We start from the raw sequence: 54,510 nt of genomic DNA on the forward strand, positions 1-54,510 counted from the left end.
GGTCTCGGCGATCGGATTCGACGGCATGGGCACGCTCCTCGTAGGTGCGACGTTGTCCCTGGGGGACGGGTGACGCGGTTCGTGGTGGTCTCGGGTGCGCGCCGCGCGCGTGGCCTGTGGGCACGGTGCGTGCGGTGTGCACGTTGCTGATCCTCCCACAGGAGGATCGCGCGGGCGTGCGCCGTAGGATGCCCTCCGAGAAGCAAGGACAGCGCGGCCAAGACGGGGATCAGGAGCGGAAGACCAACGTGAGCAGCGAGAAGTCAGCGGACGACCCGCGGCAGGTGTGGGACGTCGTCGTGGTCGGCGCGGGCCCCGCGGGAGCCTCCGCGGCCTATGCGGCGGCCGTCGCCGGACGCAGCGTCCTGGTCCTGGAGAAGGCCGAACTGCCGCGGTACAAGACGTGCGGCGGAGGCATCATCGGTCCCTCGCGGGACGCGCTGCCCCCGGGCTTCGACCTGCCCCTGCGGGACCGGGTGCACGCGGTCACGTTCACCCTGGACGGCAAGTTCTCCCGCACCCGCCGCTCGCGGAAGATGCTCTTCGGGCTCATCAACCGGCCGGAGTTCGACCAGCGGCTCGTGGAGCACGCGCAGAAGGCGGGTGCCGAGGTGCGCACCGGCGCCACCGTGGCGCGCGTCGAGCAGCACGGCCCGGCCGTGCCGGACCGGCGCACGGTCGCGGTCGTCCTCCAGGGCGGCGAGACGGTCCTGGCGCGCGCGGTCGTGGGCGCCGACGGCAGCGCGAGCCGCATAGGAGCGCACGTCGGGGTGAAGCTGGACCAGGTGGACCTCGGCCTGGAGGCGGAGATCCCCGTGCCCGCGACGGTCGCCGAGGACTGGGCGGGCCGGGTGCTCATCGACTGGGGCCCGATGCCGGGCAGCTACGGCTGGGTGTTCCCCAAGGGCGACACGCTGACCGTCGGCGTGATCTCCGCGCGCGGCGAAGGCGCCGCGACGAAGCGCTATTTGGAGGACTTCGTCGCCCGGCTCGGCCTTTCGGGCTTCGAGCCGAGCATCTCCTCCGGCCACCTCACGCGCTGCCGCAGCGACGACTCGCCGCTGTCCCGCGGCCGGGTCCTGGTGTGCGGCGACGCGGCGGGCCTGCTTGAGCCGTGGACCCGCGAGGGCATCTCGTTCGCGCTGCGCTCGGGCCGTCTCGCGGGGGAGTGGGCGGTGCGCATCGCGGAGGCGCACGACGCGGTGGACGCCCGCCGCCAGGCGCTGAACTACGCGTTCGCCGTCAAGGCGGGCCTCGGCGTGGAGATGAGCGTCGGGCGGCGCATGCTGGGCGTCTTCGAGCGGCGCCCCGGCCTGCTGCACACGGCGATCACCGGCTTCCGCCCGGCGTGGCACGCGTTCGCGAAGATCACCAGTGGCCGGACGACCCTCGCCGAGATCGTGCGCACGCACCCGATGGCGGGCCGCGTGCTCAGCAAGCTCGACCGGTAGCGCCGCGAGGGGGGCGGGCGGCGGGCGCAAGGACGCCCCGCGCGCCCGTCCCGACGGCCCCGCCCCCACCCGTGCGCCCGCGCCGCACGCCCCCTGGCGGGAAACGCGTGGAGCGGCTGAGTTCGGTGATCGGCTTGTGAAGAATGAGAAGTCGTCTAGCGTTTCGCATGAAGGTTTCTCCAACTCGCCATGGGCATAGGCTGGTTAGCTCGGATGAGGGGGCTCCACACATGCCGTCGCACTCGAAGGTCCTCGTCGTGGACGACCACGAGGACTACCTCTTCGCGCTCGAAAGCGCGCTGGCTCCGCTCGGCTATGAGACGACGTGCGCGACCAACGGGGACGACGCCCTCAAGGAGATACTCCGCGGCCACATCGCCGTGGCCCTGCTGGATGTGCGCATGCCCGGCGTCGACGGCCTGGACGTGGTGCGTTACGTACGGGGCGTGGAGCAGACGCAGCTCCTGCCGATCATCCTCCTGACCGGCTTCGACGTGAGCCAGGAGCTGTCGGCGACGGCCCTGCGCCTCGGCGTGGCCGACATCGTCGTCAAGCCCGTCGACCCGTGGGCGCTGCGCACCAAGGTGCGCTACCTCTACGACACCTACCAGCGGCTGCGCGCGCTCCAGGCCGAGGTCGACGGCTATCGCTCCCAACATCCCGACGGGGTGCGCCCCGCCGCGGGCGGCCAGGCCCGGCGGGGCGTGCCCAAGACGCCGTCCGACGCCTCCGCCCCGCCGGACGCCGTACAGGTCCGCGTGCCCTCCCAGCCCCAGGGGGCGGCGCGCCGAAGACCGCTGCCGAAGGACTGACCGCCGGGCGTGCGCGTGGCGTACTCCCCAGGGAGTACGCCTGATCGCCACGCCTGGCGGACGCCCGGCGCCCCGGCCGCCGTCTAGCGTGGCCGCCATGGACGAACAGCGCGGACACGGGTGCCCCGGCCCGCCCCGGAGCGGACCACCGGCGTGGTGGCAGGGGCCGCCGTGGTGGCGGTTGCGGGGCGCCGACGAGCCTGCCGCGGCCGGGCGCCGCCTGCCCTGGCTGACGACCGTGCTCCTGACGGCGTTCATCCAGATCGGCACGGGCTTCGCGGCGCACGGCCAGCCCGAGCGGGAAGGGGTGGGCGGCTTCGCGCGGGCGCTGCTCCTGGTCGCGTCGGGCTCCCTGCTGCTGCGCCACCGCCACCCCGTGGCCGTGGCCTACGTCACCGCCGGGGTCACCGTGGTCTACCTCGGCGCCGGATATCCGTACGGGCCCGTGCTCCTCACGGTCGCGGTCGGCTGCTTCGCGGCGGTCGTCGCGGGGCACCGGCGGGCGGCGTGGGGCGCCGTCGGCCTGTGGTGGGCCGGGCAGATCCTGGTCACCCAGGTGCTGTACCGCTGGCTGCCGCCGGACGGGGACGGCGCGCTCGGCTGGGGCGAGGAACTGGTCATCGCCGTCTGGGTGGTGGCGACCGTCGCGGTCTCGGAGCTGGCCCGCACCCGCCGCGAGCAGTGGGCCAAGGAGCGCGCCGAGCGCGCGCTCGCGGCCCGGCGGCGCGCCGACGAGGAGCGCCTGCGGATGGCCCGCGAGCTGCACGACGTCCTCGCCCACAGCATCTCCGTCATCAACGTGCAGGCCGGTGTGGGCCTCGCCCTGCTCGACTCCGACCCCGAGCAGGCCAGAACCGCCCTCACCACGATCAAGGCCGCCAGCAAGGAGGCCCTCGGCGAGGTCCGCCAGGTCCTCGACACCCTGCGGGCCCCGGGAGCCGCCCCGCGCGCCCCGGCCCCGGGCCTAGACCGGCTGCCGGAGCTGGTCGAGCAGGCGGGGAGCACCGGCCTGACGGTGAGTGTCAGCACCGAGGGCCGCGGCGGCCCGCTGCCGCCCGGCGTGGACCTGGCCGCCTTCCGCATCGTCCAGGAGGCGCTCACCAACGTCGTACGCCACTCCGGTTCGCGGCGGGCCCGCGTCCTGGTGCGCCACGCCCCCGGCTCGGTGACCCTGCGCGTCGACGACGACGGCCCCGCCACCGGCGCGGACGCGGGCGGCAGCGGCAACGGCCTGATCGGCATGCGGGAGCGGGCCGCCGCGCTCAAGGGCACCATGGAGGCGGGCCCGCGCCCCGACGGCGGCTTCCGCGTGACGGCGGTGCTGCCCACCACCGGTGCCGCACGGCGGGACCGGCACGACGACCAGTGAGCACCCCACCCCAGGAGGCCCCGTGATCCGCGTACTGCTCGCCGACGACCAGTCGTTGGTCCGCGCGGGGTTCAAGGCGCTGCTCGACGCCCAGGCGGACATCGAGGTGGCGGGCGAGGCCGCGGACGGCGAGGAGGCGGTGCGCAAGGTGCTGGAGCTGCGGCCCGACGTCGTCCTGATGGACATCCGCATGCCGCTGCTCGACGGCCTGGAGGCCACCCGCCGGATCACCGGCGAGCCGGGCCTCGACGGCGTCCGGGTGGTCATGCTCACCACCTTCGAGCTCGACGAGTACGTCTTCGAGGCGATCCGCTCCGGCGCCTCGGGCTTCCTGGTGAAGGACACCGAGCCCGACGAACTGCTGCGCGCGGTGCGGGCGGTGGTCGCGGGCGACGCGCTGCTCTCGCCCGGTGTGACGCGCCGCCTCATCGGGGAGTTCGCGGCGCGCTCCAAGGAACCGGCGGCCGCCGGTGCGCTCGCCGACCTCACCGAGCGCGAGCGGGAGGTGATGGCCCTGGTCGGCATCGGCCTGTCCAACGAGGAGATCGCGCGCCGCCTCGTCGTCAGCCCGCTCACCGCCAAGACGCACGTGAGCCGCACGATGGTGAAACTGGGCGCCCGCGACCGCGCCCAACTGGTCGTCCTGGCCTATGAGTCGGGCCTGGTCCGCCCCGGCTGGCTGGGCTGAGCGGGCAGACCGGGAAGGGCCGCGCGGCGCGCCCGCCACCGCTCGGTGAAGCGCCACAGGACGGTGGCGACGCGGACGACGAACACGAGGGCGGCGAGCGTCACGCCCACGACCGTGAGCGTCCGGGCGGCGCCGCCCGACAGGCCGAAGACGAGGATAGGCCCGCCCGCGAGGGCCATGAAGACGAGCGCGGCGGCCGCCCCCGCGCTCGCGAGCGCGTACCCGATCTCGATCGTGACCGCGTCCCGCTCGGCCTGGCTCCGTCGGCCTTGTCCGACCGTGTCCCCCATGTCACTCATACGGGGAGTGTCACAGGACGAGGGCCCGACGGGCAAGGAAGCGCCCGCAGGGCCCAGGGGCCGACCGTGGTCAGTCGCCGATGGTGACCTGCTCGCGCGGGGCGTCCGTGCGCGGCTGCGACGAGGCGACGGCAATCGTCCGCTGCTTGCGCCGCGCGCGCAGGCCGGTGAGGTTGATGAGCAGACCGGCGACGGCGAAGGCCGTCACCAGGACCAGGCCCGGGCGGTAGCTGTCGAGGACGTCCGCGGGCGAGGCGCCGGTCTCGGGTGAGCCCTCGCCGGAGGCCGTGATGACGGCGGTGGTGATCGCGAGGATGACCGCGCCGCCCACCTGGATCGAGGTGTTGAGCAGGCCCGAGACCATGCCCTGCTCGTGGTCGGCCACGCCGTTGGTGGCCTGGATGTTGAGCGAGGGGAAGACCAGGGCGCACGCGACGCCGAGCAGCACCATCGAGGGCAGGATGACCGCGACGTACGTCGGCGTCAGGTCGATGCGCAGGAACAGCGCGTACGACGCCACGAGCAGCGCGAAGCCGGTCACGATGACCCGGGTGGTGCCGAACCGGTCGATGACCCCGGCGATCTTCGTGGCGGACAGGGCCACGATCACGCCCGCGGGCAGGAAGGCGAGCGCCGTCTCCAGGGCCGACCAGCCGAGCAGCGACTGGAGGTACTGGGTGGCGATGAACTGGAAGGACACATAGCCGCCGAAGAACGTCACCGCGCCGAGCTGGGCGCGGACCTGCGCTCCCGAGCGCAGGACGCCGAGGCGGATCAGCGGGCTCGCGGTGCGCAGCTCGATGGCGACGAAGGCGGCGAGGAGCACCGCCACGGCCAGGAAGGACAGCAGCGTGCGGGCGGAGGCCCAGCCGACCTCGGGGGCCTGGACGACGGTGAAGACGAGCAGCAGCATCGACGCCGTGCCGGTGACGGCGCCCGGCACGTCGTAGCCGCCGCGGTTCGCCTCGCGGGCGGAGCGCGGGATGAGCTTGAGACCGGCGACGAGCGCGATGACGGCGATCGGCGCGGGCAGCAGCATAGTCAGGCGCCAGCTGACCTCGGTGAGGACGCCGGACAGGACGAGGCCGAGCGAGAAGCCGGTGGCGGCGCAGGTGGTGTAGATGGACAGGGCGCGGTTGCGGACCGGGCCCTCGGCGAAGGTCGTGGTGATGATCGACAGGCCCGCGGGCGCGGTGAACGCGGCGCTCAGGCCCTTCACGAAGCGGCTGGCGATGAGCAGCGGCCCGGAGTCGACGAGCCCTCCGAACAGGGAGGTGACGGCGAAGACGCCGAGGGCGATGAGGAAGACCTCGCGGCGCCCGAGGAGGTCGGCGGCGCGGCCGCCGAGCAGCAGCAGGCCGCCGTAGCCGAGGATGTAGCCGCTGACGACCCACTGCAGGGACGAGGTGGACAGGTCCAGGTCCGAGCCGATGGAGGGCAGGGCGACGCCCACCATCGAGACGTCGAGGGCGTCCAGGAACATCGCGGCGCACAGGACGAGCAGCGTGCCCCACAGGCGTGGGGTCCAGCGCTCCGCCGACGCGGAGGCAGGGGGGACAGGGGAGACCGGTGAAGTCATGCGGAGCAGAGTACATGCATATGCATTGACTGCAAGTGCATTTAATTCCGATGCAATAATCCCCTGGATTCTGCTACGGTGCCGCCATGGCGGCGACGAAGGCCGAGCCCCCGGCGGAGGCCGAGCAAGGGCTCGTGAACGAGTGGCGGGAGATCCTCGCGGTGCACGCGCGCACCCTCTGTGAGCTGGACCGGGAGCTGCATCCGCACGGTCTGGGCGCGAGCGACTTCGAGGTGCTCGACGTGCTCGCCGCGGGGGGTGGCGGCGGCTTCCGGGTTCAGGACATCGCCTGCCAGGTCCACTTGAGCCAGAGCGCCCTGTCCCGCCTCGTCGGCCGCCTGGAGAAGGACGGCCTGGTCGAGCGCGGCATGTGCAGCGAGGACCGCCGCGGCGTGCTGGTCTGTCTGACCGCCAAGGGGCGTGCGCTGCACGCCGAGGTGAAGCCGGTGCAGCGCGCCGTGCTCACCCGCATGCTGGCGGCGCCGGACGCCTGACGGCGGCGCGGGGGCGGACCCGGCCGGAGCCGGGACCACCGCCTGCCCGTCGAGGGGATCGCCGAAGACGCGGCTCTCCGGCCCCCCGTCGGCCCGGCCGTCAGCCGACCCCCGCCGTCTCGCGCCACAGCGTGGCGAGCGCGGTGTCGCCCGTGATCTGCGGGAACGGCAGCCGGTTCCACAGGGCCAGATACAGATACGCCGCCTGACCCGCGACCTCGCAGTCGGCGGGCACGGTGTCGCCGTGCTCGGTGACGGGTACCTCCGGGGACAGATGGACCGTCCACGACTCCTTCGCGTCGGTGGCGCGGATCCGTAGCACGCGCGGCTCCGGCGTGCGCAACCGGCTCTTGGTTCGGGCGTGGAAGCCGCGCAGCAGCTCGTCGATGCCGTCCACCGCGAAGTCCGTGCCGACGGCCGTGGGCGTACCGCCCCGGGCGGACTCGGCGTCCACGCGGTGCACAGCTGTCTCGTTCGCCTGCCGCCGGGCCCAGAAGGCCAGCGGTGACGGGGCGGGCAGGAACGTCCAGCACCGCAGGTCGGACGGGGCGGCGGTGAGCGCGGCGACCAGCTGTGCGTGCCCCTCGCGGAACCACGCCACGAGGTCGGCGCCGTCCAGGGCCGGCTCCTCCTGCATGGAGCGGAACGAGGGGTGGGCGTCGGCGACGAAGGCGGCGGCCCAGCGGTGCACGACGCCCGTGTGCCGCACCAGGTCACGCACCCGCCACTCGGGGCAGGTGGGCACGGCGGCATCGGTTCCCGCCTCCTCGGCGGCGCGGGCCAGCAGCCGCCCTTCCCGGTCGAGGATCTCTATGTGCTCGGCAATCTCCATGCGGGGATTGTGCAGGACGATCCGGCCCTCGCGTGGGGGAAGCGAGGTCCGCGTTCGCGCCGGGACGAAAGGCGCTCGTGGCCGGGCGCGGGGGCTCGCGCGGGGGCGGGCGTGCGGGCGGGGGCGCTGCCCCCTCCGGGGAGGGCTCAGGCCTGGCCGCGAGCCGCGGACGTGCGGCCCGTCGCCCCCGCGATGCCCGCGGCGAGCGCCGCGAGGAGGGCCACGCTGGTCAGCGCCACCGGCAGGGAGAACCAGTCCGCCATGAAGCCGATCGCGGGCGGGCCGAGCAGCATGCCGCCGTAGCCGAGCGTGGACGCGGCCGCCACCCCGCTCGGTCCGGAGAGGGCGCCCGCGCGCTCGATCGCCACGGGGAAGATGTTGGCCAGGCCGAGGCCCGTGATCGCGAACCCGGCGAGTGCCGCGCCCGTGGCCGGGGCGAGCGCGCCGAGGAGCATCCCGGCCGCGGCGAGCAGGCCGCCGCCGACGACGGTGCGGGTGCCGCCGAGGCGTTCGAGGAGCGCCGTGCCGGACAGGCGGCCGATCGTCATCGCGAGGGCGAAGCACGAGTAGCCCGCCGCGGCGACGCCGGGGTGCGCGTCGAGGTCCTGCTCCAGGTGGAGCGCGCCCCAGTCGGCCAGCGCCCCTTCGCCGTACGCGGTGCACAGCGCGACGAGCCCGAAGACCAGGACGAGGACCCGCGCGCCGCCGCGGCCGGACCCGGGCCGCGCGGACGCCCGCGACCCGGCGGCGGCCGGGGTCCGCGGCACCTCGTACCGCAGCAGCGTCGGTGCGGTCACCGCCGTGACGAGGAGGCCGATCAGGGCGAGCCCGAGCAGGTGCCGGGTGGGGGAGAGGTGCCCGGCGACCAGGCCGCCGAGGCCCGCCCCGATCATGCCGCCCAGGCTGAACGCCGCGTGGAAACTGGGCATGACCGGCCGCCGCAGCGCCCGGACGAGATCGACGGCCGCGCTGTTCATGGCCACGTTGATGCCGCCGTACGCGGCGCCGAAGAGCAGCAGGACCAGGCCGAGCGCGAGGGCCGAGTGCGTCAGGGGCGGCAGCGCGACGCTCAGCGGCATCAGGACGCCGCACGCCACCGTCACCGGATGGCTGCCGAAGCGCGTACACAGCCGCCCCGTCAGCGTCATCGTCACCACGGCCCCCGCCGAGACCCCGAGCAGCGCGAGCCCCAGCGTGCTCGCCGACGCCCCGGTCTGCTCCTTGATGGCGGGGATGCGGACGACCCATCCGGCGAAGACGAAGCCGTCGAGGGCGAAGAACACGGTGAGGGCGGCACGCAGTCGGCTGAAGTCGTGGGAGGAGGCCTCGGACGCCTCTGACGTGGTTTTGTTTAGTAGCGGCACAAAGTCAGCGTAGGGCCGCACCCCGGTCGGGGACAAGGCGGTTGTCCGGGGCGGGGCTGCCGCGCGGCGAGGGCGACGCGACAGAGCCGCGGGGCGGAGTCGAGGCGGCGCACTTCGGAAAGAGGTGTACGAAACCGTGGATCACGGGCAGGCGAAGGGCGCGGGAAGGCCGGACGGCGGTGACGGAACGGCGAGGTGGCGTACGGATCATGGGAGACTCGCCCTCATGAACGGGAAGGCTGCCACCGGGGGTGAGGCGCGTACGCGCCTGGAGCGAGGGCGTACCGCGCTCGGCCCCGCACTCGAACTCGTCCACACCGGGCGCGCACCCACCCGAGCCGTCCTCACCGCCGAGTTGGGCGTCACGCGCGCCACGGCGGGCGCCGTCGCGGCCGAGTTGGAGGCGCTCGGCCTGATCAGCGTCGACGCGAAGCCGAGCGCGGCCTCGGGGTCGCAGGGCCGCCCCTCGCACCGCCTCTCCGTCGCGGGGACCGGCCCGGTCGCCCTCGCCGCCCAGGTGCACGCCGACGGCTTCCGCGCGGCGCTCGTCGGCCTCGGCGGCGAGATCGTCGCCACGACGCCCGGCTGCGAGACGATCGACGCGGACCCGGCGCAGGTGCTCGGCACGGTCGTCGACGAGGGCGCGCGCCTGCTGCGCGAGAGCGGGAGGCGGTGCGTCGGCGCCGGACTCGCGGTGCCCTCGGCCGTCGCGGAGCCGGAGGGCACCGCCCTCAACCCGCTGCACCTGGCCTGGCCCGCGGGCGCGCCGGTGCGGGAGATCTTTGCGGACCGCGTCCGCCGGGCCGGGGTCACGGGCCCCGCCTTCACCGGCAACGACGTGAACCTCGCGGCGCTCGCCGAGCACCGGCACGGCGCCGGGCGCGGCGCCCGCGACCTGCTGTGCGTGGCGACCGGACACCGGGGAGTCGGCGGCGCCCTGGTCCTCGACGGCCGCCTGCACACCGGGAGTTCGGGCCTCGCGCTCGAAGTCGGGCACCTCACGGTGCACCCGGAGGGGCGCCCCTGCCACTGCGGCAGCCGCGGCTGCCTCGACGTGGAGACCGACCCGCTCGCCTTCCTGACGGAGGTCGGGGTCAGGCCCGGACCCGAAGGCCTGCTCAACCAGGCGCGCACGCTGCTGGCCGAGCACTACGCCGACCCCGCGGTGCGGGTGGCCGCCGAGGCCCTGATCGACCGTCTGGGCCTCGGCCTCGCGGGCCTGGTGAACATCCTCAACCCCGACCGCATCGTCCTCGGCGGGCTGCACCGCGCGCTGCTGGACGCGGACCCGGAGCGGCTGCGCGCGGTCGTCGCCGACCGGAGCCTGTGGGGCCGCAGCGGCGGGGTGCCGATCCTGGCCTGCACCCTCGACCACAACAGCCTGGTGGGGGCCGCCGAGCTGGCCTGGCAGCCGGTGCTCGACGACCCCCTGGGGGCGCTGGGTTAGGGGCGCATGGCGCTTCAGCCGACCCGCGCGGGCTCCCGTACGGGGGTCACGACGTCGGCGGCTCCCGGGGCGGTGGCCCTGCGCTGCCGCAGGTCCGGGATCAGCGAGAGCAGCCCGAGCACGGCGAGTCCGGCGCCGATCCACAGCGGGGCGCGCAGCCCGTAGGCGTCGATGGCGGGGCCGCCGACGGACGTCGCGATGATGATGCCGCCCGTGATGAACGACGAGTGGACGCTGTTGACCAGGGGGCCGGTGTTGCTGGCGCGCTGGACGCGGGTGATCATCGCCGGGTTCATGGTGACGCCCACCAGGCCGATGCCCAGCATCATCGCCACGGCGGCGACCGGCACGTCGGCGACGAGCGCGAAGCCGACGAGGAAGCCGAGGTTCAGCAGCAGGCCCGTGGCCAGGACGGGCAGGGTGTACCGGTCGGCGAGGCGGCCGACGACGGTGTTGCCGATGAGGGTGGCGGCGCCGTAGGCGATGAGCAGCAGCGGCACGGTGCCGGTGGCGAAGCCGGTGATCTCGGTGAGGATCGGGTTGAGGTAGCTGAAGGCGGAGAAGGTGGCGCCGATGACGAACGTACTGGTGAGCAGGGAGAGCCAGAGCCGCGGGCTCTTGAAGGCGCCCAGCTCGTCGCGGAGCGCGCCACCGCCCTCGGTGCGCTCGACGTGCGGCACTCCGACGAACGTCGTGACCGCGGCGAGGGTGGTGAGCACGGTGATGGCCCAGAACGCGGCGCGCCAGCCCAGGTGTTCCCCGACGACGGTGGCCATCGGCAGGCCGAGGAGCGTGCCCAGCATCAGCCCGTTGAGCGCGACGGCGACGGCGCGGCCCCGCATCTCGGGCCGGGCCAGCTGCGTGGCCATGGAGATGCCGACCCCGAAGAAGGCCTGCGAGGCGATGCCGGTGACCACCCGCGCCACCAGCATGGTCACGTAGTCGGGGGCGAGGGCGGCCAGGACGTTGCCCGCGAGGAAGACGGCGAAGACGACCAGCAGGGCCCGCTTCGGCGCCAGTTTGAGCAGGGCGGCCGTCAGGAACGGCCCGCCGAAGGCCATGGCCATCGCGAAGGCCGTGATCAGATAGCCGATCTCGGGGATCGTGGCGCCGAGCCCGTCGGCCATCTGCGGCATGAGTCCGGCGACGACGAACTCGCTGGTCACCATGGCGAAGATGCCTAGGGCCAAGACGTATACGGCGCGGGGCATGGGTGCTCCTTGGGGTGAGCGGGGCAGGTTTTAGATAGGTCAGTACAAAATGAGGGCAAGCGTGGCCGCGGCAAGGACTTCGTGGTGGGTTCGGCGCGCCCGTGCGGCGGGGAGGCTCAGGGGCGCAGCGCGTCCAGGGCCGTCTCGGCGATGGATTCGAGGGTGGTGCGGTCGGCGCCCGCCTGGGCGGACACGCGCATGCCGCCGATGGTGGCGTTGACGAACCGCGCCAGGGTGTCCGTGTCCCGTCGCGCGGTGATGGTGCCGTCGCGCTTGCCCGCGTCGATCGCGATCCGCAGCAGCCGGAGCCTGAGGTCGAGGTCGCGCTGGATCAGCGCGTCCGCGTCGGCGTCGCGCCGGGCGAGCTCCACCACCGTGTTGACGGTGAGGCAGCCGATGCTGCGGTCGTCCTCGCGGTACTCGAACTCGGAGTCGACGACCCGGGAGTACAGCGCGCGGATCCGGTCGAATCCCGGGCGCTCGGTGTCCTCCAGGATCTCCGCCTGCGGGGCGCTCATCGTGTCGATGTAGCGGTTCAGCGACCTGCGGAACAGGTCGTGCTTGCTGGTGAAGGTGTTGTAGATGCTGCTGCGGCCCAGTCCGGTGGCGTCGCACAGGTCCTGGGTCGAAGTGGCTTCGTAGCCCTTCGCCCAGAAGGCGCGCATCGCCGCGTCCAGGGCCCGCTCCTCGTCGAACGTCCTCGGTCGGGCCATGGGGGAACCGTACCTGTTTTGGAACGTGCGATGCAATACGAGGGTGCGAGTGAGCGCCCCCCCGCGGGGGGCGCTCACCTGGGGTGTCAGACGGGCCACTCCACGGCGAAGGCGGCGGCCGCGTTCACCGTGAGCATCCGGTCCACCAGTTCCTTGCCGACGGCCCGCTCCAGGCGTGGCCGGACCCCGCGCAGCAGATGCGGCAGGCCGGGCCCGCCGTGCACGGAGCGCGCGGCGGCCGTCGTGGTGTCGCCGCCCAGGAGCAGCCGGGCGCCGTGGCCCGCGTCGGCGAGGGCCCGCACCGCGTCCGGCATGCGCCAGTCCGTGGCGTGGTGGGCGCGCGAGGGTCCGTCGAAGGCCAGATAGGCGCCCGCCGCCGCGGCCCGCAGGTGGACGTCGAGGTCGGGGAAGCGGTTGAGGTGGCCGAGGATCACCTTGGCGGGCGGCACCTCCAGATCGGCGCAGAGCAGGTCGAGCACGTCCTCGGCGCCGGTGCCCAGCTCCAGGTGGACGGCGATGGGCGCGCCCGTCGCGCGGTGGGCCTCGGCCGCCGCCGTCATCGTCCAGCGGGCGTGGGCGTCCAGCGTGTGGAAGCCGCCCGCGACCTTGATCAGACCGGCCCGTACGCCGCTGTCGGCGATGCCGTCGGTCAGCTCCCGCACGAACAGCGCGGCCAGGCCCTGGGTGCGCAGCGCGGCGAGGGTGTCCTCGTCGTAGTGCACGGCCTGGTGCAGACCCGTCGCGGCCACGATCCGGGTGTCCGTCGCCCGGGCCAGGGCGGGCAGTTCGGCCGCGCGGCGGCCCATGCCGTGCGGGGTCCACTGGATGAGGCCGCGCCCGCCCGCCGCGCGGAAGGCCGCGAGCTCCTCGGCCGCGGCCCGCGCCGAGTCCAGCTCCTGGCCCGGGAGTTGGGGGCTGCGCAGGAAGAGGTGGTCGTGCGCGTCGCAGACGCCGAGTGCGGACGGCGCGATGTCCCCCGTGACGGTACGGACCGCGGGGCCCGCCCCGCTCACCACGCCCTGCCCCGGACGAGCCGGTCCCGCTCGGGCGTCGAGCAGTGCAGGACCTGGAAGACCTCGCCGTGCTCCGCGGGCGCCTCGTGGGCCCAGAGCGAGAACGTCACCGCCTCCCAGTGCCGGGGGTCGACGGCCACGGTCACGCCGACCGCCCCGTCGGCGCGGGAGAGGGCCGCCGCGTCGTCGAGGAGCCCGCTGGCGAGGTCCGCGATCCGCGCGCCCTCCGGCAGCGGCGTCCGGCGGCGCGCCGCGGCCTTCGGTGGGGCGTCGACGGCGGGCCCGGACTCGTAGCCGAGCGCCATCCAGTGCTGCACCACCGGCCGCCCGAAGTCATCGGTGAGCCCCTGGAACCCGGGCCCCCAGAGGAAGGAGTTCATGCCCTCGGCGGTGTTCCAGAGGTAGAACGGCGCGTACTGGTTCACGGGCGAGCCGTCGACGCCGCGCTCGCGCATGAGGTAGGCCTTGAAGCCGAGGCCGGGGAAGGCGTCGAGGAGATGCCCCTTGGTCGCCACGCGGTCACGGATGACGCCCATGTCGTAGTCGGCGGGCAGGGTGATCTCGTACTGCAGAGCGTGCATGGTGTGCGTACCTGCTGTTCTGTCGGATGCGGGGGCTCAGGCCGGGTACTCGTCGGCGGCGACGCGTTCCTCCCAGTGGGCGGCGGTGCCGTCGTCGGCGGCCTCCACCACGGCCAGGTGCGTCATGAACGTGCGCGGCCCGGCTCCGTGCCAGTGCCGCTCGCCGGGCGCGATCCACACGGTGTCGCCCGCCCGGATCGGCTCCACGGGCTCGCCCTCGCGCTGCACCAGGCCCTCGCCCTCGGTGACGTGCAGGACCTGGCCGTGCGGATGGCGGTGCCAGGCGGTGTGCGCGCCCGGAGCGAAGTGGACGCTGAACATCCGTAGCCGGGAGGGGGCTTCGGGGCTCGCGATCTCGTCGAGCCAGACGCTGCCGGTGAAGTGCTCGGCGGGGCCGCGAAGGCTTGCGGGGCGGGTGCGGGTGATGTGCACGGCGTTCCTCTGTGCTGAGTTGCGGGGACATGCGGGAAGGCGGCGCCTCGGCGGTGGCTGCGGGCGCCGGAGTGCGTACGGCGGGCTCAGCGCGGGGCGAGCAGGGCCAGCAGGCCGCGTACGCCCGCGTCGAAGGCGTCGGGGGAGCCCGTGGAGCGGGCCAGGACATAGCCGCCCTGGACCGTCGCGACGATGGTCGACGCGATCTCGTGGGCATCGAGCGACGGGCTGAACTCGCCCTGGTCCAGGCCCTCCTGGACGATCGCGGCGAGCCGCTCGCGCAGCCACTCCAGGGTCTCGGTGACCGGCGCGCGCAGCGTGTCGCTCGCGATCACGTCCGGGTCCATCGTCAGGCGCCCGACGGGGCAGCCGCGCAACACGTCGCGCTCGCGCAGCAGATACCCGGCGACGCGCTCGTACGCCGACCCGGCGCCGCTCAGCGAGGCCTCGGCGGTGGCGCGCATCTCCTGGGCCGTGCGCCGGATCGCGGCGAGCGCGAGGTCGGGCTTGCCCGAGAAGTGGTGGTACATGCTGCCCTGCCCGGCGCCCGCGTGCTGCTGGATGGCCTTGGGGCTCGTGCCCACATAGCCCCGCTCCCACAGCAGCTCGCGGGTGGACTCGATCAGACGCTCCGGAGTGCTCATGCCCCTACTGTACATACTAATAGGTACAGAGTGCCAGGTGGGAAGGGTTCCGCTGCACCACCGCACGCGGGGGAGCAGGCGCGAGGCCCCCTCGTACTCCCCGGGAGGTACGCGCACTGCCGCTGGCCGTACGACGACTTCGGCGCGCCCCCGGACCAGGCTCGGAGACGACGGAAAGCACCGCTCCGCACCCCCTTCGAGGAGATGGACATCATGCACACCCTGGCGTTCGACGGCGGGCCCGGCCCGTGGATCCTGTTCTTCCCGCTGATCTGGGCGGCCGTGGTGTTCGGCGTCGTCACGGTCCTGCGCCGCACGGTGTGGCGCGGCCGGGGCGGGCCCTGGCAGCGGGGCGCCGCGGGCACCGACCCGACGTCGCCCATCGCCGTGCTCGGCCACCGCTTCGCCTCCGGCGAGATCGACGAGGACGAGTACTGGCGCCGCCTCACCGTCCTGAACGAGGAGTTCGGCCGCGTGACCAAGGGAGGCCGGTCATGAGCACCGCCACCACCCCGCGGCCGACCGGGATCCGCTACGCCGCACGGGTCGAGCGGGCCGTCAAGGTCTACGGCTCGACCGCGGCCGCCGAGACCGCGGTGACCGCCCTGGACGACGTCAGCGTCGGCTTCCCCGCCGGGCGCTTCACCGCGATCATGGGCCCGTCCGGCTCGGGCAAGTCCACCCTGATGCACTGCGCCGCGGGCCTGGACACCCTCACCTCGGGCTCCGCCCTCATCGGCGACACGGACCTCGGCTCCCTCGACGACCGGCGTCTGACCCTGCTGCGCCGCGACCGGATCGGCTTCGTCTTCCAGGCCTTCAACCTGGTGCCGACGCTGACCGTCGCGGAGAACATCACCCTGCCGATGGACCTCGCCGGGCGCCGCCGCGACCGCGCGCAGCAGGAGTGGACGGACGCGCTCATCGACGTCGTCGGCCTGCGCGACCGCCTGCACCACCGGCCCGCCGAACTCTCCGGCGGACAGCAGCAACGCGTCGCCGTGGCCCGGGCGTTCGCGGGCCGCCCCGACGTCGTCTTCGCCGACGAGCCCACCGGCAACCTCGACTCGCGCTCCGGCGGGGAGGTCCTCGGGCTGCTCGGCCGCACGGTGCGCCAGATGGACCGCACCGTCGTCATGGTCACCCACGACCCGGTGGCCGCCGCCCACGCCGACGAGGTCGTCTTCCTCGCCGACGGCCGTCTGGTGGACCGCATGCGGGCCCCCACGGCGGACAAGGTCCTCGACCGCATGAAGGCCTTCGAGACCACGGGCGCGGCCCGCTCCGGCCTGGCCTCCTACGACGCCTACGGCGAAGCGGCGTACGACGCCTCCGGTGCGTACGACCCCACGAAGGGGGCGGCGTCATGAGCTCCCTCGCCCCCGCCGCGCGCCTCGGCCTCACCTCCCTGCGCGGCCACAAGCGCCGCTTCGCCGGTACGTTCGTCGCGGTGCTGCTCGGCGTCGCGTTCCTCGCGGGCACCCTCGTCATGGGCGACACGCTGCGCGCCGGCTTCGACACGCTGTTCGGCGACGCGACCCGCGGCACCGACGCGGTCGTCCGCGCCGAGAACACCATCACCGCGCCCGGCGAGAGCCAGGGCGTCCGCCAGGCCGTCGACTCAGGCCTCGCCGAGCGGATCGCGCGCGTGCCGGGCGTCGCGGCCGCCGAGCCCAGCATCCAGGGCGCGGGCCAGCTCGTCGGCAAGGACGGCGACCCCGTCGGCGGCCAGGGCCCGCCCACCCTCGCGGGCAACTGGATCGAGGACACCGCGCTCAACCCCTACCGGCTCGCCGAGGGCCGCGCCCCGGCGAAGTCCGGCGAGGTCGTCGTCAACCGCGGCGCCGCCGAGCGCGGCGACCTGAAGATCGGCGACACCACGACCCTGCGCACGCCCGACCCGGTCCGGGTGACCGTCGTGGGCCTGGCCACGTTCGGCGGCGAGGACGGGATGGCGCAGACGACCTTCACCGGCATGACCCGCGCCGACGCGGAGAAGTACCTGACGCCCAAGCCCGGCCGGGCCTCGTCCATCCAGGTGCGGGCCGGGCCCGGCACCGGCCAGGCGGAGCTCGTCGACGCGCTGGCCCCCGTCCTGCCCGACGGCGTCGAGGCCATCACCGGCCAGGAGGCCGCGGAGGAGAACTCCGAGATGGTCTCCGGGCAGTTCCTGACCCTGTTCACGACGTTCCTGCTCGTCTTCTCCGGCATCGCGCTCCTGGTGGCGACCTTCTCGATCCACAACACGTTCGCGATCGTCGTCGCCCAGCGCACGCGCGAGAACGCCCTGCTGCGCGCCCTCGGCGCCTCCCGCCGCCAGGTCACCGGCGCGACCCTGCTCGAAGCGGGCGCCGTCGCCGTGGTCGCGTCCCTGGCGGGCCTCGCGGGCGGCATCGCCGTCGCGGCCGGGCTCCAGGCGCTGTTCCCCGCCATCGGATTCCCCTTCCCCGAGGGCGACTTGGTGATCAGCGCCACCTCCCTGCTGCTGCCCCTCGCGGTCGGCGTCGTCGTCTGCGTGGCCTCCGCGCTGCTGCCCGCCGCCCGGGCCGGGCGCACCGCGCCGCTGGCCGCGCTGCGCGAGACGGCCGTCGACCACTCCGGCGCCTCGCGGACACGGGCCGTGGCGGGCACCGCGCTCGGGCTCACCGCCCTGGTCCTCGCGCTGGTCGGGGTCCTCGCCGACCCGTCGGTGTGGCTGGCAGGGACCGGCGCCGTGCTCGCGCTCGCCGCGTTCGTGGTGCTCGGCCCCGTCGCCGCCTCGCGCGCGGTCCGGCTCATCGGCGGCCCGCTCGACCGGCTGCGCGGCGTCACCGGCGCCCTCGCCCGGCGCAACGCCCTGCGCAGCCCCAAGCGCACCGCCGCCACCGCGAGCGCCCTGATGATCGGCGTCGCCGTCGTCTGCCTGTTCACGGTCTTCGGCGCGTCCCTGAAGGCGACCATGGACCAGACCGTGTCCCGGTCCTTCGCGGGCGACATCGCGGTCAGCACCCCGGCCTTCGGCGCCGGAGGCAGCGGACTGAGCCCGCGCCTGGCTCCCGCGCTCGCCGAGCGCCCGGAGGTCGCCACGGCCGTCGGCCTCGGCAAGGGAGTCGCCGAAGTGGACGGCAAGGGCCGGACCCTGACCGTCACCGACCCCCGGGCCCTCGCCAAGGCCTTCGACCTCGGCGACGTCCAGGGCTCCCTGGCCCGCCTCGGCGACGACGGCATCGCCGTCACCCGGGACGAGGCCGACAAGCGCGGTCTGAAGGTCGGCGACCGCGCCGAACTCGCCTTCACCGACGGCAAGAAGGACACCTTCACCGTGCGCGCCGTGTACGGCCGGTCGGAACTCGTGGGCGACTACGTCGTCACCCGCGAGGCCTGGGCCCCGCACCGCGCCCAGGACTCCGACACCCTGGTCTCCGTCACCTTCAAGGACGGCGTGAGCGCCGCCGACGGCCGGGCCGCGGTGTCCGCCGTGGCGAAGGAGTACGGCAACCCCGAGGTCCAGACCCGCGAGGAGTACGCGCAGTCCTCGGCCGGAGGCATCGACATGATGCTCACCCTCGTCTACGCGCTGCTCGCCCTCGCCGTCCTCATCGCGCTGCTCGGCATCGCCAACACCCTGACCCTCGCCCTGCACGAACGCACCCGGGAGCTGGGCCTGTTGCGGGCCGTCGGGCAGACCCGCGCCCAGCTGCGCGCCATGGTCCGCTGGGAGTCCGTCCTGGTCGCCGCGTTCGGCACCGCGGGCGGCCTGGCGCTCGGCGGCTTCCTCGGCTGGGTCCTGGTCAAGGCGTCCGACGGGGCGTCCGACACCGCCTTCGCGTTCGCCCTGCCGCCGCTGCCGCTCACGGTGGTCGCCCTGGTGGGCGTGGTCGCGGGGGCCCTCGCGGGCCTGCGCCCGGCGCGGCGCGCGGCACGTCTCGACGTACTGCGCGCGATCGCGACGGAGTGAGCGGAACGCGGCGGAAAGCGAGAACGGAAACAGCATAAAGAGCGGAATCAGCGGAAAGGAGGAGCGCGGGAAGGGACGGGGAACAGAGCGACAACAGTCACCGCCCGGTCAGCCAGGAACGGCCGACCGGGCGGGAGTATGCGCGCCGACGGGTGACGCAGCGACGAAGGAGCGGGTGCTCGCGGCGTCGTACGCGGGATACGTCGGCAGGTCCACGGTGGGCGACGGCGCGGCGAGCGTGAACCAGACGACCTTGCCGTGCTCGCCCTCCGGCCTCACCCCCCAGCTGTCGCTGACCGCGGCGACCATGGCGAGCCCGCGGCCGCAGGTCGCGAGCTGCTCCGCCGCGCGCACCTCCGGCAGCCGTGGATCGTGGTCGTGGACGGACACCACGAGACGCCCGAGCATCAGCTCGATGTCCACGGTGCACACCTTGTCCGGCTCCGCGTGCCGGTGGACGTTGGTGAGCAACTCGGTCACGCCGAGCGCGGCCCGGTCTATCAAGGGATCGAGATGCCAGTAGCGCAACTGCGCCGATACGATTCTGCGGACTTGACCGATCCGCGACGGCAGGGCTTGGAGCTCTACCGTGCACTGCCTGCTTGGCTGGCTGATCACGGTGCGACTCCCCGAAGTGAGGTCCGGAAGAAGACGGCGTTCCGATCCAGCAGGGGCCGCGCGCTGTCCGCCGCCTGCTGTGGGACCGGCGGCTGGTTCGCAGCGTTATCGCCGGTAAACCCAGAGTGATGTGACACCAGAGTGACGCAGGGGGTACGGGCGTGCAACTCGCGCCCGTCTCGGCCCCGTCAGACGTGCCGTCGGCCACCCGCGCTGCGCAGCGCCTCCAGGAAGGCGCGGACGGAGGGTGGGCCCGGCTCCCCGGGCACCGGATCGTGGTCGCCGAGCGTGAGCCGGTAGCGCGTGCCGTTGACCTCGGCGAGGGCGCGGTCGTGCGGGGCGAACCACGGTTTGCCCGCGCGCACCGCCTGCACCGGTGCGCTGTCGATCTCCGTTCCGTAACTGGTGAGCAGTTCCAGCCTGCCGTCGTTGATCCGGACCTGCCCCGCACGGGTCAGGGAGCGCAGCCGCTTCCCGATCCGCACGCCGGTGGCCCTGAACTCCGGCTCTGCCATGAGGCTCCGCCCCCTCGCGCGCGGTGACGTCCCGCGCATGGTGTGCCGCGGCGTGCCGCGGGCCTTCGTCTGCCGCTGTCCGGGCGCCGCCCGATGGCGCCCGTCCGGGACATTACCCCTGCCCCGTGCGGTGCAGTGTGCACGTGCCCGGCGCCGAGCACTAGGGCGCACGGCGACCACGCACATGCCACTTCCGTGCGTGACCACGTCAGGAACACACGAGGGCCAGATGGCCGCGACAGCTGCGCCTTTGAGGTGCCAAAAGGAGTGTTTATGCAGGTGAGGGCGGTGTTATAGGTGTTTATCATCAAAGGGTCCGGCCGGATCGAACCGCGTCCGGCATGAGCGCGAGGAGCCACGCGGTGAGCACCACCCAGCACGATCCGACCGGCGAGCCCGCCGTCACTCTCGATGTCGACCGCAGCGACCCGGAGTACCGTTCCTGGCTGAAAGAAGCGGTGCGCAAGGTCCAGGCCGACGCCAACCGCTCGGCCGACACGCATCTGCTGCGCTTCCCGCTGCCCGAGCACTGGGGCATCGACCTGTACCTCAAGGACGAGTCGACGCATCCGACCGGCAGCCTCAAGCACCGGCTCGCCCGCTCGCTGTTCCTGTACGGCCTGTGCAATGGCTGGATCCGCCCGGGACGCCCCGTGATCGAGGCCTCCAGCGGGTCGACGGCCGTGTCCGAGGCCTACTTCGCGAAGTTGATCGGCGTGCCCTTCATCGCGGTGATGCCGCGCACGACCAGCGCCGAGAAGTGCCGCCTCATCGAATTCCACGGCGGCCAGTGCCACTTCGTGGACGACTCCCGCACGATGTACGCGGAGTCAGCCGCCCTCGCCGTCGAGACCGGCGGCCACTACATGGACCAGTTCACCTACGCGGAACGGGCCACGGACTGGCGCGGCAACAACAACATCGCCGAGTCGATGTACCAGCAGCTGCGCCTCGAACGCTATCCGGAACCCACCTGGATCGTGGCCACGGCCGGAACCGGCGGCACCTCGGCGACCATCGCCCGCTACGTGCACTACATGCAGCACGACACCCGCATCTGCGTCGCCGACCCGGACAACTCCTGCTTCTTCGACGGCTGGACGCGGCACGACCCCGACGCCACCAGCGACTGCGGCTCCCGCATCGAGGGCATCGGCAGGCCCCGCATGGAGCCGAGCTTCGTACCCGGCGCCATCGACCGCATGATGAAGGTCCCGGACGCGGCGAGCGTGGCCGCCGTCCGCGCCCTGGAGCAGGTCATCGGCCGCAAGGCGGGCGGCTCCACCGGCACCGGCCTGTGGAGCGCCCTGAAGATCGTCGCCGAGATGGTGGCGGCGGGCCGCACCGGCAGCGTCGTGACCCTCATCTGCGACCCCGGCGACCGCTACCTGGACAAGTACTACTCCGACGCCTGGCTCGCCGAGCAGGGCCTGGACATCCGGCCGTACGCGGCGGCCATAGAGACGCTCCTCACCACCGGCCGGTGGCCGGACGCCTGAGCCCGGACAGGCCCTAGGCCTTCGTGCCCGCCAGGCGGCGGTCCAGGTTCCTGAGGGAGGCGTCGAAGGTCTTGCCGAGGCCCCTGCGGCCGTGCCGGAAGAGGAACCGCATCAGGCCCCTGGGCTCGACCGCGAAGGTCCACCGCACCCGCGTACCGGTGGCGGTGGGCGTCAGGTGCCACTCCTCGACCAGGGCGCGCACCCCGGGCGCGTTCGAGACGTCGACGCGGTAGACGTACCGCGTCGGCGCGTCCGCGGCGAGGATCGTCTCCAGGAGCCGGAAGCCGCCCTGGAGGTGGACCGCCCGGCCCGCGCCGTCCCGCGTGGGCCGGGCGCGGGTGACCGACGTGAACCACGCGGGCCACTGCGCCACGTCCACCGCCAGGGCCTGGAACACCGTCTCCGGCGGCGCGGACACCTCACCGGTGAAGACGTGCCGCACGGGAGCGGTCACAAGGAAGTCGAGCCCCACGGGCCTCAGACGGCGTGGCATCGCACTCAGCCCCCAACAGACGGTGGTGGAACGCGTACGGTCACCTTAGACGAGCACGGTCGACCAGGGCAGGGACCGGCGGCCGCCGGGCGGCCCTCAGGCCTCCTCGGCCTTCTCCTGCTCGCCCGCCACGACGAGCCGCAGCTGCTCGGAGACCTCCGCGCGGGCCTCGGCGGGCAGCCCCGCGTCGGTCACCAGCGTGTCCACCTGCCCCAGCGTGGCGAACGAACTCAGGCCCACCGTGCCCCACTTGGTGTGGTCGGCGACCACCACGACGCGGCGCGCGGACTGCACGAGCCGCCGGTTGGTCTCCGCCTCCGCGAGGTTCGGCGTGGACAGACCCGCGTCGGCCGCTATGCCGTGCACCCCGAGGAACAGCACGTCGAAGTGGAGCGCCGCGATCGCCTGGTCGGCGACCGGGCCGACCAGGGAGTCCGACGGCGTGCGCACCCCGCCGGTGAGGACCACCGTGGCGGCCCCCTGCCGCTGGCCCGAGCCGCGCTGCGCGGAGTGGAAGACGTCCGCGACCCGCACCGAGTTCGTCACCACCGTCAGGTCCGGCACGTCCAGGAGCTGATGCGCGAGCGCGTAGGTCGTCGTGCCGCCGGAGAGCGCGATCGCCGTGCCCGGGGCCACCAGGGCCGCCGCGGCCCGCGCGATGTCCTCCTTGGCGCTGAGCTCGAGCCCCGACTTGGCCTCGAACCCCGGCTCGTGCGTGCTCGCCTCCGCCACCGGCACCGCGCCGCCGTGGACCTTCTCCAGGACGCCCTGGCGCGCGAGCGCGTCCAGATCGCGGCGGACCGTCATGTCCGACACGCCCAGCTTCCTGGTGAGTTCGTTGACCCGGACGCCGCCGCGGCGGCGGACCTCGTCCAGGATCAGGGCACGGCGCTGCTCCGCGAGGAGGTGCTGGTTCTCACTCACCTCAGGTCCGGCCCTTTCGCCTCGTCAAGCCCGTCATCAGGTCGCCTCATCCTCGCATGCGCCACCGGTGGATAACGAAGGGGGAGATTACGTGACGGCGGGTGCGCGCGGCGCCCCGAGGCGGGATCCTTGGGTTCCGCAGTCAGCAGCGCACACCTCGGGGGAGCGGAACAGTGGAGCGCGCCACAGCGGGGCAGCCCGCCCCTGCAAAGGGCCCGGCGTCCGGCCCGCCCGCACCGGCGGAGCACATCGCCCTGGAACTCCTCGTCCACGGCGTCGGCGGCGCCACGCCGCAGGCGATGCTCGACGACCCGAGGACCGTCCGCGTCTCCGGCGACGACACCGCGGCCGTCCACCGCCGCGCCGACGACGTGACGGCCGAGTCCCACCCGGAGGACTACCGCGGCCGCCCCGTCCCGGAGGCCTACGTCTGGTCCAACCTCACCTCCGGCAACGGCTCCCGCGCCCTGTGGCTGCTGCTCCTGCCGTTCATGGTGGTCAACCTCGCCCACTGGATGCGCCCCACCGCGCGCCGCATGCGGCGCGCGGTCCGCGCGTACGGCCTCCTGGTGCGCCTCGTCGCGCTCAGCCTCACCGTGCTGCTCGTGGCCGCGGCCTGCGAGATAGCGGTCGACCTGCTGGCCTGGCAGTGCGCGGGCACCCGCGCGTGCGCGGCCGACCACTCCTGGCTCGGCTTCCTCGCCCCCGGCCCGGCCGGAGGCGGCGGCTGGTGGTCGCAGCCCGGGCGCCGCCTCGCCCTCGCCGCGGCCCTGCCCGCCGCCCTCACCGGCCTGCTCTGGTACCTGTCCCACCGCACCTGGAGCGCGTACGAGTCCCAGCAGCCGCTGCCGCACCAGCCGGACCCCGAGGAGGCCGCCCGCAACGCCCTCGGCAGGCCCGGCTTCTGGTACGGCCGCCGGATCGTCGCCCGGCTGCGCGCCGCCCACACGGCCGCGGGCCTGCTCACGGTCGCCGCCGCCGTGGGCGCGGCCGCCGCCCGCCACGACCGCCGCCCCGGCGGATCCGCGCTCCTGGACGCCCTCGGCTGGGCCCTGATGGCGGCCCTCGCCGGGTGCGGGGCCGTCGTGGTGGGCGTGGTGTGCCGCAGGGGCCGCAGCGAACACCGCGTCGACCGGCGGCTCGACCGCACCCTGGTGCGCCTGCTCCCGCTCACCGCCCTCGCCCTGCTCGTCCTCGCTGTCCTGTACGCCGGGTGGTCGCGCCCCGACTGGACCTCCACGGGCCGCCTGCCGGGCAACGCGACCTTCGGCGGCATCGCCCTAGTCCAGGGCGCCCTGGTGCTCGCCCTCGCGGCCGTCGCCACCAGGCTCTACCGCGGGGCGCCCGACACGCGCACCGCACTGCGCGGCCTCGGCGGCCCCGCCGTGGCCATGCTGGCCTGCGCGCTCGGCGGCGTCATGTCCGGCGGCGGCGCGCAGCGCGTGGCCGACTGGCTGGACGGCAGGGGCGGCACGATCGACGGGCCGCCCGCCCTGCTGACCTGGCAGGCCTCGGTCATCCCGCCGCTGCTCGTGGTCGTCGCCGTGCTCTGCGCCGGGCTCGCCGTCGCCACCGCGCGGCGCCTGCGCGCCGAGCTCGCCCGGGTGCCGCGCGAGTACCCCGGCGAGCGCCCCGACACCGCCCGCACCCGCCGCATCGCCGCCAAGCGCGCCAGCGCCACCCTCACCGACCGCGTGCCCCTCATCGTCGGCGTCACCTCGGCCACGACGCTGCTGCTCGGGGCCGCCGCGCTCGTCGGGGCCTGGGTGAGCGACGAGGTTCCCGGCGAGGCCGCCGCGGGCGCGCCCGCCTTCGTCGAGGGCACCGCGCAGACCGCGCAGGCGCTCGGCTCCTGGCTGATCGGCTTCGGCTTCATACTGTTCGTCACCTGGGGCCGCCGCGCCTACCGCGACGCGTCCGCCCGCCGCACCATCGGCATCCTCTGGGACGTCGGCACGTTCTGGCCGCGCGCCGCCCATCCGTTCGCGCCGCCCTGCTACGCCGAGCGCGCCGTGCCCGACCTGACCTGGCGCATGGACACCTGGACCCGCGCCACGGGCGGCCGCCTCGTCCTGTCCGGCCACTCCCAGGGCAGCGTCCTCGCCGCCGCGGCGGCCTGGCAGCTGCTGCCGTCCGTCCGCAAACGGGTCGCGCTGCTCACCTACGGCTCACCCCTTGAGCGCCTGTACGGCCGCTGGTTCCCCGCGCACTTCGGTCCTGCCGCGCTCAGCTCCCTGCACCGCGAGGTCGACTGCTGGCGCAACCTGCACCGCGCCACCGACCCCATCGGCGGCCCGGTGCGGCTGCACGGCGACTGCGGCCCGCAGGTCGACCGCGCCGCGCTCAAGGACCCGCTCGCCTACGGCCGCACCGCCGAACACCCGCTGCCCGCGCCCCTGCTCGGCCACGGCGACTACCAGGCCGACCCCGCGTTCGCCGAGGAGCGCGCCCGGCTGCTGGCCCGGCTCAGGCCCGCCGTGCCGCGCCCCGCGGCCGCCCCGTCGCCGCGCCCCGCACCGGCTCCTACACCAGCTCCGGAAGGTCATCCGGATACAGCAGGGTGAGCTCGTCGGTGCTCGGCTCCGCCACCTGCGCGACGCGGCCCGCGTGCCGCTCCACCATCGCCTCGAACGTCTGCCGCGCGGTACGGCCGTTGCCGAACGTGGGGCCCTTCGGGAGGGCCGTGAAGTACTTCAGGAGCGCCTCGGCAGTGCCCGTGCCGAGCGTGTACTCGTGCTCCTCCGCCTGCTGCTCGACGATGCGCAGGAGTTCCTCGGCGTCGTAGTCGCCGAACCTGATGGTGCGCGAGAAGCGGGACGCCACGCCGGGGTTGACGGACAGGAAGCGGTTCATCTCGTCGGTGTAGCCCGCGACGATCACCACGACCGCCTCGCGGTGGTCCTCCATCAGCTTCACCAGCGTGTCGATGGCCTCCCGGCCGAAGTCGCGCCCGGAGTCCTCCGGCGAGAGCGCGTACGCCTCGTCGATGAACAGGACGCCGCCGCGGGCCTTCTCGAACGCCTCCTGGGTGCGGATCGCCGTCGAGCCGATGTGCTCGCCCACCAGGTCCACGCGCGACACCTCGACGAGATGGCCGCGCTCCAGGACGCCGAGCGCGGCCAGGATCTCGCCGTAGAGCCGGGCCACGGTCGTCTTGCCCGTGCCGGGGGAGCCGGTGAACACCAGGTGGCGGCGGACCGAGGCGGCCTTCAGGCCCGCCTCCTGGCGGCGCCGCCCCACCTCGATCATGTCGGTGAGCGCCCGCACCTCGCGCTTGACGCTCTCCAGGCCCACCAGCGTGTCGAGTTCGCCGAGCACCGCCTTGGGGGTGCGGGAGGGCTGCGGGGCGGGCCGCGCGGGCGGCTGCTCGGTGACGCGCGGCTCGGGCACCGCGCCGAGCAGCCCCGTGGACTGCGTGGCCGTCTGCACGATCGGCTCGGACGCGGCGGGCCGCACGCTGGCGCTCTCGTCGCTGGTGCAGTCCTCGACGAGCGGGCCGTCCTCGGCGAATTCGTAGCCGCCGCGCGCGCACCGCTCGGTGCGGCAGCGCTTCAGCGTCGTACGGCAGCCGTCGAGGACGTGGAAGCCGTAGCCGCCGCTGTCGACGACCTTGCAGCGGTGGAAGCTGCCGCGCCCGCCCGCGGAGACGTAGAAGCCCGCCTCGGCCGGGGCGGTGACCGTGCACCGCTCGATGGTCGGATCGGCGCCCTTGGTGACGATCACACCCGTCTGCGTGCCGTCCACGGTGCAGTCCGCGAGGACGCCGCCGCTGCCGTGGTCGCGGAACCACGCGCCGGTGGCCGCCTCCCGGATGCGCACGTCGTCGAGCTGGGCCAGCGCACCGTCGCTCACCGACACCGCCGTGTTGCGCACCTGCGTCAGGTCGCTGTCTATGACGTCGACGCGCGAGCCCCGGTCGAGGACGAACAGCGCGTCCGGCACGTCGTGCACCCGGCACGACTCCAGGACGGCCGTCGCCCCGTCGCTGACCCACACCGCCGGGTAGTCGCCCGTGCTGTCGTGGATCTCGCACTGGTTGGCGTCCACGCGGGTGCCCGGGTCCCACACCGACAGGCCGTTGCGCCCGAACTCGCGCACCGTAGTGCGCGTCAGCGTGAGGACCGAGCGCGAGCGCAGGTCGACCGCGTTCTCCGGGATGTCGTGGATGCGGCAGTCGGCGAGGGTGAGGACCGCGTCCGTGTCGAGCGTGACGCCGTCGGACGTCGTGCGGTGCACCGCGCAGTCCGTCAGGTGCGCCGTGGCGCGCGCGGTGATCTGCACGCCCGCGCCCTTGACCTCGTACACCTCGCAGCCGACGGCCTCCAGGCCGCTGTACTCACCGGTCACCGACAGGCCTGCGCCCGAGGTGTGGTGCACCCGGCAGCGCTCCAGGCGCGGGTGTCCGCCGCCGCGCACCGCGACCCCGGACTGGCCAGCCGCGACGACCTCGCACTCCTCGAAGACCCCGCCGCCGCCGTCGAGTACGGTGATGCCGATGCCGCCCGCGTTGTCGACCGTGCAGCGGCGCAGGGTGGGCCGGGCGCCGCCGCGGACCTCGATCCCGGCCGCCGAGCGCGTCATCACCCGGAGGTCCGCGAGCTCCGGCGCCCCGTCCTCGACGAGCAGCGCGGGCGCGGCCGAGTCCTGGCCCTCGATGTGCAGGTCCTGTACGACGGCGGAGGCCCGCACCGTCAGGGGCACGCCGTCGGCCGGCGCGATGCGCACCGAGCCGGGGGAGCCCTCGGGGCCGCGCAGCGTTACCGCCCGCTGGACGACGAGGTTCTCGCGGTACGTCCCCGGGGCCACTGTCAGGACGTCCCCGTCGCCCGCGGCCTCCAAGGCGGCGGTCAGCGATGCGTACTCTCCCGTGCGGCGCCGCCACCGCGACGTACCGGTGTGCGTCACCTGGACCGTGCCCTGTGCCATGGAGTTGCTCTGCCCCCACCTCGACGTACGCGGGACCCCGCGCCCGCGCGCGAGGAGGCCGAAGAGTCGGCCCGCTCCACCGTAGCGCGCGCGGCGCGGGGGAGTTGACCTGATGGGCAGGCTCTCACCAGCTCAGGCGCCGGTACCGGTCTTGCCCCAGTCCGGGCCCGCCTGCTGCCAGGCCTGGTCCCAGCGGGCGTAGCGCCGCCGGACGACGCGCCACAGGAGCAGCCGCCGGGCCCCCTCGACGAGGCCGGCGCTCGTGAGGGCGGCGCCGAATCCGGCGAGGGCCGCGTGGGTCGTCGCGGTGGCCGGGTCGAGCGGGCGGCCGACGACCCGGCCGGTGCGGTCGGTCCAGACCGTGAACCGGTCGCCGGGGTGCGGTGACGTGAGGCCGGACGCGACCGCGCCCGCGTGGCCCGAGCCGTCCGGTCCCTTCCAGTGGGCGAGCACGCGGCGGTGCGCGTCCCGCGCGGAGGAGGTCTCCGGGTCGGGGTCGAGGGGCGGCTGGTCGAGCTTCTTCAGGACGGTGGCCGTCACGACGTGCCGGGCCGCGCGCTGGGCCTCCACGGAGCGCAGCAGCGCGTCGTTGGCCAGACTGCCCGTCACGGCGCCGACCACCGGGGCCCCGACGACGATGAGGACGAGCGCGACGAGCGCCGCCCAGGCCTCGGCGAGGTCCGTCGCGCGGCGCAGTGGATTGCGGCGCCAGCGCCAGAGTCCGGCGATCGCTCGCACGGCCTTGCACCCCCTTCCGCGTCCGTCACCACGGCCCTAACCGCGGCGGGCCCGGCTCACGCATGGGTCATGAGAACCGAGGATGACATCGGCCTGTTCCCCGTCGCTTTCCGGACGCCTCCCGACGGGGCCCGACCGTGCCCGCGCCGGTGCCTTCCCACCGGCCACGACGGTCCCCATCGAACCTCAACGGCCGTGCCCCGCCTTCGAGTTCCCCACGCCCGTCCTGTTCATTCGGGGATCTTCGGAGGGTCACCGATACGGATGGCGCCGGTCGCCCGCGGGACGAAGCCTGCCCGGGCGGAGAGATGCGGGCCCCGCACATTAGGCCGGAAACGGTTCCCGGGCGCTCCGGCCGGGCGCGCGCATACGAAAGTCGCCGTCGACCCATGGGTCGACGGCGACTGCCAGGCGTGCCCCCCTGGACGCCTGCGGCGGATGAGCGTGGAGCGGTCGAACGGCGGACCCGGCGCGCGGCCGTGCTGTCAGTGGTCGCTGACGGCGTCGGCCGCGACCGGTCAGTAGCCCCGGTACTGCTGCCGGTTGTACGGGTCCTCGTGGGGCGCGGGCGCCGGGCGGGGCGCCGCGGGGCGCATCGCCTCATAGCCCGTCGTGGTCCCCATGGGCCGCTGCTGCTGCGGGCCCGGATAGCCGCGGGGCGGACCCGCCTGCTGCGGGATGTACGGCGCCGGGGCCTGCTGCAGCGGTGCGGGCTGCGGGGCGGGCGCGTAGCCGTACGCGGCGTTCGGAGGAGCGGCCATCGAGGGCCCGGAGGGCGCCGACGGCAGGGCGGGCAGCGCGGGCGGAAGGGCCGGGAGGTGGCTGCCCGTGTCATAGGGCGACGGGTTCACCCGGATCGGGGCGATCTGCGGGGTGCCCCGCTCGGCGACCAGAGAGTCGTAGATCGGAGTGTCCGGGAAGGACGGCGCGGAGTAGTAACCGCCGCCATAGGTGGAGCGGGGGGAGGTCATGCTCCATAAGTTAAGCCCTTGATGTGCTGGTTGGGGAGACCGATAAGAGGGTTGTTTGCCGTGTTGCCCGTGCCTTCGGACCCCCAATGCGAGCGAACCTGGGAAAATCGGTCGCGCGCCAGCGTAGGGATCCTGTAAAAGGCGGGGATCTGGGGGGTTACCGGTGGTCGACCGGCGGTTGACGCGGAGCGATGGCCGGGTGGGCCTGTGCGCGTCCGCGAATGCCAGGTAATAGGTTGGGCGGGAACGGATCGGCGGTCCTGCCGGGCCCGGCACTGGTGATGGGGGCAGACATGTCTATGGCCAAAGGTTCGAATGTTCCCGTGGGGGCAACTGCCGTACGGGTCGAATTGGGCTGGGGTTCCGGACCCGGAGTTCCGGACGCCGACGCGTCCGCTCTGTTGCTCGCGGACTCCGGAAAGGTGCGCTCGGACGCGGACTTCGTCTTCTACAACCAGGCGACGCACGCCTCGGGCGCCGTGCGCCACGAGGGCAAGCGGACCGCGGGCGGCACCGTGACCGACGCGCTCGTCGTCGACCTCGCGCGCGTGGAGCCCGCCGTCGAGACGGTGGTCCTCGCCGCGTCCTCGGACGGCGGCACGTTCGGCAAGGTGCCCGGCCTGCACATCCGGGTCCTCGACGCCGCGAGCGGCGCGGAGATCGCGCGCTACGACAGCGCCGACGCGAGCGTGGAGACGGCGTTCGTCCTCGGCGAGCTCTACCGGCGCCAGGGCGCCTGGAAGTTCCGCGCCGTCGGCCAGGGCTACAGCAGCGGCCTCGAGGGCCTGGCGACGGACTACGGCATCACGGTGGACGAGCCCCAGCAGACGGCCGCGCCGACCCCGCCCCCGGCCCCCGCCGCGCCGGTGGCGCCTCCCGCGCCCGCCCCGGCCCCGCCCGTGACCGCGCCCGCCCCCGTCACGCCGCCCCCGCCCGCCGCCGCCCCCGCCCAGCCCGTGCGCCTGACCAAGGTCACGCTCACCAAGGAGGCCCCCTCGGTCTCCCTGACCAAGCAGGGCGGCACCTCGGGCGCGCTGCGCGTGAACCTCAACTGGGAGGTGCGCAAGCAGTTCAAGGGCTGGGCCAGCAAGCTCGGGCGGGCCGTGGCGATGCACGCCGACCTGGACCTCGACCTGTGCGCGCTGTTCGAACTGGCCGACGGGCGCAAGGGAGTCGTCCAGGCCCTCGGCAACGCCTTCGGATCCCTCCACCAGCCCCCGTACATCCTCCTGGACGGCGACGACCGCACCGGCGCCGTGTCGACCGGTGAGAACCTCACCGTCAACCTCGACCGTACGCAGGAGTTCAAGCGCATGGTCATCTTCGTGACCATCTACGAGGGCGCGCGCAGCTTCGCCGACCTCAACGCGACGGTCACGCTGACGCCGCAGCACGGCGCGCCGATCGAGTTCTCCCTGGACGAGTGCACGGTGCCGTCGACGGTGTGCGCCCTGGCGCTCATCACGAACCAGGGCGGCGAGCTCGTCGTCCAGCGCGAGGCCCGCTATCTGGTGCCCGAGCGCGGCGTGAGCCCGCAGCGCACCATCGACTACGCCTACGGCTGGGGCATGAACTGGACGCCCGGCAGGAAGTGACGGCCGACGTCGGCGCCTCCCGGTACGCCGGAGGCGCCGGTCAGGGCCGGGAGTCGGGGGCCGCCTCCGGGGCGGCCCCGTAGGTCCGGCCCTTCCACGCGGCGCCGCGCCCCTGATAGTGCCGCACCGCCGAGTCCACCGTCATCAGCAGATACAGGAAGGCCGTGCCGGGCAGCGTGAGCGCGAGCCACAGCGGTTGGCGGTAGTAGCGCAGCATCGGCAGATACGTCGCCGTCATCACGAGCCAGGCGAGGCCGCCGAGGACCGCGGCCGCGGTGTCGCCCCCGGCCAGGCCCACGACCAGGGCGAGGGGCGGCACCAGGTAGATCACGGTGAGCCCCGCGACCGTCCCGAGGAGCACCGCCGGGTTGTGGCGCAGCTGGGCGTAGGCGCTGCGCGCCACCATCCGCCACAGGTCCGCGAGGGCCGGATAGGGGCGCACGCTGTCGACGCGGTCGGCGAGTCCCAGCCAGATGTGCCCGCCGCCGCGCTTGACCGCCCGTGCGAGGGCCACGTCGTCGATCACCGCGTGCCGGATGGCGTCCGGCACCCCCGCGCGCGCGGCGGCGTCCGCGCGCAGCAGCACACAGCCCCCGGCCGCGGCGGCGGTCCGCCCGTGTCTGCGCGCGATCCAGCGGAACGGGTACAGCTGCGCGAAGAAGTACACGAACGCGGGGACGATCAGGCGCTCCCACACGCTGGCCACGCGGAGCCGGGCCATCTGCGACACCAGGTCGAAGCCGCCGGACTCGGCGGCGGCCACCAACTCCCGCAGGCTGTCGGGCTCATGGGCGATGTCCGCGTCGGTGAGCAGCAGGTACTCCGGCGCGTGCGCGCGGGCCAGGCCGATGCCGTGCCGCACCGCCCACAGCTTGCCCGTCCAGCCCGCGGGCGGTTCGCCCGGCGAGCCGACGGTCAGCGCGAGCCCGCCGTGCCGCTCGGACAGCTCCCGCGCGAGAGCCCCGGTGCCGTCGGTGCTGCCGTCGTCGACGAGGAACACCTCGGCCCGCCCCGGATAGTCCTGTGCGAGCAGCGACGGCAGGCTGGCGGGCAGCACCTCGGCCTCGTCCCGCGCGGGGACGACGACACCCACCGCGGGCCATCGCTCCGGCTCGCGCCGGGGCGGCAGGCGCAGGTCCGTGCGCCAGAAGAAGCCCTGTCCGACCAGCAGCCACAGCCACGCGGCGAGCGAGGCGACACAGATCCACGCAACGGCATTCATCCGCCGCAGTCTGCCCCACGGTGACCGGGTCGTACGGCCGATCGACTAAGGTGACCGGGTGAAGATCGCGCTCATGGACTCCGGCATCGGACTGCTCGCCGCGGCGGCCGCGGTGCGGCGCCTGGCACCCGGCGCCGATCTCGTCCTTTCCTCGGACCCCGACGGCATGCCCTGGGGCCCCCGCGACACGGCGGACCTCACGGAGCGGTCCCTCGCCGTCGCCGCGGCCGCCGCCGCGCACCGCCCGGACGCGCTGATCGTGGCCTGCAACACCGCGACCGTGCACACGCTGCCCGCCCTGCGCGCCCGCTTCGAGCCGGAGCTGCCGGTCATCGGCACCGTCCCGGCCATCAAGCCCGCCGCGGCCGGGGGCGGGCCGATCGCCATCTGGGCCACCCCCGCGACCACCGGCAGCCCCTACCAGCGCGGCCTCATCGAGGAGTTCGCCGACGGCGTCGACGTCACCGAGGTGCCCTGCCCCGGTCTGGCCGACGCCGTGCAGTGGGCCGACGAGGACGCCATCGACCGGACGATCGCCGCGGCCGCCGCCCTCACACCGCCCGGGGTAAGGGCCGTCGTCCTGGGCTGCACCCATTACGAACTGGTCGCGGAGCGCATCCGCGCCGCCGTGCAGGGGGCGGACCGGGCGCCGCTGGTGCTGCACGGCTCGGCCGGCGCGGTCGCCGCCCAGACGCTGCGCCGCATCGGCGAGGTGCCCGGCACGCGCCCGGCGGCCGGGGACGGCCAGGGCGGCGTCCGCGTGCTCCTCAGCGGGCGCGAGGCGGCGCTGCCGCCCGCCGCCCTGACGTACGCCGAGGGACGCCTCCTGGCGTCGGCGAGCCCGGCCCTGAAGGGCTGAGCCCGGCCGTCCGGCCCGGGGCGGTGGCCGGAAAGGGCGCCGGTCCTGGCCGACGGCTGCCCCCTCTCGTGCGGCCCAGCGGTCGGAACGCGCCGTGCCGGGCGCCCCTCACCACGGGAAACCTGGTGTTCGGGGTGTCCTGCCGGAGAGGCAACTCTCCGCGACGCGGTGCCTTCGCCGCGGATCGTGAGTAACCTCGACTGCATGACGGACCATGCCCACGGCGAGCGGGCTGCCGCCGAGGATCAGCCCGAGATCTGGACCGGACGCGCGTCGAACCGCGTCCAGTGGCTGCTGGCCTGCGCCGGCGCCGCCTGCCTCGCGCTGGGCATCGACCTGGCCGTGGAGACGCTGTGGCCCTCGGGCATCCTGCCGCTGGTCATGGCCATCGTCGGCTGCATCGCGGTCGGCCTGCTGATGCTCTTCGGCACGCTGGCGTTCGTCCACGTCGCGGTGAAGGTCGACAAGGAGTGCATGGAAGTGCGCTGCGGCCACATCGGCGTACCGCGCCGCCGCATCCCGCTCTCGCACGTCGTCGGCGCCGACTTCGCGCCCGCCGTCACCCCGCGGCACTGGGGCGGCTGGGGCTACCGCTGGCGGCCGGAGCAGGGCACCGCCGTCATCGTGCGGCGCGGCGAGGGCGTCGTCCTGCAACTCGGCGACGGCCACAAGTTCACGGTCACCGTGGACAACGCCGAGAGCGCGGTCCGCGTCATCCGCGACCACCTGCGGCCGAGTCGCCCCACGCCGACGGCCTGACCGACCGGGCGCGCCGCTGCCGGGCTACCCGCCCTCGGGCAGCGGCCGTGCCGTCGCGATGCCCGCGAGCAGGCCCGCGCCCGCCGTCACGGACGTCACGCTCAGCGCGTTGCCCAGCGTGGCCACCGCCGCGACGGCGGTCAGGGCCGCGCCCGCCGTCAGGACGACCGCGGCGGAGCGCGGCGAGCGCCACAGCGCGAACAGGACCCAGCCGAAGGCCGCCGTGAGCAGCACGACTCCGGTGAAGCCCTGCTCGGCGGCCTGCTGGAGCAGTGCCGAGTGCGGCTTGCCGTCCGGGAGCAGGCCCTCCATCACGGCGGGTGACGCGTCCCCGAACCGCCCCGGGCCCACCCCGAACGCCGGATGCGCGCCCGCCAGATCCCCGGCGTCCCGCCACAGGCCCACCCGGTGCGGGCCGAGCTGACCCTCCAGTGAGGCGGTCAGGCCGCGGGGCAGCACGTCCTCGGCGACGGCCCAGGACGCCCCGGCCACCAGCACGGCGGCGAGGGCGCATCCCGCGAGGCCAAGGGCCCTGCGGGTCAGGGCCCCCGCGAGCGAGCACAGCAGGACCCCGGCGCAGGCGAGGAAGCCCGCGGTGGAGCCGAGCAGCGCCGCACAGCACACGACACCGACGGCGGCCAGGCGCAGACACAGCCGCAGCGCGGGACCGCGCGCCGCCCACGCGGCACAGCAGACCGCGCCCGCCGACAGGCTCAGGAGCGCGGCGGTGGCGCCGATGGGGCCGAGCGGCGAGGAGCTGGCGGGCCCCGGCGTGACGTGCGGGGCCGCGGCGGCCAGGCAGACCCCCGCGAGAGCCCCGGCGCACGGGGCCGCCACCGGCAGGAGCGCTCCGGCGATGCGCCCGCCCGCGTACCCGGCGGCGACCGCGAGGATCGCGAGCAGCACGCCGTCCGGCCGCCCGCCGCCGACCGCCGAAGTGATCAGCGCCCAGGCCGCGCACGCCGCGAGGATCGCGAGACCGCTCGCGTCGGCCGCCCCGTGCCGCTCCCCGGTCCGCTCGGCCGTCGCCGCCCCCGTCGACCCCAACCCGCCCCCCGAATGTCCGCGGGCCCCCGACGGCCCGGCAGCGTGTTCCAGCCGCACGTCAGGGACTGCGGCACACCGTAGCGGCTGACGACGTCGGTTGTGGATGTCTTGCGCAGAAACGATCTAGTAAATGTGTGGAAGGGGCACGTGGGGCGCCCCTGGGCGCGGGTCGACCGTGCTGTCCGGGCCCAGGTGGCGGGCCGTAGACTCCCCGAGTGACCGCCACCACCGCTCCCACCGAGACGTCGGAGCAGACCGAACCGCAGCCCGGACCGGAAACCCGCGCGGAGCGGGTGCGGCGACGGCTGATTCCGGCCGTCGCCGCGGTGCTCTCCGGCGTCCTGCTCTACCTCAGCTTCGCGCCGCGTGAGCTGTGGTGGCTCGCGCCCTTCGCGTTCGCGCTGCTCGGCTTCGTCCTGCACGGCCGAAGGGCCCGCTCCGGTTTCCGCCTCGGCCTGCTGATGGGGCTCGGCTACTTCGTGCCGCTCCTGTCGTGGACGGGTGTCGACGTGGGGCCGCTGCCGTGGCTCGCCCTGGCCGTCGCCGAAGCGCTGTTCATCGGCCTCGCGGGCCTGGGCATCGCCGCGCTGTCGCGCCTTCCGGTGTGGCCGGTGTGGGCCTCCGGGATGTGGCTCCTGCTGGAGGCGGCGCGGTCGCGCTTCCCCTTCGAGGGCTTCCCGTGGGGCAAGGTCGCCTTCGGCCAGCCCACCGGTCTCTTCCTGCCCCTCGCCGCGCTCGGCGGGACGCCGCTGCTCGGCTTCGCCGTGGTCCTCAGCGGCTTCGGGCTCGCCGACGTCGTGCGCCGCCTGCGGGCCGCGCCCCGCGCCCGGGACCGCGCCGTGCTGACCGCGGCCGCGCTCACCGTCGCGCCCGTGGCCGCGGGGGCGGCCGCGCTGCCGCTGGTGTCCACCGCGGCGGAGCACGGCACCGCCACGGTCGCCGTCATCCAGGGCAACGTGCCGCGCATGGGCCTGGACTTCAACGCCCAGCGCCGGGCCGTGCTCGACCACCACGTCCGGGAGACGCTGCGCCTGGCCGCGAAGGTCAAGGCGGGCAAGGCCGAGCAGCCCGACCTGGTCCTGTGGCCGGAGAACTCCTCCGACATCGACCCGTTCGTCAACGCCGACGCCTATGCGGAGATCGACAAGGCGGCGAAGGCCATCGGCGCCCCCGTCTCCGTGGGCGCCGTCGTCGGGGCGAAGGACGGCAAGCCCCGCAACCGGCAGATCCTCTGGGACCCGAAGACGGGCCCCGGCGCCTCGTACGACAAGCGGCACCTCCAGCCGTTCGGCGAGTACATGCCCTACCGGAGCTTCTTCCGGATCTTCAGCTCCGACGTCGACCGCGCCGGTGTCTTCCAGCCCGGCACGAAGCCGGTCGTGTTCGACATGGCGGGCACCGAGGTCGGGCCCGTGACCTGCTACGAAGCGGCGTTCGACGACGTGGTGCGGGACCAGGTGAACAAGGGAGCGCAGATCCTGTCCGTGCCGAGCAACAACGCGACGTTCGAGCGCAGCCAGATGACGTACCAGCAGCTGGCCATCGACCGGGTGCGGGCCGTCGAGCACGGACGGGCCGTGATGGTGCCGGTGACCAGCGGGGTGAGCGCCGTGATCCGCCCGGACGGGACGGTCGCCCAGCGCACCGGAATGTTCACCGCGGAGTCGCTCGTCGCGGAGGTGCCCAAGCGCAGCTCGCTGACGCCCGCGACGCGGCTCGGAGTCTGGCCGGAGGTGTTTCTGGCCGGTCTGGGAGTGGCCGGAATCGGCTGGGTCATCGCGCGCAGGCGGGCGGGCACCGGCAGTTAGGCTGCTGATCATGGCTACTCCAGACTTCATCAAGACCCTGCGTGCCGACGTGGGCCACCAGTTGCTGTGGCTCCCGGGAGTGACCGCGATCGTCTTCGACGACGAGGGCCGGGTGCTGCTCGGACGGCGCGCCGACAACGGCAAGTGGTCGGTGATCGGCGGCATCCCGGAGCCGGGGGAGCAGCCCGCCGAGTGCGCCGAGCGGGAGGTCTTCGAGGAGACGGCCGTGCGGTGCGTGGCCGAGCGGGTGGTCCTCGTGGAGACCCTGGAGCCCGTCACCTACCCCAACGGCGACGTCTGCCAGTTCATGGACATCACCGTCCGCTGCCGGGCCGTGGGCGGCGAGCCCCGCGTCAACGACGACGAGTCCCTCGAAGTCGCCTGGTTCGCCCTGGACCGGCTCCCCGAGCTGCACGAGACCGGTCTGTTCCGGATCAAGCAGGCCATGGCGGACGGGCCCACCTGGTTCGCCCGCGGCTGAGCGGCGGCCGCACGCCCCGTGGTGGCCGCCCCGGACAGCGTGTAGCCTGCACGGACATTGACGGATGCTCTCCGTGCGGCGCCTGCGGCGTCGCCGAACCACTGAGGCAGGGACGGGAGTTGGGCCGGAAGGGCTATGGCGTCGTGCTGCGGGGGCTCGCCTGCGCGCTCCTCGCCTGGCAGGTCTGGCTCGTATGGCATCTGAGCACGTACGACGCCACGAGCGCCGGGTGGTCCTGCTACGACGACGTGGGCTGCGGCAGCGACCAGCTGGTGGCCCTGGCGCCGGAGCTCGGCATCGGCGCGGACGTGCTGCTCGGCTTCCTCGCCGCCCGGTTCCTGCACCGCGCGACCGTCGGCGCGCTGATCGCGCTCAGCGCCCTCGCCGCCGCCGTCGGCTGGTACGACGCGCTGGCCGACGGCCGCGTCGCGTACGACACGGTCACCGACTACATGCTGCTCGCGCCGGTCGGACGGCACTCCGTCGCGGCCTGGCTGACGTTCCTGTGGTCCGTGGCGGCCGTGGGCGGCCTCCTCGCGGTGTGGGGCGCCGCCGTGAGCCTGCGCAGGACCGCCGCGCTGCGCCGGGTGCGGGCCGGGTTCGCCACGGCCGAGGCCCGGTTGGAGGGCTGGCGGCCGGTGCGCGGCAGGCGCGGCGAGGTCACCGTCGTCTTCCACGACCGCCGGGGCGCGCGCCACGCCGTGCCGGTGGTCGTGGACCGCGTGGCCCTGGACCGGCCCGTCCTCGCGGTCTACGACACCGAGCGCCCGGCAGACCCCGAACGCACCCGGGTCGCCGTGCCCCGGCAGCGGCCGCTCCGCTCCTCCTGAGGCGGGCCACCCCGCGGTGACCGGCGGAGCGGCGTCCTCGGAGCGGCCGGGTCCGCGCCGCCGCGCGCGGCCCAGTAGCCTGAGGGCACGATGAACCGTTTGAGCACGTCATGGGGCGCGTACGACCTCACACGCTTCCCGGAGGACCCCCGCGACCAGCTGCGGGCCTGGTCCGCCGCCGACGCCTATCTGCTGCGCCACCTGGCGGGAGAGGAAGGCGGTGCGCCGGTCGCCCTCGACGGCACCGTGGCCGTGCTCGGCGACCGCTGGGGCGCGCTGACCACGGTGCTCGCCGCGCACCGGCCGATCCAGATCACCGACTCCTTCCTGGGCAGGCAGGCGACCCTCGCCAACCTGGAGCGGGCCGGGCACGCCCCGGACCCGGCCCGGCTGCTCACGACGCGGGACGCGCCGCCGGAGCGGGTGGACGTGCTCCTGGTCCGAGTGCCCAAGAGCCTCGCGCTCCTGGAGGACCAGCTGCACCGGATCGCCCCGTCCCTGCACGCGGGCACCGTCGTCGTCGGCACCGGCATGGTCACCGAGATCCACACCTCGACCCTTGAGCTCTTCGAGCGGATCATCGGCCCGACCCGCACCTCGCTGGCCCGGCAGAAGGCCCGTCTGATCCACACCACGCCGGACCCGGAGCGGGTCCACGAGAGCGGTCCCTGGCCGCGCCGGTACGTCCTGCCCGCCGACTCCGGAGCGGGCGCGGGCCTGACCGCCGTCAACCACGCGGGCATCTTCTGCGCCGACCGCCTCGACATCGGCACCCGGTTCTTCCTCCAGCACCTGCCCGCGAGCCACGGCGACGCCCACGTCGTGGACCTGGGCTGCGGCAACGGCGTGCTCGGCACGGCCGCGGCGGTCGCCAACCCCGAGGCCCGGGTCACGTTCGTGGACGAGTCGTACCAGGCAGTCGCCTCGGCCGAGGCCACGTTCCACGCCAACGCGGCCGCCGCGAAGGCGGAGTTCCTGGCCGGGGACGCGCTGACGGCGATGCCCGCCGCGTCCGTGGACCTCGTCCTGAACAACCCGCCCTTCCACAGCCACCAGGCCACGACCGACGCGACGGCCCAGCGCATGTTCCGCGGGGCTCGGGCCGCGCTGCGGCCCGGCGGTGAGCTGTGGGTCGTCGGCAACCGCCACCTCGGCTACCACGTACGGCTCAAGCGCCTCTTCGGCAACGTCGAAGTCGCCGCAAGCAACCGCAAGTTCGTGATCCTGCGGGCGGTCCTGCGCCCATGACCGACGAGCTGTTCCCGCGCGAGCGCGGCGAGCTGGCCCCGGGCGCGGTGCACGTGCCCGGCTGGCTCGGCCCCGACCGCCAGCGGGAGCTCCTCGCCGCCTGCCGCGCCTGGGCGCGCCCGCCCGCGGGCCTGCGCACCGTCCACCTGCCCGGCGGCGGCACGATGACCGCCCGGCAGGTGTGCCTGGGCTGGCACTGGTACCCGTACGGCTACGCGCGCACCGTCGTCGACGGCGACGGCGCGCCGGTGAAGCCGATGCCCGCCTGGCTCGCGGAGCTGGGGCGCGCCGCGGTGCGGGACGCGTACGGGGACGGCGGTGCGGACGGCGGCACCCCGCCCGCGTACGACATCGCGCTCGTCAACTACTACGACGCCGACGCCCGCATGGGCATGCACCGCGACAGCGACGAGAGGTCCGTCGCGCCGGTGGTGTCGCTGAGCATCGGGGACGCGTGCGTGTTCCGGTTCGGCACCACCGAGTCGCGCTCGCGGCCGTACACGGACGTCGAGCTGCGCAGCGGTGACCTGGTGGTGTTCGGCGGCCCGGCCCGCCTCGCGTACCACGGCGTGCCGAGGATCCACGCGGGTACGGCGCCGCCGGGGCTCGGCCTGAGGGGGCGGCTGAACGTCACGCTGCGGGTGAGCGGGCTCGGCTGAGGCGCCGCGCGCTTCAGTCGGCCAGCTCGTCGGCGGCGTCCTTGATCCGCAGGGTGAGTTCGGTGATCTGGTTGTAGATGGAGCGACGCTCCGCCATCAGCGCGCGGATCTTGCGGTCCGCGTGGTCCACGGTGCTCGGGTCGCTCCGCTGGAAGAGCTCGCGGATCTGCGGCCGTGACATGTCAGTGAGTTCGCAGCACAGGTACATGGCGATCTGGCGTGCTGTCACCAGGACCCGGCTGCGGGACGTTCCGCGCAACTCGCCCTCCGCCAGGCCGAAGTAGTCGGAGGTCACGGCGATGATCAGCTGCCCGACGCGCTCCCCGCGCGACGGCCCGCGGTCGGGGACCAGGTCCTTGAGGACGATCTCCGTCAGGCCGAGGTCCACCGGCTGCCGGTTGAGGCGGGCGAACGCGGTCACCCGGTTCAGGGCGCCCTCCAGCTCGCGGATGTTGCGCAGGGTGCGGGTGGCGATGAACTCGAGCACCTCCGGCGGGGTGTCGAGCCCGTCCGCGGCGGCCTTGCGGTGCAGGAGCGCGACGCGCGTCTCCAGCTCGGGCGGCCTGACGTGGGTGATCAGGCCCCACTCCAGGCGGCTGCGCATCCAGTCCTCGAGGTTCGGCAGCTGCTTGGGCGGCCGGTCGGAGGACAGCACGATCTGCTTCCCGGCCTCGTGGAGCGCGTTGAAGGTGTGGAAGAACTCCTCCCGCGTCGCCCTGTGGTGCATCAGGAAGTAGATGTCGTCGACCAGCAGGACGTCCGCGTCGCGGTGCTCGCCGTGGGGCTTGAAGTCCTCCGCGTGCACGTAGCGCACGCTCAGGCCGGGGTGGAGGGCGAGTGCGGAGTGCGCGGTGGCGTGCAGCAGGTGCGTCTTGCCGATCCCCGACGTGCCGTAGAGGTACAGGGGGTTGTACGCCCGGCCGGGCCGCTTGGCGGCGGCGAGGGCGGCCGCGTTGGCGAAGCGGTTGGAGTCGCCGACGATGAAGGTGTCGAAGACGAAGGCGGGGTTGAGCCATCCCGGGTGGGTCTTCCCGCCGGGCTTACGGGGGCGTGGCCGGGGCGGTGCCGCCGTGCCGGGGTCGGTCTTCACGAAGCCGTCCTCGGGCTCCGGGCGGGGCGCGGTGTCGTCCTCGTCGTCCTGCCCGTGCTCCTCGGCGGCGAGCAGCTGGCGCTCCAGCTCCTCGCAGCGCTCCTCCGCCTCGACGCGGCGGGCGTGGGCGTCGCGGAGCTCCTCGCCGAGCGCCTCCACCTGCTGGATGAGGGACTGCCGTTCCCTGCGGAGCCCGGCGAGCTGGTCCTCGTACAGTGCGAGCACCGTGTCCGTGTCGGCGTGCTCGCGGCTCTGGTGCGCCCGCAGCTGTCCGATCTGTACCTCCAGGTCCGCCGCGCGGTGTTGCGCGTCGACCAACGCCCCTTCGAGCGCCCGGACCAGCGCCGCCGAGCGGGTGGACTGCCGGTCGGCCTCGGCGAGTTGGTCCTCCAGGAGCTGGACCCGGTGGAGCGGGGAGCCGCTGCGGGCCAGTGCCTCGCGGTGCAGTCGGCGGAGCAGCTCCATGGCCTCGGGCGTGGGCGTGCGGCCCTGGTGCTCGGCCACGTCGTGGAAGAGGGAGTTGATGAACTCCCAGGTGGGGACGCGGGTCCCGTTGAGGAAGCGGGACAGGGACCCGGCGTCCCAGCTCCGTCGGGCCGCGTACCGGCGGACGCTGAGCCCGAGCCCGTCGAAGAGGGCGCGCAGCGCCTCGGCGAGCGCCCGCGACTCGTCGGGAAGCTCCCCGCCGAGCGGCACCAGGCTGCCCATGTCCCCTCCCTGTGTTCCCTGTCGGCTGCTGCCGCTCGGTGTTGCGACACGTGGCAACTGTGCCGCCTACCGCAACACCCCGCACCCCCAACAGGCTGATTGCCGCCTGACAAGACATCAGGCGGCAGTCAGGACAAGGGAAGTCAGAGAGGCTCAGCGATGCACCTTCCACGGCGGCGAATCGATCTCGCCGTATTCCTCGCGGTCCTGGGGACCGGAGTCGTCCTCGTCCGGTGCGGGATCGAGGCCGAGGCGGTGTCCACGGTCGCGATCGGGCTCTCCACGCTGTACGCGGCGTGGCAGCGCCAGGACGGCGCGCCAGGGACCCCGGACGACCGGGAGGCGTCCCGGCGCCGTGAGTAGTCGCGGCCGGTGCGGCCCTACGCGAGGTGGAACACCAAGCCCAGCGAGCGCCGCAGGCCCGAGCGGACCGTGCTCACGCCGTGCCGGACCGGGGCCGCCGACCAGCCACGGGCGGAGCGCACCGGGCGGTCGCGGGTGGTGAAGACCAGGCCGTGCCCCTGCGGGAGCACGGTGACGGTGCCCCGGGACTGGGCCCGAGGGCGCTGTTCGACGAGCAGGAACTCGCCGCCGGTGTAGTCGTCGCCGTGGACGTCGAGGCCGATGACGACCTGGAGCGGGAAGACCAGGTCGCCGAAGAGGTCGCGGTGCAACGCGTTCCAGTCGCCTGCCTCGTACCGCAGCAGGATCTGCGAGGGCTTGGACTGGCCCGCCGCGCGGCACCGGTCGAGCCACTCGTCGAGGCTGTCGGGCCACGGGGCAGGGCGGCCGAGGCGGGCCGCCCAGTCCCGGGCGATCGGCAGGAGCGCGGGGTAGAGGGCGGCGCGCAGCTCCGCGACCGGGCGCGGCAGGTCGGGGCCGAAGTAGCGGTACTGGCCGGACCCGAAGCGGTGCCGGGCCATGTCGACGGTCTTGCGGAACAGCTCCGTCTCGTCGTACAGGGCGGCGATCGACCGGCACGCGTCGGGGTCCAGGAGCCGGGCGGTGAGGGCGCAGCCGTGGGCGTCGAGCTCGGCGGCGGCAGCGGTCCAGTCGGTGGCGGCGACCCGGGCGGCGGGCCCGGCGGTGGCGGGCGCGGCCCTGGTCATGCCGCCTCCAGGTCCAGGAGCCTGCGCTTGCGGTCCAGGCCGCCCGCGTAGCCGGTCAGCGAGCCGTCCGCGCCGATCACGCGGTGGCAGGGACGCACCACGAGCAGCGGGTTGCGGCCGATGGCGGTGCCCAGGGCGCGGACGGCGGCGCGCGACAGGCCGAGCCGCGCGGCGAGCGCCCCGTACGTGGTGGTGGTGCCGTACGGCACGGAGTCCAGGGCGTCCCAGACCTTGCGCTGGAAGTCCGTGCCGGACCCGGTGGCGTACTCGATGTCGAACCGCGTCAGCGCGCCCGCGAAGTACGCGCGCAGCTGGTCGGCGATGGCGGCGAAGGCCGCGTCGTCGCGGACCCAGCCGTCTTGGACGGCCGCGGCGCCCTTCTGCCCCGGCATGGAGAGCGACGCGAGTGCCGTGCCGCCCTTGGCGGTGGCCGAGGGCTCGCCGACGAGCAGCAGGTCGCCCAGCGGGCTGTCCAGGGTGGTGTAGACGGTCATCGCGCCTGTCCTCTCCGGTGGGGTACGAGATCGCCTCCGGTGGCTCGGAGGGGATCGGGGGAGCGTGTCCCTGTGATCAGTCTGCGTCGCGCGCGAGGGCGCGGCTGGCGGTTTTCGGACACGGCGCTCGCGGGGTCCCGCGCACGTCGGAGGACCGGCGGCCGAGCGCGGCGGCGAGGACCCGCGCGGTGCGGGCCGCCGGTGGCGCCGCGGCGGTCCGCGGCGGCGGCGAGAAGTCATCGGTCACGCGTGCGCCCGGGGATAACCTGCCGCTCCGGCCGGTAGTGATCAAGTGGGGAAAGGTCCGAGGGGCAGCTCGTTCTAGCCTTGTGCCGACCGAAGGGTGGGGATGATGGACGTACCGAACGTCGTCGGGGACTGGCAGGAGTACCAGTCCGACGAACTGGCAGGGCTGCGCGTGCGGGTGCACGGCCTCAAGCGGGCCACTCCCAAGCGCGGCCGGGACGATGACGCCAAGGGCCTGACCTACGTCGCCTTCGACGTCACCTTCGAGAACCGCGGTTCCGAGTTCGTCACCATCGATCTGCACGACCATCCGTGGCACTTCGACGTGCGCGTGGGCCGGGACGGCCACGGCGCGTTCGTCGACGAGTACGGCTCGGTGGTCATCCGGGACTTCAATCTGTACCCGCAGCGCCGGGTGACGGCGACCCTCTACGCGGCGGCGCCCGTGACCAAGCTCAAGCAGGTGGACGTCCAGGTCAGCCCGCGCCTCGACGGCGAGCCGTCGTTCGGCTACGTGTGGGTGGGCGGCCTCGGCGTGCACGAGGCGTCGACGCGCGCGGGCGCCCGGGCGTCCACGGCCAAGGCGGGCGTGGCCAGCGAGGTGGAGCGGTTCCTGCAGGACAACGCGCAGGGGGAGTGAGGGGCGGCGGCGGGCGGCCGTCGGGTGCGGGGCGGGCCCCCGCCCCGGCCTGTCCGGCCGGTGTGAGCTGCGTCCCGCCCGTTGTGCAACTAGTTGCATAAGGGGTGGGGCTGGCCTACAACTGTCCTGACGACTTCGCGCACCCGTGGACGAAAGAGGCCGCATGGACTCCCCGAGCCGCTACCCGCATCTGCTCAGCCCCCTCGACCTGGGCTTCACCACGCTGCCCAACCGGGTCCTCATGGGCTCCATGCACGTGGGCCTCGAAGAGGCGCCCGGCGGGTTCGCGCGCATGGCCGAGTTCTACGCGACCCGGGCGCGCGGCGGCGTCGGCCTCATCGTCACCGGCGGCATCGCGCCGAACGAGGAGGGGCGCCCCTGGGAGGGCGGCGCCAAGCTCACCACCGAGGCCGAGGCCGAGCAGCACGCGCCGATCACCGCCGCCGTGCACCGCGAGGGCGGCCGGATCGCGCTGCAGATCCTGCACTTCGGGCGGTACGCCTACCACGCGGACCTGGTCGCGCCGAGCGCGCTCCAGGCGCCGATCAGCCCGTTCCCGCCCCGCGCCCTGACGGACGACGAGGTCGAGCGGACCATCGAGGACTTCGTGCGCACCGCCGAGCTCGCCCGGCACGCGGGCTACGACGGCGTCGAGATCATGGGCTCCGAGGGCTATCTGATCAACGAGTTCATCGCGGCCCCCACCAACCGGCGCACCGACCGCTGGGGCGGCGCCTACGAGCACCGCATCCGCTTCCCCGTCGAGATCGTGCGACGCACGCGCGAGCGCCTCGGCGAGGACTTCATCATCGTCTACCGCCTGTCCATGCTGGACCTCGTGCCCGGCGGCTCCACGCTCGACGAGGTCGTCCTGCTCGCCAAGGAGATCGAGGCCGCAGGCGCCAGCATCATCAACACCGGCATCGGCTGGCACGAGGCCCGCGTGCCCACCATCGCGACGTCCGTGCCGCGCGGCGCCTACACCTTCGTCACCCAGAAGGTCATGGGCGAGGTGTCCGTGCCGCTGGTGACGACCAACCGCATCAACACCCCCGAGCTCGCCGAGCAGCTGCTCGCCGACGGCGCCGCCGACATGGTCTCCCTGGCCCGCCCGCTGCTCGCCGACCCGGACTTCGTCGCCAAGGCGCGCCAGGGGCAGCCCGACGCCATCAACACCTGCATCGGCTGCAACCAGGCCTGCCTCGACCACACCTTCAACCTCCAGATCACCTCCTGCCTGGTGAACCCGCGCGCCTGCCACGAGACGGAGCTCGTCCTCGCGCCGACCCGCCGCGCCAAGCGCGTCGCCGTCATCGGCGCGGGCCCCGCCGGGCTCGCCTGCGCCGTCTCCGCCGCCGAGCGCGGCCACGCCGTGACGCTCTACGACGCCGCGGCCGAGATCGGCGGCCAGCTGAACGTGGCCCGCAAGGTCCCCGGCAAGCAGGAGTTCGACGAGACGCTGCGCTACTACCGCACCCAGCTCGACCTGCGCGGCGTGGACGTGCGGCTGAACACCCACGTCACGGTGGACCGGCTCACCGGCGCGGGCTACGACGAGGTCGTGGTCGCCACCGGCGTCACGCCCCGCACCCCGGACATCCCCGGCGTCGACCACCCGAGCGTCGTCGGCTACCTGGACGTGCTGCGCGACGGCGCGCCCGTCGGCGACCGGGTCGCGATCGTCGGCGCGGGCGGCATCGGCTTCGACGTCGCCGAGTACCTCACCGACAGCGGCGACAAGGCCGCCCTGGACCCGGCGACGTACTTCAAGCACTGGGGCGTCGACATGGACTACCGGGAGCGCGGCGGGCTCACCGCGCCCGAGCGGCCGCTCTCGCCGCGCACCGTCCACCTCGTCCAGCGCAAGACGTCCAAGGTCGGCGGCGGCCTCGGCAAGACCACCGGCTGGATCCACCGCGCCGAGCTGCGCCACCGAGGCGTCGAGATGGTCGCGGGCGCCCGCTACGACCGCATCGACGACGAGGGCCTGCACCTCACGGTCGACGGCGCCGCGCGCACCATCCCCGTGGACACGGTCGTGCTGTGCACCGGCCAGGAGCCCCGGCGCGACCTGTACGAGGCCCTCCTCGCCGCGGGGGTGAGCGCGCACCTCATCGGCGGCGCCGACGTCGCGGCCGAGCTGGACGCCAAGCGCGCCATCAAGCAGGGCACGGAGCTGGCCGCCGCGCTGTGAGCGGGACGGGCGCGGCCGGACGCCCGGCCGCGCCGCGTCCCTAGGATGCCCGCATGTCACTGCCGCACGCGATCCTCACCGCCCTGCTGGAGAAGCCGTCGTCGGGCCTGGAGCTGACCCGGCGCTTCGACCGGTCCATCGGCTACTTCTGGTCCGCCACGCACCAGCAGATCTACCGCGAGCTCGGCAAACTGGAGCGGGACGGGCTCATCCGCGCCCTGCCCGCCGCGACGGCGAGCCGCGGCCAGAAGAAGCAGTACGAGGTGCTGCCCGAGGGCCGCGCCGAGCTGTCCCGCTGGACCGCGGCGAGCCAGGACCCCAAGCCGCCGCGCGACGCGCTGCTCCTGCGGCTGCGGGCGGCGGCCGTCGTCGGCATGGCGGGCATCGAGCAGGACCTGCGCCGCCACCTCGCGCTCCACCGGCGCCAGTTGGCTCAGTACGAGGAGATCGAGCGCCGCGACTTCCCGCCCGGCAGCGACGCGGTCGAGGACCGGCTGCGCCACCTGGTGCTGCGCGCCGGGATCGACCTGGAGACGTTCTGGACGCGGTGGCTGGCCCGGGCGCTCGACGAACTGGCCGCGCCCCGGCCGGGCGGCGGCTCAGCCCACGCGGACGAGGCCCCCGACCGCGCGGCTGAGGCGTGACGCCGCGGACGTCACGGCCCGGTGAGGGTCGCCGCCGTCGGGTCCCAGCCCTCGGGCAGCGGCGCCGGGGGCACGACCTGGGTGGCGAGCGCGGTGAACGCCGACCGCTCGGCGGACTCGGTGATCGCCGTCATGGTCTGGAGGACGTGCAGGGCCAGGGCACCCGACGCGCGGTGCGTGCTCAGGGTGTCGGGCGCGATCCGCCCGGCCCCGGCGCGGATCGCGCGCGCCATGTCCAGGACGCCGAGGCCCCGGCCGTCGGTACGGCCGTGGACGGGCAGCTCGCGCCAGTCGTCGGAGCCGTTCGGCCGCAGCCGCAGCGGGCCGCGGAAGGTGTTCGGGTCCGGCACGGCGAGGGTGCCCTCCGTGCCGGTGACCTCGAAGCGGATGCGCGGCACCGCGCTGTCGAAGCTGAACGTCGCGTTGGCGCTCGGGCCCGAGGCGAACGCGAGCAGCGCGCTCACGTGCGTCGGCACGTCGACCGGGAACGACTGCCCGGCCCTGGTACCCGAGCCGACCGTGCGCCGCGCACGGGCCCGCGCCGCCGTCGCCGCGACCCTCGACACCGGGCCGAACAGCGCCACCAGGGCCGTCAGATAGTACGGGCCCACGTCGAACAGGGGCCCCGCGCCCGGCTGGTAGAAGAACGCCGGGTCCGGGTGCCAGGACTCCGGCCCCAGGCTCTGCACCGCCGTCGTCGCCGCCACGGGCGTGCCGATGTGACCGGCCCGGACGGAACGGAGGGCCGACTGCAGACCCGCGCCGAGGAACGTGTCCGGGGCGCCGCCGAGCAGCAGCCCGCGTTCGGACGCGTCGGCGATGAGCTTCTCCGCCTCCACGGGCGTCGGCGTCAGGGGCTTCTCGCCGTACACGTGCTTGCCCGCGCGCAGCGCCGCGGCCGCGACCTGCGCGTGCGCCGCGGGCACCGTCAGGTTCACCACGAGCTCGACGTCCGGCTCGGCGAGGACGGTGGGCACGTCGCCGTGCAGCGGTATGCCGTGGGCGCGGGCCGCGGTGGCCGCCCGCTCCTGGTCGAGGTCCGCGACGGCGAGGAGCCGCACGTCGGGGAAGCGGCTCAGGGTCCGCAGGTACTCCGCGCTGATGACGCCCGCGCCGACGATCGCGACGCCGACCGGGCCGCCCGTGCTCACGCCGCCTCCAGGGCGCTGACGTAGGCGCGGCTCGCGGCCAGCTCGCCGAGCAGGTCGCCCGCGCACGCGTCGAACTCGACCACCCGCCAGGCGTCCGGGGCCGCCGCGAGGACCTCGGGCACCGGCATGGTGCCGCCGCCGACGGCGACGTTCGGGTCGTCCTTGGTGCCGGGGCCGTCCTTGAGGTGCAGGGCCTGCACGCGGTCGCCGAGGCGGCTGAGGAGCGCGGGCACGTCCGCGCCGCCGACCGCCGCCCAATAGGTGTCGACCTCCAGGAACACGTCCGGGTCGAGCAGCCCGGCGAGCACGTCGAGGGCGTGCTCGCCGTCGAGCCGCGGCTCCACCTCCCACCAGTGGTTGTGGTAGCCGAGCCGCAGCCCGTGCCGGGCGGCCCGGTGGGCGAGGGAGGTGAGGCGGTCCGCGACCCGGGCGAGCCCCTCGCGCGTCGTGAAGTCCTCGTGCGGGAAGCCCGCGGGCACGACGGCGAGGTCGGTGCCGAGCGCGGCGACGGCGTCGAAGACGGGGCCCGGGTCCCCGGCCAGGGCGTGGCCCACGTGCGCGCCCGAGACGGCGAGCCCGAGGCCCGCGGCGATCCGGGCGAGCCCCGGCGCGTCGTCGGTCACGTCGAAGGCCTCCACCGCGCCGTACCCCATCGCCGCGAGGCGCTCCAGCGTCCCCGCCCGGTCGGCGGCGAGCTCGTCGCGCACGGAGTACAGCTGGACGCTGAGCGGTCGTGGCATGGCGGCCCTCCCAGTCGGCTGGGAGGACGGTAAGGCGTGCGGGCCGCGTGGACAAGGGCGCCGGAGGGACGAGGGCGACCGGTCCGCTGCGACGGCAGGCCGGGCCCGAGGGCCCGGCCTGCCGTGGTGCGGGGAGCCGGACCGGCTGCCCGGCTCCAGGGAAAGGGGTGTCAGAAGCGGCCGCGTACCGTACGGCGGCGCAGGTACCACGCGCCGCCGCCCAGGGCCGAGACGACCAGGGCACCGCCCGCGGCGAGCGTGACCGTGCCGTAGTCCTCGACCGCGCCGCCGAAGCCGCCGCGGACCCCGCGGGCGGGGGCCGTCGTCGACGACGCCGTCGGCGCGCCCGCGACCGTGACGGTCCGCGAGCCCGCCGTCGAACCGTCCTGGCAGATCACTACGACCGTATGGGTGCCGGCCGTCACGTTCTGCCAGGAGGCGCTGCCGCCCGCCAGGGTCACCTGCCGACCCTGGGCGAAGTTGGCCGCGCCGTCGCTGAGCAGCGCGGCCTTGCCCCCGCTGGGACAGGCGGCCGTGGTGGCCTGCACGGTGGTGCCGTTGACGGTCACGGTGATCCCCGGTGCCGCGAGCGCCGCGGGGGCGCTCAGGGCCAGGGGAAGCGCGACGGCGGCGACGGTCAGGCCGGAGCGAAGGGATATCCGGTGAATGCGCATGAGTCTGCCCTCCGGCGGCACGGGAGGCGGTACGTTCCGTGCGCCGCCGGAATGGGGGAGCGCCCGTGCTGCCTGACGACGAGCCAACGTGCCGTCGGGCCGCGCCGCATGCGGACGGCCTCCGGGCAGGTGACGGGATCCTTCGTCCGGCCGACACCTGACCGGTCGTCACCAGGACGGCGCCGCCTGCAGCAGCCGGTCGCGTACGAGCAGGACGTGCGGGTTGCGGGGCGTGCCCGGGCGCTGCGCGAGGTAGCCGGTGTTGATCGGCGGGTCCTCCGGGAGGAGCAGCGGCACCAGCGCGCCCGCGGCCAGCTCCTCCAGGCACAGATAGCGCGGCAGGACCGAGATGCCCGCCCCGGCCGCGACCGCCGAGCGCACCCCGCGCAGATCCGGCACCGTCAGGGCGGGCCGCGCGGTCAGGCGCTCGCCGAAGACGTGCCACCAGTAGCGGCGGGCGATCGGCAGGTCGTCGGCGTACGCGACGAGCGGCACCCCGCGCAGCGCGGCGGCGCCGTCGGCGGCGACCCGCTCCGGGCCGATCCGCCGCGCCCACGCGGGCGAGGCGACGAGCACGAACTCCTCGTCGGCGAGCGGCACCGCGCTGAGCGTGCGGCCGCGCAGCCGCATCGTGGAGATCACCAGGTCGAAGCGGCCGCCGCGCAGCCCGTCGAGGAGCTCGTCGGTCAGGCCCATGGTGACCCGCAGGCGCACCCCCTGGTCGGTGAGCGGGGCGAGCGCGGGCAGGACCCGGGCGCACACCAGTTCGGCGGGGCCCGCGAGGTGCACCGGGTCCGGCGTCCGCTCGGTGGCCAGCGGGCCGCGGTCGGCCACCGCGGCGAGGGCGTCCAGCGGGCCCGCCACCTGGATGGCCAGCTCGTCGGCGACCGACGTGGGCACGGCCCCGCGCGGCCGCCGCTCGAACAGCTCCCGGCCCAACTGCTGCTCCAGGGACCGGACTTGCGTCGTCACCGTCGGCTGGGACAGGCCGAGCAGCCGCGCGGCGGCGGTGAACGAACCGGAGCGGTGCACCGCGAGGAAGGTGCGCAGCAGCGACAGGTCGAGCGGCGCGCGGGGCGCCTGCGGGGCGCCCGCGCCTTCGGCTCCCGTGCCATCGGAATTCCTATGGGCCATGCCGGAGATCCTATTGGCTCTCTATGGGAAACGGATCTACCGTCGAGGACGAGACGCACTGACACTTCGCGTACGAAACGTCAGCCCGTGCGGCGACGGAACCGCGCGGCAGCAGAGGAGACAGACATGGCGAAGATCCTGATGGTGGTCACCGGCTCCGCCGTATGGACGCTGGCGGACGGCACCGCGCACCCGAGCGGCTACTGGGCCGAGGAGGTCTCGGCCCCCTGGCAGGCCTTCACCGCGGCGGGCCACGAGGTGGTGGTCGCCACGCCCGGCGGCGTCGTACCGACGATGGACCCCGCGAGCCTCGCGCCCGAGCTGAACGGCGGCCAGGAGAACGCCGACGCGATCGCCGCCGACCTGGCGCGCGTCACCGCCCTGCGGCAGCCCGTGGCCCTGGAGGACGTGCGGCTCGACGAGTACGCCGCCGTCTTCTACCCGGGCGGCCACGGCCCGATGGAGGACCTCGCGGTGCACGCCGCGTCCGGCGCCCTGCTGGGCGAGGCCCTCGCTTCCGGCAAGCCACTCGGCATCGTCTGCCACGGCCCGGCGGCGCTGCTCGCCACCGCCGACGAGCAGGGCGGATCGCCCTTCGCGGGCTACCGCGTCACGGCCTTCACCAACGCCGAGGAGACACAGTCGGGCTTCGCGGACCGTGCGCCGTGGCTGCTCCAGGACCGGCTGGTGGCGCTCGGCGTCGACTTCCAGGAGGGGCAGGCGTGGGCCCCGTACGTGGTGGTCGACCGCAATCTGTACACCGGGCAGAACCCGGCGTCGGCCGCGCCGCTGGCCGCCGAGATCGTCAAGGCGCTGGGCTGACCGTGGCCGCCGACCGGCTCTCCGAGGCCCTCGACGCGACGTACGCGTGCCTGAGCAGGTACGGCGTGCGGCGCACCACGGTGGACGACATCGCCCGCGAGATGGGGGTGTCGCGGTCGGCGGTCTACCAGTACGTGCGCGGCAAGGACGACGCGGTCCGCAAGCTCGCCCTGCGCCTGCACGACCGGGCGCTCGCGCGGGCCGAGGCCGCCGCCGTCGCCGAGGCCCCGCCCGCCGAGCGCGTCCACGGCATCCTCGCGGCGAAGCTGGACCTGGTCCTCGACCTCACCGGCCGCTCCCCGCACACCGTGGAACTCCTCGACCCGCGCGCACGCCTCTCCGGCGACATCTGCGACGCGTTCACGGCCCGACTGCGGACGCTCCTGACGGAGCAGTTCGCGACGGCGGCCCGGGAAGCGGCGGCGCACCGTGAAGCCACAGCGGCCCGGGAAGCGGCGGCGGGCCGTGAGGCGGCGGCGCACCGTGAGGCGACAGCGGGCCGGGAAGCGGCGGCAGGCCGTGAAGAGGCGGCGCGCCGTGGACCCTCAGCGGGCCGGGAAGCGGCCGCGGGCCGTGAGGCTGCGGCGTATCGGGAAGCAGCGGAGGCCCGTGAAGCGGTGGCAGGCCGTGAAGAGGCGGTGCACCGTGAGGCCACAGCGGGCTGGGAAGCGGCCGCAGGCCGTGAGGCAGCGGCGCACTGGGAAGCGGCGGAGGCCCATGAAGCGGCGGCAGGCCGTGAAGAGGCGGCGCGCCGTGGACCCTCAGCGGGCCGGGAAGCGGCGGCAGGCCGGGAAGCCGCGGTGGCAGACGGGCAAGTGGCCGCGGACCGCGACGCCGTCCGGGCCGCCACGGGAGGGCCCGCCCCCCCGGCCACCCCCACCCCCACACCCGCACAGTGCGCCGACATCTGCCTCGCCCTCGTCGTCGGCCTCGAATCCGCGCCCGACGCGGCCCGCCTGCTGCGGCCCGCGACGGACGCCCTGCTCACGGGGCTGCTGCCCCACTCCACCCCACCGCTCCGACCCTTCCAGAGGACCTCATGAACGACCCCGCCCCCGCCGACCCCGCGGCCCTCGTCGCCCGGCTGCGCGCGACCTTCCGCACCGGCCGCACCCGCCCCCTCGACTGGCGCGAGCGGCAGCTCACCCGGTTGCGGGCGCTGCTCAGCGAACACCGCGACGACTTCGCCGACGCGCTCCACGCGGACCTCGGCAAGCCCCGCGCCGAGGCCTACCGCTCCGAGGTGGACTTCTCGATCCGCGAGATCGACCACACCCTGGAGCACCTGGAGGAGTGGCTGCGCCCGCAGGACGTCGACGTGCGCGGCGTCTTCGGCGAGGCGGCGCGCGCCGGTACGCAGTACGACCCGCTCGGCGTCGTCCTCGTGATCGCGCCCTGGAACTACCCCGCCCAGCTCCTCCTCGTGCCCGTCGCCGGGGCGCTCGCCGCGGGCAACGCGGTGGTCGTCAAGCCCAGCGAGCTGGCCCCCGCGACCTCCGCGCTGATCGCCGAGCTGTTGCCGCGCTACCTGGACACCGACGCCGTGGCCGTCGTCGAGGGCGGGGTGCCCGAGACGACGGCCCTGCTCGCGCAGCGCTTCGACCACATCTTCTACACCGGCAACGGCACGGTGGGCCGCATCGTCATGCGGGCCGCCGCCGAGCACCTCACGCCGGTCACGCTCGAACTCGGCGGCAAGTCACCGGCGTTCGTCGACGCGGGCGTCGACACCGCACAGACCGCACGGCGCCTGGCCCGCGCCAAGTTCGCGAACGCGGGCCAGACCTGCGTGGCGCCCGACTACGTCCTCACCGACCCGGAGACCGCCCGCGCGCTCGCGGCCGACCTGGCCAAGGCGGTCGAGGAGCTGTACGGGACGGACCCGGCGGCGTCGGACGCGTACGGGCGCATCGTCAACGAACGGCACTTCGACCGGCTGTCCGCGCTGCTCGGCTCGGGCCGCGTCGTCACCGGCGGGCAGACCGACCGGGCCGCGAAGTACATCGCGCCGACCGTGCTCGCCGGGGTGCGGCCCGAGGAGCCGGTCATGCGGGAGGAGATCTTCGGGCCCATCCTGCCGATCGTCGAGGTGGCGGACCTGGACGAGGCGATCGCGTTCATCAACGACCGGGACAAGCCGCTGGCCCTGTACGCCTTCACCGACTCGGCGGCCACGCGCGAGCGCATCGCCGCGCAGACGTCGTCGGGAGGCCTCGGCTTCGGGCTGCCGATGGCTCATCTCTCGGTCCCCGAGCTGCCGTTCGGCGGGGTCGGCGAGAGCGGCATGGGCGCCTACCACGGCCCGCACTCGATCGCGGTCTTCAGCCACCGCAAGGCACGCCTTGACGTGCCGCTGGACGCCTGAGAAGGGCTGGGAACGCCGGGGCTCACCCGTGACCCCCAGTGAGCCCCGGCGCTCACCGCCCCTCGGGCAGCGGCGGCACGAGCCCGTCGGCGACGAGGCCCGCGTACACCGCCTGCCCGAGGTGCTCCACGGCGGACCGCGGCCGCACCATCACCGTGAACTCCTTGATCCGGCCGTCGTCGTCGACGTGCAGCAGGTCGATCCCGTGGATCTCCTTGCCGCCGACGGTCGCCCGGAAGAGCAGCACCGCCGCGGGGGCCTCGGCCCCGTCGGCGCTCGTCTCGGACGTGCCCTCGAAGGACCCGACGTACCGGAAGTCCTCGAAGGTGCGAAGGAGCACGCCGAACAGGCCGAGCACCATCTCGCGGCCCTCGAAGGGGCGGAACTTCACCGGGCTGTAGAAGCGGACGTCCGGGGTGAACAGGTCGTCCAGGGCTGCGA

General features: G+C 74.4%; 54 protein-coding genes (2 of these 54 only partly in view). 26 read left to right on the top strand and 28 right to left on the bottom strand.

Going from position 1 to position 54,510, the window contains the following annotated elements; all coding sequences use genetic code 11:
• On the bottom strand, positions 1-27 hold the 5' end (the start) of the coding sequence (locus ACIG3E_RS17110; RefSeq protein ID WP_399616473.1) for a dipeptidase. It extends 1,332 nt beyond the left edge of the window; the window shows 27 of its 1,359 coding nt (coding positions 1-27); the start codon lies at positions 25-27; the stop codon falls past the left edge of the window.
• Between the two features lie 221 nt (positions 28-248).
• On the opposite strand from ACIG3E_RS17110, the gene ACIG3E_RS17115 reads away from it, so the two are divergent.
• The 4 genes from ACIG3E_RS17115 (at position 249) to ACIG3E_RS17130 (ending at position 4,320) form a co-directional block, all read left to right on the top strand.
• A complete protein-coding gene (locus ACIG3E_RS17115; protein ID WP_399616475.1) occupies positions 249-1,451 on the top strand; it encodes a geranylgeranyl reductase family protein in 1,203 nt (400 codons plus the stop codon).
• A 230-nt stretch (positions 1,452-1,681) separates the two neighbouring features.
• A complete protein-coding gene (locus tag ACIG3E_RS17120; RefSeq protein ID WP_399616477.1) occupies positions 1,682-2,263 on the top strand; it encodes a two-component system response regulator in 582 nt (193 codons plus the stop codon).
• A gap of 88 nt (positions 2,264-2,351) precedes the next feature.
• Positions 2,352-3,632 carry a sensor histidine kinase gene (locus ACIG3E_RS17125; RefSeq protein WP_399616479.1) on the top strand — a complete coding sequence of 427 codons (1,281 nt, stop codon included), beginning with the start codon at positions 2,352-2,354 and terminating at the stop codon, positions 3,630-3,632.
• Positions 3,633-3,654: 22 nt separating this feature from the next.
• Positions 3,655-4,320, top strand: a complete 666-nt coding sequence (locus ACIG3E_RS17130; RefSeq protein WP_399616481.1) for a response regulator — start codon at positions 3,655-3,657, stop codon at positions 4,318-4,320.
• On the opposite strand, the gene ACIG3E_RS17135 is transcribed toward ACIG3E_RS17130, so the two are convergent.
• On the bottom strand, positions 4,281-4,619 hold the full coding sequence (locus ACIG3E_RS17135) for a DUF6332 family protein (protein ID WP_399616483.1): 339 nt from the start codon (positions 4,617-4,619) through the stop codon (positions 4,281-4,283). The two genes, ACIG3E_RS17130 and ACIG3E_RS17135, sit on opposite strands and share 40 nt — an antisense overlap.
• A gap of 70 nt (positions 4,620-4,689) precedes the next feature.
• On the bottom strand, positions 4,690-6,198 hold the full coding sequence (locus ACIG3E_RS17140) for an MFS transporter (protein WP_399616485.1): 1,509 nt from the start codon (positions 6,196-6,198) through the stop codon (positions 4,690-4,692).
• 86 nt (positions 6,199-6,284) lie between these two features.
• Between ACIG3E_RS17140 and ACIG3E_RS17145 the strand changes: the two genes are divergently transcribed.
• A complete protein-coding gene (locus ACIG3E_RS17145) occupies positions 6,285-6,692 on the top strand; it encodes a MarR family winged helix-turn-helix transcriptional regulator (RefSeq protein ID WP_172381671.1) in 408 nt (135 codons plus the stop codon).
• Between the two features lie 100 nt (positions 6,693-6,792).
• On the opposite strand, the gene ACIG3E_RS17150 is transcribed toward ACIG3E_RS17145, so the two are convergent.
• On the bottom strand, positions 6,793-7,524 hold the full coding sequence (locus ACIG3E_RS17150; protein ID WP_399616487.1) for a maleylpyruvate isomerase family mycothiol-dependent enzyme: 732 nt from the start codon (positions 7,522-7,524) through the stop codon (positions 6,793-6,795).
• A 146-nt stretch (positions 7,525-7,670) separates the two neighbouring features.
• Positions 7,671-8,888, bottom strand: a complete 1,218-nt coding sequence (locus ACIG3E_RS17155) for an MFS transporter (protein ID WP_399616489.1) — start codon at positions 8,886-8,888, stop codon at positions 7,671-7,673.
• A gap of 226 nt (positions 8,889-9,114) precedes the next feature.
• On the opposite strand from ACIG3E_RS17155, the gene ACIG3E_RS17160 reads away from it, so the two are divergent.
• A complete protein-coding gene (locus ACIG3E_RS17160) occupies positions 9,115-10,335 on the top strand; it encodes an ROK family protein (RefSeq protein ID WP_399616492.1) in 1,221 nt (406 codons plus the stop codon).
• 14 nt (positions 10,336-10,349) lie between these two features.
• On the opposite strand, the gene ACIG3E_RS17165 is transcribed toward ACIG3E_RS17160, so the two are convergent.
• From ACIG3E_RS17165 to ACIG3E_RS17190, 6 genes are all read right to left on the bottom strand, one after another.
• Positions 10,350-11,546 carry an MFS transporter gene (locus tag ACIG3E_RS17165; protein ID WP_399616494.1) on the bottom strand — a complete coding sequence of 399 codons (1,197 nt, stop codon included), beginning with the start codon at positions 11,544-11,546 and terminating at the stop codon, positions 10,350-10,352.
• A 116-nt stretch (positions 11,547-11,662) separates the two neighbouring features.
• On the bottom strand, positions 11,663-12,259 hold the full coding sequence (locus ACIG3E_RS17170) for a TetR/AcrR family transcriptional regulator (RefSeq protein ID WP_399616498.1): 597 nt from the start codon (positions 12,257-12,259) through the stop codon (positions 11,663-11,665).
• An 86-nt stretch (positions 12,260-12,345) separates the two neighbouring features.
• Positions 12,346-13,275, bottom strand: coding sequence for a phosphotriesterase (locus ACIG3E_RS17175; RefSeq protein WP_399616501.1), 930 nt, complete (start codon positions 13,273-13,275; stop codon positions 12,346-12,348).
• Positions 13,269-13,853, bottom strand: coding sequence for a DUF4865 family protein (locus tag ACIG3E_RS17180; protein ID WP_399616503.1), 585 nt, complete (start codon positions 13,851-13,853; stop codon positions 13,269-13,271). Before ACIG3E_RS17180 ends, ACIG3E_RS17175 begins: the two co-directional genes overlap by 7 nt.
• Before the next feature lie 36 nt (positions 13,854-13,889).
• Complete coding sequence (locus tag ACIG3E_RS17185; RefSeq protein WP_399616505.1) at positions 13,890-14,285, bottom strand: cupin domain-containing protein; 396 nt, start codon at positions 14,283-14,285, stop codon at positions 13,890-13,892.
• 86 nt (positions 14,286-14,371) lie between these two features.
• Positions 14,372-14,929, bottom strand: coding sequence for a TetR/AcrR family transcriptional regulator (locus ACIG3E_RS17190; protein WP_399616506.1), 558 nt, complete (start codon positions 14,927-14,929; stop codon positions 14,372-14,374).
• A gap of 213 nt (positions 14,930-15,142) precedes the next feature.
• Here ACIG3E_RS17190 and ACIG3E_RS17195 point away from each other — a divergent pair, with 213 nt between their 5' ends.
• The 3 genes from ACIG3E_RS17195 to ACIG3E_RS17205 are packed head-to-tail and all read left to right on the top strand — an operon-like array spanning position 15,143 to position 18,866.
• Positions 15,143-15,427: an SHOCT domain-containing protein gene (locus tag ACIG3E_RS17195; RefSeq protein WP_399616510.1), complete on the top strand. Its 285-nt coding sequence runs from the start codon at positions 15,143-15,145 to the stop codon at positions 15,425-15,427.
• Positions 15,424-16,299 carry an ABC transporter ATP-binding protein gene (locus tag ACIG3E_RS17200; RefSeq protein ID WP_399616512.1) on the top strand — a complete coding sequence of 292 codons (876 nt, stop codon included), beginning with the start codon at positions 15,424-15,426 and terminating at the stop codon, positions 16,297-16,299. The genes ACIG3E_RS17195 and ACIG3E_RS17200 overlap by 4 nt, the downstream gene beginning before the upstream one ends.
• The gene (locus ACIG3E_RS17205) at positions 16,296-18,866 is read left to right on the top strand and encodes an ABC transporter permease (protein ID WP_399616515.1); all 2,571 of its coding nucleotides are present in this window, start codon (positions 16,296-16,298) and stop codon (positions 18,864-18,866) included. Before ACIG3E_RS17200 ends, ACIG3E_RS17205 begins: the two co-directional genes overlap by 4 nt.
• A 108-nt stretch (positions 18,867-18,974) precedes the next feature.
• Here the strand turns inward: ACIG3E_RS17205 and ACIG3E_RS17210 are convergent, their stop codons facing one another.
• Together ACIG3E_RS17210 and ACIG3E_RS17215 are read right to left on the bottom strand one after the other, a co-directional pair.
• The gene (locus ACIG3E_RS17210) at positions 18,975-19,484 is read right to left on the bottom strand and encodes an ATP-binding protein (RefSeq protein ID WP_399616517.1); all 510 of its coding nucleotides are present in this window, start codon (positions 19,482-19,484) and stop codon (positions 18,975-18,977) included.
• A gap of 188 nt (positions 19,485-19,672) precedes the next feature.
• Positions 19,673-19,999, bottom strand: coding sequence for a hypothetical protein (locus ACIG3E_RS17215; RefSeq protein ID WP_242727896.1), 327 nt, complete (start codon positions 19,997-19,999; stop codon positions 19,673-19,675).
• 341 nt (positions 20,000-20,340) lie between these two features.
• Between ACIG3E_RS17215 and ACIG3E_RS17220 the strand changes: the two genes are divergently transcribed.
• Positions 20,341-21,498, top strand: coding sequence for a PLP-dependent cysteine synthase family protein (locus ACIG3E_RS17220; protein ID WP_399616521.1), 1,158 nt, complete (start codon positions 20,341-20,343; stop codon positions 21,496-21,498).
• A gap of 13 nt (positions 21,499-21,511) precedes the next feature.
• Here ACIG3E_RS17220 and ACIG3E_RS17225 read toward each other — a convergent pair whose 3' ends face one another.
• Together ACIG3E_RS17225 and ACIG3E_RS17230 are read right to left on the bottom strand one after the other, a co-directional pair.
• Complete coding sequence (locus tag ACIG3E_RS17225) at positions 21,512-21,991, bottom strand: SRPBCC family protein (RefSeq protein ID WP_399616524.1); 480 nt, start codon at positions 21,989-21,991, stop codon at positions 21,512-21,514.
• 96 nt (positions 21,992-22,087) lie between these two features.
• Positions 22,088-22,915: a DeoR/GlpR family DNA-binding transcription regulator gene (locus ACIG3E_RS17230; RefSeq protein ID WP_399616526.1), complete on the bottom strand. Its 828-nt coding sequence runs from the start codon at positions 22,913-22,915 to the stop codon at positions 22,088-22,090.
• Between the two features lie 173 nt (positions 22,916-23,088).
• On the opposite strand from ACIG3E_RS17230, the gene ACIG3E_RS17235 reads away from it, so the two are divergent.
• The gene (locus ACIG3E_RS17235) at positions 23,089-25,479 is read left to right on the top strand and encodes a hypothetical protein (RefSeq protein WP_399616529.1); all 2,391 of its coding nucleotides are present in this window, start codon (positions 23,089-23,091) and stop codon (positions 25,477-25,479) included.
• Here the strand turns inward: ACIG3E_RS17235 and ACIG3E_RS17240 are convergent.
• From ACIG3E_RS17240 to ACIG3E_RS17250, 3 genes are all read right to left on the bottom strand, one after another.
• Positions 25,439-27,841, bottom strand: coding sequence for a right-handed parallel beta-helix repeat-containing protein (locus tag ACIG3E_RS17240; protein ID WP_399616532.1), 2,403 nt, complete (start codon positions 27,839-27,841; stop codon positions 25,439-25,441). The genes ACIG3E_RS17235 and ACIG3E_RS17240 overlap by 41 nt on opposite strands.
• Before the next feature lie 132 nt (positions 27,842-27,973).
• Positions 27,974-28,579, bottom strand: a complete 606-nt coding sequence (locus ACIG3E_RS17245; RefSeq protein WP_399616535.1) for a hypothetical protein — start codon at positions 28,577-28,579, stop codon at positions 27,974-27,976.
• Between the two features lie 518 nt (positions 28,580-29,097).
• Positions 29,098-29,550: a DUF6643 family protein gene (locus ACIG3E_RS17250; RefSeq protein WP_138964606.1), complete on the bottom strand. Its 453-nt coding sequence runs from the start codon at positions 29,548-29,550 to the stop codon at positions 29,098-29,100.
• Positions 29,551-29,831: 281 nt separating this feature from the next.
• On the opposite strand from ACIG3E_RS17250, the gene ACIG3E_RS17255 reads away from it, so the two are divergent.
• Complete coding sequence (locus ACIG3E_RS17255) at positions 29,832-31,145, top strand: TerD family protein (RefSeq protein ID WP_399616537.1); 1,314 nt, start codon at positions 29,832-29,834, stop codon at positions 31,143-31,145.
• A gap of 40 nt (positions 31,146-31,185) precedes the next feature.
• On the opposite strand, the gene ACIG3E_RS17260 is transcribed toward ACIG3E_RS17255, so the two are convergent.
• Complete coding sequence (locus ACIG3E_RS17260; protein ID WP_399616539.1) at positions 31,186-32,367, bottom strand: glycosyltransferase; 1,182 nt, start codon at positions 32,365-32,367, stop codon at positions 31,186-31,188.
• A gap of 58 nt (positions 32,368-32,425) precedes the next feature.
• Between ACIG3E_RS17260 and ACIG3E_RS17265 the strand changes: the two genes are divergently transcribed.
• Positions 32,426-33,226 (top strand): glutamate racemase, encoded by an 801-nt coding sequence (locus ACIG3E_RS17265; protein WP_399616541.1) that lies wholly within the window; start codon positions 32,426-32,428, stop codon positions 33,224-33,226.
• Positions 33,227-33,430: 204 nt separating this feature from the next.
• Positions 33,431-33,985 carry a hypothetical protein gene (locus tag ACIG3E_RS17270; protein ID WP_399616544.1) on the top strand — a complete coding sequence of 185 codons (555 nt, stop codon included), beginning with the start codon at positions 33,431-33,433 and terminating at the stop codon, positions 33,983-33,985.
• A gap of 24 nt (positions 33,986-34,009) precedes the next feature.
• Here ACIG3E_RS17270 and ACIG3E_RS17275 read toward each other — a convergent pair whose 3' ends face one another.
• A complete protein-coding gene (locus ACIG3E_RS17275; protein WP_399616547.1) occupies positions 34,010-35,032 on the bottom strand; it encodes an O-antigen ligase family protein in 1,023 nt (340 codons plus the stop codon).
• A gap of 215 nt (positions 35,033-35,247) precedes the next feature.
• Here ACIG3E_RS17275 and lnt point away from each other — a divergent pair, with 215 nt between their 5' ends.
• From lnt to ACIG3E_RS17300, 5 genes are all read left to right on the top strand, one after another.
• Positions 35,248-36,840 carry an apolipoprotein N-acyltransferase gene (gene lnt, locus ACIG3E_RS17280; RefSeq protein ID WP_399616550.1) on the top strand — a complete coding sequence of 531 codons (1,593 nt, stop codon included), beginning with the start codon at positions 35,248-35,250 and terminating at the stop codon, positions 36,838-36,840.
• Between the two features lie 10 nt (positions 36,841-36,850).
• On the top strand, positions 36,851-37,321 hold the full coding sequence (locus ACIG3E_RS17285; protein WP_138964618.1) for an NUDIX domain-containing protein: 471 nt from the start codon (positions 36,851-36,853) through the stop codon (positions 37,319-37,321).
• A gap of 119 nt (positions 37,322-37,440) precedes the next feature.
• Positions 37,441-38,151 carry a hypothetical protein gene (locus tag ACIG3E_RS17290; RefSeq protein WP_399616553.1) on the top strand — a complete coding sequence of 237 codons (711 nt, stop codon included), beginning with the start codon at positions 37,441-37,443 and terminating at the stop codon, positions 38,149-38,151.
• A gap of 90 nt (positions 38,152-38,241) precedes the next feature.
• Positions 38,242-39,399, top strand: coding sequence for a methyltransferase (locus ACIG3E_RS17295; protein ID WP_399616555.1), 1,158 nt, complete (start codon positions 38,242-38,244; stop codon positions 39,397-39,399).
• A complete protein-coding gene (locus ACIG3E_RS17300; RefSeq protein WP_399616558.1) occupies positions 39,396-40,058 on the top strand; it encodes an alpha-ketoglutarate-dependent dioxygenase AlkB family protein in 663 nt (220 codons plus the stop codon). The genes ACIG3E_RS17295 and ACIG3E_RS17300 overlap by 4 nt, the downstream gene beginning before the upstream one ends.
• Before the next feature lie 13 nt (positions 40,059-40,071).
• Here ACIG3E_RS17300 and dnaA read toward each other — a convergent pair whose 3' ends face one another.
• Entirely contained in the window at positions 40,072-41,856 is a 1,785-nt protein-coding gene (dnaA, locus tag ACIG3E_RS17305; RefSeq protein WP_399616560.1) for a chromosomal replication initiator protein DnaA, read from the bottom strand.
• Positions 41,857-42,015: 159 nt separating this feature from the next.
• Here dnaA and ACIG3E_RS17310 point away from each other — a divergent pair, with 159 nt between their 5' ends.
• A complete protein-coding gene (locus ACIG3E_RS17310) occupies positions 42,016-42,219 on the top strand; it encodes a hypothetical protein (protein WP_399616562.1) in 204 nt (67 codons plus the stop codon).
• Between the two features lie 17 nt (positions 42,220-42,236).
• Here the strand turns inward: ACIG3E_RS17310 and ACIG3E_RS17315 are convergent, their stop codons facing one another.
• Together ACIG3E_RS17315 and ACIG3E_RS17320 are read right to left on the bottom strand one after the other, a co-directional pair.
• Positions 42,237-42,965, bottom strand: coding sequence for a 2OG-Fe(II) oxygenase (locus tag ACIG3E_RS17315; protein ID WP_399616565.1), 729 nt, complete (start codon positions 42,963-42,965; stop codon positions 42,237-42,239).
• Complete coding sequence (locus tag ACIG3E_RS17320) at positions 42,962-43,459, bottom strand: methylated-DNA--[protein]-cysteine S-methyltransferase (protein WP_399616567.1); 498 nt, start codon at positions 43,457-43,459, stop codon at positions 42,962-42,964. The genes ACIG3E_RS17315 and ACIG3E_RS17320 overlap by 4 nt, the downstream gene beginning before the upstream one ends.
• Positions 43,460-43,811: 352 nt before the next feature.
• Between ACIG3E_RS17320 and ACIG3E_RS17325 the strand changes: the two genes are divergently transcribed.
• From ACIG3E_RS17325 to ACIG3E_RS17335, 3 genes are all read left to right on the top strand, one after another.
• Positions 43,812-44,345, top strand: coding sequence for a hypothetical protein (locus ACIG3E_RS17325; protein ID WP_242727916.1), 534 nt, complete (start codon positions 43,812-43,814; stop codon positions 44,343-44,345).
• Between the two features lie 163 nt (positions 44,346-44,508).
• Entirely contained in the window at positions 44,509-46,539 is a 2,031-nt protein-coding gene (locus ACIG3E_RS17330) for an FAD-dependent oxidoreductase (RefSeq protein WP_399616570.1), read from the top strand.
• 53 nt (positions 46,540-46,592) lie between these two features.
• Positions 46,593-47,183 carry a PadR family transcriptional regulator gene (locus tag ACIG3E_RS17335; RefSeq protein WP_399616573.1) on the top strand — a complete coding sequence of 197 codons (591 nt, stop codon included), beginning with the start codon at positions 46,593-46,595 and terminating at the stop codon, positions 47,181-47,183.
• Positions 47,184-47,194: 11 nt separating this feature from the next.
• Here ACIG3E_RS17335 and ACIG3E_RS17340 read toward each other — a convergent pair whose 3' ends face one another.
• The 4 genes from ACIG3E_RS17340 to ACIG3E_RS17355 all read right to left on the bottom strand — a co-directional run bounded on the left by ACIG3E_RS17340 (position 47,195) and on the right by ACIG3E_RS17355 (position 50,882).
• Positions 47,195-48,334, bottom strand: coding sequence for a Gfo/Idh/MocA family protein (locus ACIG3E_RS17340; RefSeq protein ID WP_399616576.1), 1,140 nt, complete (start codon positions 48,332-48,334; stop codon positions 47,195-47,197).
• Complete coding sequence (locus ACIG3E_RS17345) at positions 48,331-49,074, bottom strand: sugar phosphate isomerase/epimerase family protein (RefSeq protein ID WP_399616578.1); 744 nt, start codon at positions 49,072-49,074, stop codon at positions 48,331-48,333. The genes ACIG3E_RS17340 and ACIG3E_RS17345 overlap by 4 nt, the downstream gene beginning before the upstream one ends.
• A 170-nt stretch (positions 49,075-49,244) precedes the next feature.
• Positions 49,245-49,748, bottom strand: coding sequence for a hypothetical protein (locus ACIG3E_RS17350; RefSeq protein WP_399616580.1), 504 nt, complete (start codon positions 49,746-49,748; stop codon positions 49,245-49,247).
• A 168-nt stretch (positions 49,749-49,916) separates the two neighbouring features.
• On the bottom strand, positions 49,917-50,882 hold the full coding sequence (locus ACIG3E_RS17355) for a LysR family transcriptional regulator (protein ID WP_399616583.1): 966 nt from the start codon (positions 50,880-50,882) through the stop codon (positions 49,917-49,919).
• A gap of 126 nt (positions 50,883-51,008) precedes the next feature.
• Between ACIG3E_RS17355 and ACIG3E_RS17360 the strand changes: the two genes are divergently transcribed.
• Genes ACIG3E_RS17360 through ACIG3E_RS17370 form a run of 3 tightly spaced genes read left to right on the top strand, consistent with a single transcriptional unit; the run spans position 51,009 to position 54,069 of the window.
• Positions 51,009-51,704, top strand: coding sequence for a type 1 glutamine amidotransferase domain-containing protein (locus tag ACIG3E_RS17360; RefSeq protein ID WP_399616586.1), 696 nt, complete (start codon positions 51,009-51,011; stop codon positions 51,702-51,704).
• 2 nt (positions 51,705-51,706) lie between these two features.
• Complete coding sequence (locus tag ACIG3E_RS17365; RefSeq protein ID WP_399616588.1) at positions 51,707-52,747, top strand: TetR/AcrR family transcriptional regulator; 1,041 nt, start codon at positions 51,707-51,709, stop codon at positions 52,745-52,747.
• The gene (locus ACIG3E_RS17370; protein WP_399616591.1) at positions 52,744-54,069 is read left to right on the top strand and encodes an aldehyde dehydrogenase family protein; all 1,326 of its coding nucleotides are present in this window, start codon (positions 52,744-52,746) and stop codon (positions 54,067-54,069) included. Before ACIG3E_RS17365 ends, ACIG3E_RS17370 begins: the two co-directional genes overlap by 4 nt.
• Positions 54,070-54,121: 52 nt before the next feature.
• On the opposite strand, the gene ACIG3E_RS17375 is transcribed toward ACIG3E_RS17370, so the two are convergent.
• Positions 54,122-54,510 carry the 3' portion of a nuclear transport factor 2 family protein gene (locus ACIG3E_RS17375; RefSeq protein ID WP_399616594.1) on the bottom strand. It continues 64 nt past the right edge of the window, so 389 of the gene's 453 nt are visible here — the last part of the coding sequence; its start codon lies beyond the right edge, outside the window — the gene reads right to left on this strand; the stop codon is at positions 54,122-54,124.

Source organism: Streptomyces sp. NPDC053474 (assembly GCF_044544845.1).
GTDB lineage: Bacteria > Actinomycetota > Actinomycetes > Streptomycetales > Streptomycetaceae > Streptomyces.

Excerpts from the sequence above, each read along its gene's own strand:
- ACIG3E_RS17160 (WP_399616492.1), top strand. The coding sequence starts at position 9,115 with ATGAACGGGAAGGCTGCCACCGGGGGTGAGGCGCGTACGCGCCTGGAG.
- ACIG3E_RS17295 (WP_399616555.1), top strand. The coding sequence starts at position 38,242 with ATGAACCGTTTGAGCACGTCATGGGGCGCGTACGACCTCACACGCTTC.
- ACIG3E_RS17330 (WP_399616570.1), top strand. The coding sequence starts at position 44,509 with ATGGACTCCCCGAGCCGCTACCCGCATCTGCTCAGCCCCCTCGACCTG.
- ACIG3E_RS17300 (WP_399616558.1), top strand. The coding sequence starts at position 39,396 with ATGACCGACGAGCTGTTCCCGCGCGAGCGCGGCGAGCTGGCCCCGGGC.
- ACIG3E_RS17270 (WP_399616544.1), top strand. The coding sequence starts at position 33,431 with ATGACGGACCATGCCCACGGCGAGCGGGCTGCCGCCGAGGATCAGCCC.
- ACIG3E_RS17120 (WP_399616477.1), top strand. The coding sequence starts at position 1,682 with ATGCCGTCGCACTCGAAGGTCCTCGTCGTGGACGACCACGAGGACTAC.
- ACIG3E_RS17345 (WP_399616578.1), bottom strand. The coding sequence starts at position 49,074 with ATGCCACGACCGCTCAGCGTCCAGCTGTACTCCGTGCGCGACGAGCTC.
- ACIG3E_RS17255 (WP_399616537.1), top strand. The coding sequence starts at position 29,832 with ATGGGGGCAGACATGTCTATGGCCAAAGGTTCGAATGTTCCCGTGGGG.
- ACIG3E_RS17145 (WP_172381671.1), top strand. The coding sequence starts at position 6,285 with ATGGCGGCGACGAAGGCCGAGCCCCCGGCGGAGGCCGAGCAAGGGCTC.
- ACIG3E_RS17200 (WP_399616512.1), top strand. The coding sequence starts at position 15,424 with ATGAGCACCGCCACCACCCCGCGGCCGACCGGGATCCGCTACGCCGCA.
- ACIG3E_RS17360 (WP_399616586.1), top strand. The coding sequence starts at position 51,009 with ATGGCGAAGATCCTGATGGTGGTCACCGGCTCCGCCGTATGGACGCTG.
- ACIG3E_RS17320 (WP_399616567.1), bottom strand. The coding sequence starts at position 43,459 with ATGACCGTCTACACCACCCTGGACAGCCCGCTGGGCGACCTGCTGCTC.
- ACIG3E_RS17250 (WP_138964606.1), bottom strand. The coding sequence starts at position 29,550 with ATGACCTCCCCCCGCTCCACCTATGGCGGCGGTTACTACTCCGCGCCG.
- ACIG3E_RS17325 (WP_242727916.1), top strand. The coding sequence starts at position 43,812 with ATGGACGTACCGAACGTCGTCGGGGACTGGCAGGAGTACCAGTCCGAC.
- ACIG3E_RS17205 (WP_399616515.1), top strand. The coding sequence starts at position 16,296 with ATGAGCTCCCTCGCCCCCGCCGCGCGCCTCGGCCTCACCTCCCTGCGC.
- ACIG3E_RS17355 (WP_399616583.1), bottom strand. The coding sequence starts at position 50,882 with ATGGCCCATAGGAATTCCGATGGCACGGGAGCCGAAGGCGCGGGCGCC.
- ACIG3E_RS17220 (WP_399616521.1), top strand. The coding sequence starts at position 20,341 with ATGAGCGCGAGGAGCCACGCGGTGAGCACCACCCAGCACGATCCGACC.
- ACIG3E_RS17240 (WP_399616532.1), bottom strand. The coding sequence starts at position 27,841 with ATGGCACAGGGCACGGTCCAGGTGACGCACACCGGTACGTCGCGGTGG.
- ACIG3E_RS17370 (WP_399616591.1), top strand. The coding sequence starts at position 52,744 with ATGAACGACCCCGCCCCCGCCGACCCCGCGGCCCTCGTCGCCCGGCTG.
- ACIG3E_RS17165 (WP_399616494.1), bottom strand. The coding sequence starts at position 11,546 with ATGCCCCGCGCCGTATACGTCTTGGCCCTAGGCATCTTCGCCATGGTG.
- ACIG3E_RS17180 (WP_399616503.1), bottom strand. The coding sequence starts at position 13,853 with ATGCACGCTCTGCAGTACGAGATCACCCTGCCCGCCGACTACGACATG.
- ACIG3E_RS17215 (WP_242727896.1), bottom strand. The coding sequence starts at position 19,999 with ATGGCAGAGCCGGAGTTCAGGGCCACCGGCGTGCGGATCGGGAAGCGG.
- ACIG3E_RS17225 (WP_399616524.1), bottom strand. The coding sequence starts at position 21,991 with ATGCCACGCCGTCTGAGGCCCGTGGGGCTCGACTTCCTTGTGACCGCT.
- ACIG3E_RS17195 (WP_399616510.1), top strand. The coding sequence starts at position 15,143 with ATGCACACCCTGGCGTTCGACGGCGGGCCCGGCCCGTGGATCCTGTTC.
- ACIG3E_RS17310 (WP_399616562.1), top strand. The coding sequence starts at position 42,016 with ATGCACCTTCCACGGCGGCGAATCGATCTCGCCGTATTCCTCGCGGTC.
- ACIG3E_RS17150 (WP_399616487.1), bottom strand. The coding sequence starts at position 7,524 with ATGGAGATTGCCGAGCACATAGAGATCCTCGACCGGGAAGGGCGGCTG.
- ACIG3E_RS17335 (WP_399616573.1), top strand. The coding sequence starts at position 46,593 with ATGTCACTGCCGCACGCGATCCTCACCGCCCTGCTGGAGAAGCCGTCG.
- ACIG3E_RS17140 (WP_399616485.1), bottom strand. The coding sequence starts at position 6,198 with ATGACTTCACCGGTCTCCCCTGTCCCCCCTGCCTCCGCGTCGGCGGAG.
- ACIG3E_RS17260 (WP_399616539.1), bottom strand. The coding sequence starts at position 32,367 with ATGAATGCCGTTGCGTGGATCTGTGTCGCCTCGCTCGCCGCGTGGCTG.
- ACIG3E_RS17170 (WP_399616498.1), bottom strand. The coding sequence starts at position 12,259 with ATGGCCCGACCGAGGACGTTCGACGAGGAGCGGGCCCTGGACGCGGCG.
- dnaA (WP_399616560.1), bottom strand. The coding sequence starts at position 41,856 with ATGGGCAGCCTGGTGCCGCTCGGCGGGGAGCTTCCCGACGAGTCGCGG.
- ACIG3E_RS17315 (WP_399616565.1), bottom strand. The coding sequence starts at position 42,965 with ATGACCAGGGCCGCGCCCGCCACCGCCGGGCCCGCCGCCCGGGTCGCC.
- ACIG3E_RS17135 (WP_399616483.1), bottom strand. The coding sequence starts at position 4,619 with ATGAGTGACATGGGGGACACGGTCGGACAAGGCCGACGGAGCCAGGCC.
- ACIG3E_RS17350 (WP_399616580.1), bottom strand. The coding sequence starts at position 49,748 with ATGCGCATTCACCGGATATCCCTTCGCTCCGGCCTGACCGTCGCCGCC.
- ACIG3E_RS17190 (WP_399616506.1), bottom strand. The coding sequence starts at position 14,929 with ATGAGCACTCCGGAGCGTCTGATCGAGTCCACCCGCGAGCTGCTGTGG.
- ACIG3E_RS17285 (WP_138964618.1), top strand. The coding sequence starts at position 36,851 with ATGGCTACTCCAGACTTCATCAAGACCCTGCGTGCCGACGTGGGCCAC.